The organism is Marinobacter sp., from assembly GCF_040882185.1.
In the GTDB taxonomy this organism is placed as follows: domain Bacteria; phylum Pseudomonadota; class Gammaproteobacteria; order Pseudomonadales; family Oleiphilaceae; genus Marinobacter.
On the sequence record NZ_JBBEBW010000032.1, the window covers coordinates 1 to 57,671 of the forward strand.

A 57,671-nucleotide genomic window follows, 5' to 3' on the forward strand; every position below is an offset into this window, starting at 1 on the left:
GTGTAGCCGAAGAGCCGCCCCGGCCCAAAGAGGAAATAGGTCAGTCGGCGCCATCATCATTATTCAGGTTGCACATATTGCTTATTAATTGGGATTATTTTCCCAATTAATAAATGGGAATTTAAGCCCAAATTATGTCGATGTCCAGCACGGGGCTGTGAAAGTTTTATGAACTTTCCGTTCGAAGTAGCGTAAGGTTCTGAACAAACTCATAAAACGGGGACACAGAAATGTTGGGATTCTTGAAAGGTGATCCGCGCAAAAAACTGCAGAAAGAGTACGAAAAGAAGCTAACGGAAGCGTTGCACTATCAGAGAAACGGGGACCTCAGAACTTACTCCACCCTGATGGAAGAAGCTGAAGCGATGTACGCCAAACTGCAGGAAATGGACAAGAAATAACAAGACTGGACAGGTTGGCAGCATCCGGAAGCATCTAATCCGGAGTCAGTTGCGCCAGCAAGTGGCTGCGGGGGTTGAACGACAGTTCTTCCTTAGCCAACTGCTGATACAGGGCCTCAGCTTTCTCACTGTGATGCTTCGGCAAGGCGACCTGTAGTATGACTATCTGATCGCCGAGATGCTTACCTTGTAAACCCTTACCCTTGAGCCGGAGCTTCTGGCCGCTGGTGGCGCCTTTTGGAACCTTCAGATTGACCGCTGAACCCAGCGTAGGCACCTTGATGGAAGCCCCGAGGGCTGCCTCGGGAGCGGTGATAGGCAGCGTCATTGTAAGATCACGGCCATTCACCGTGAACAATGGATGAGGCGCGAGTTCCACTTCGATAAACAGATCCCCGGGACTGCCTCCCCCGATTCCCGGCGAGCCCTGCCCTTTAAGCCGGACATGCTGGCCGCTGGCCATACCCGCCGGAATTTTCACATTCAGCGTTTTGCGACGCCCCACGACACGGCCCTGGGCATCGGCTTCTGTTACGTTGAACTGCACCTGCTTCTCGCATCCGTTGTAGGCTTCCTCAAGGAACAGCGCCAGCCGGGCGTGAACATCTTCCCCCCGCATCCTGACATGACGTCGGAAACCTTGGCCACCAGGCTGGCGGTTACCACGCCCCGCACCTCCGAATATGGATTCGAAAAAATCACTGAACTGCCCGGGGTCGGTATAGCCACCACCGCCAAAATTTGAGGCGCTCTGCCAACCCGGGGGTGGTTCAAAGGACCCATCGGAGCGGGCGCCGTATTTCCGAAGCTGGTCGTACTCTGCGCGTTTTTCCGGGTCTTTCAATACTTCGTAGGCTTCGCCCACATCCTTGAACTTGGCTTCAGCGTCGGCTTCTTTGCTGATATCCGGATGGTATTTCCGCGCAAGTTTGCGATAGGATTTCTTGATTTCCTCAGGCGGCGCAGTCTCGCTCACCCCGAGAGCAGCGTAATAGTCTTTGAAATCCATTGTTCCCTCGCATCCGCTTAAAACTCAAGCCTGGCGCGGCTTTGAGCGCCTTTATTCGGTACTCTTATAATTGATGCGATGCTTGAGAATACAAGGGAGAGCGGGCAGGGTATTTGATCAGGATCCGAAAATGAACGACGGCCCGGGATTAGCCGGGCCGTCGCAGACATCATGAGGTTTCAGGACAGCGGTATCAGTTGACTTTCGGGTTCAGCTCGCCGCGCTCGTAACGGCCGAACATGTCCTCAAGGTTGATCACTTTTATCTTGCTGGCATTGCCAGCGGTGCCAAAGGCTTCATAGCGCGCCAGACAGACTTCCGTCATCGCTTTCATTGATTCCTTGAGGTATTTTCGGGGATCAAATTCCGCCGGGTTGTTGCCGAGGAACCTGCGAATCGAACCCGTGCTTGCCAGACGAAGGTCGGTATCAATATTGACCTTGCGGACACCGTGCTTGATTCCTTCTACGATCTCCTCTACAGGCACACCATAGGTTTCCGGGATCTCACCACCGAATTCGTTGATGATCCTGAGCCACTCCTGAGGCACCGAGCTTGAGCCGTGCATGACCAGGTGGGTGTCCGGGATTCGCTTGTGGATCGCTTTGATCTGGTCGATCGCCAGGATGTCTCCGGTCGGTGGTCGGGTGAACTTATAGGCTCCGTGGCTGGTGCCAATGGCAATAGCCAACGCGTCCACGTGAGTTTTATTGACGAAGTCCGCTGCTTCTTCCGGATCGGTCAGCATCTGACTGTGGTCCAGAATGCCTTCGGCACCCACTCCGTCTTCTTCACCCGCCTGCCCCGTTTCCAGAGAGCCCAGGCAGCCCAGTTCACCTTCAACAGAGACGCCACAGGCATGGGCCATGTCGACTGTCCGACGGGTAACGTCGACGTTGTACTCGTAGTCCGTTGGGGTTTTGCCATCTTCGCCCAGGGACCCGTCCATCATAACCGAGCTGAAACCCAGCTGAATGGAGCGCTGACAGATAGCGGGGCTGGTGCCGTGGTCCTGATGCATAACCACCGGAATATGAGGAAACTCCTCAATAGCGGCCATTACCAGGTGCCGCAGGAAAGGCGCGCCCGCATATTTGCGGGCGCCGGCAGATGCCTGAACAATCACAGGAGAGTCCGTTTTGTCGGCAGCCTCCATAATAGCGCGCATTTGCTCAAGGTTATTGACGTTAAACGCGGGCACGCCATACCCGTACTCAGCGGCGTGATCCAGCAATTGGCGCATGGATATCAGGGCCATGGGGAAATCTCCTCAGTTATTCAGTAAGCATACTGTAATCAGGCGGGACGAAAGCTCCGCCCGTAAAGCGACACATCAGGCGCCGCGTTGTTCCAGGATTGCGACTGCTGGCAGGGTTTTACCCTCCACAAACTCAAGGAAGGCTCCGCCTCCCGTTGAAATATAGGAGATCTTGTCGCTGATTCCGTATTTATCGACGGCCGCAACGGTATCACCACCGCCCGCCAAAGAGAATGCCGGACTTTGAGCGATGGCGTCGGCCAGGGCGCGGGTGCCATTCCCAAACTGCTCATATTCAAACACGCCAACGGGACCGTTCCAGAGGATGGTTCTGGCAGACTTCAGTAATTGCGCAAATTCGCCGGCAGTCTGGGGGCCGACATCCAGAATCATATCGTCCTCGGCCACATCGCTGATGTTCTTGGTTGTCGCTTTTGCCTTCTCCGAAAACTCCTTGGCCACCACCACGTCGACCGGCAATGGAATATCGACCTTGGCGGCAATCTCCCGGGCGGTGTCCAGCAGATCGTGCTCACACAGGGACTTTCCGACCGGATGACCGGCGGCGGCAAGGAAGGTGTTTGCAATGCCACCACCCACAATCAGTTGATCACAGATGCCTGAGAGTGCCGTCAGAACGTCCAGTTTGGTGGAAACCTTGGAGCCACCGACAATAGCCACCACGGGCTTGGCGGGGTTATCCAGCGCTTTGCCCAGGGCGTCCAACTCACGAGCCAGCAACGGTCCCGCGCAGGCTTGTGGCGCAAACTTCGCGACTCCGTGGGTAGATGCCTGGGCGCGATGGGCGGTGCCAAAAGCGTCCATTACGAAGACATCACAAAGCTCAGCGTATTGTTTTGCCAGGGTTTCATCGTCTTTCTTCTCGCCCTTGTTGAAACGGACATTTTCGAACAGGACAACTTCGCCGTCAGCCAGTTGGTCCACGCCGTCAAGATAGTCTTTGACCAACCGCACTGTCTGGCCAAGCAGCTCTGTTAAATGCTCTGCCACCGGCTGCAACGAAGCGGCTTTGTCGTAAACGCCCTCTTCCGGGCGACCCAGGTGAGACATCAACATGACTTTCGCCCCCGCATCCCGGGCCGATTTGATCGTTTCCAGGCATGCGCGGATTCGGGCATCACTGGTCACCTTGCCATCCTTGACGGGCACGTTCAGGTCTTCCCGAATCAAAACACGCTTACCGGCAAGATCCAGCTCAGTCATTTTCTTGATCGTCATTAGGCTTTCCTTCCTTCTAAGATGTTGAGGATTGCGATACTGCGGCTGACATCCAGCATCCGGTTGGCAAAGCCCCACTCATTATCAAACCAGCACAGCACCTTGACCATGTGTTCGCCGGTAACCCGGGTCTGGCCGCCATCAACGATGCCCGAGCGCGGATCATGGTTGAAATCAGAACTGGCCAGCAATTCATCGGTGTAACCCAGGATACCCTGAAGCGGACCGGACGCTGCCGTTCTACGCAGCAGTGCGTTGACCTCTGCCACCGTGGTTGCCTGGCGGACATTGACGGTCATGTCGATCGCCGACACGTTCATGGTGGGTACCCGCATGGCGACAGAACTGAAACGCCCCTGCATTTCCGGAAGCAAACGCTCGATGCCTTTCGCAAGCCCGGTGTCTACCGGCACAATGTTATGCAGGGCGCTGCGGGTACGTCTCAGGTCCTGATGATGGTATGCGTCGATGACCGGCTGGTCGTTCATTGCGGCGTGGATAGTGGTAGTCGTGCCGTGTTCCACGCCAAAAGCTTCGTCCAGCACCTTGATGACCGGGACAATACAGTTAGTGGTACAGGATGCACTCGAAACAATTTTGTCCGTATGGAGCAGGTCGCCTTCATTTATGCCGTACACCACCGTGCGGTCAACATCTGGCTCCGCCGGTTGTGAAAACAGCAGACGCCTGGCGCCAGCTCCGAGGTGTACCTCTGCCATCGCACGCTCTGAAAACGCGCCCGAGCATTCCAGCACCAGGTCGATCCCCAGCAGGCCCCAGGGTAGATGAGACGGATCAGACTGACTGACCACCTCAATGCGGTCACCGTTGATCACCAGGGTTTCGTCATCTACCTGTACATCACCCTGAAACCGGCCATGGGTAGAATCATAGCGGGTAAGGTGCGCAATGGTGGCTATATCCGACAACTCATTGATGGCCACCACCTGCAGGTGCTCGCGAAAGCCGTTTTCATACAGCGCCCGCAATACACATTGGCCAATACGCCCGTAACCGTTGATAGCAACCCGATAGGGTGTCCCGTGAGCGGTCATCAGGCGTCCAGCAGTTCCTGTGCAACCGACACCACGTTATCAACCGTGAACCCGAATTCCTTGAACAGCTCACCGGCAGGCGCCGATTCGCCGAACGTGCTCATGCCAACCACACGGCCGTCCAGGCCTACATATTTGTACCAGTAGTCTTCAATGGCCGCTTCGATGGCAACGCGGTTGGTCACATCCAGCGGTAGCACGTGCTGCTTGTACTTGGCGCTCTGGGTATCGAAAACGTCCGTAGACGGCATGGAAACTACGCGCACCTTGCTGCCCTGTTCTCGCAACGCAGTCGCAGCATCCTGGGCCAGGCCCACTTCAGAGCCGGTCGCAATGAAAATAAGATCCGGGGTGCCTTTGCTGTCAGACAGGATATAGCCGCCTTTGGCGACGTCGGACAACTGCTCATCGTCACGCTCCTGGTGCGGCAATGCCTGCCGAGAGAAGACCAGCGCAGACGGTCCGTTCTTGCGCTCCAGCGCCGCTTTCCAGGCCACCGCAGATTCGACTGCATCGGCCGGACGCCACACGCTCATGTTCGGTGTGGTGCGCAGGCTAGCCAGTTGCTCAATCGGCTGGTGGGTGGGGCCGTCTTCGCCCAGACCAATTGAATCATGGGTGAAGACCATGATCGTCCGCTGCTTCATCAGTGCCGCCATGCGCACAGCATTACGGCAGTACTCCATGAATATCAGGAAGGTAGCGCCGTAAGGCACAAAACCACCGTGCAGGGCGATGCCATTCATGATGGCGGCCATGCCAAACTCGCGCACACCGTAATAAATATAGTTGCCGCCAGCGTCGTTTTTCGAAACACCCTTGCTGTCACTCCAGATGGTCAGGTTGGAACCGGCCAGATCGGCAGAACCACCCAACAGTTCCGGCAACAAAGGGCCGTAGGCGTTCAGCGTGTTCTGAGAGGCCTTGCGACTGGCAATGGTTTCACCTTTGGCCTGGCATTCCCGGATGTAAGCACCGGCCTTGCCAGCAAAATCGGCAGGCAGGTCACCCGCCATGCGGCGTTTGAATTCAGCCGCGAGTTCGGGCTCAGCCTTCTCATAGGCGGCAAACTGTTTTTCCCAAGCGGACTGGGCGTAGGCGCCCTTCTCTTTGGCATCCCACTTGGCATAGATCTCACTGGGAATCTCAAAAGCACCGTGCTTCCAGCCCAGGTTCTCTCGGGCTGCTACAATTTCGTCCTCGCCCAACGGAGCGCCGTGACAGCTTTCTGTCCCCTGTTTATTGGGTGCGCCAAAACCGATGATGGTCTTGCAACAGATCATGGTGGGCTGGGTCGTGTTTGCCCGGGCCGCCTCTATGGCAGCACGAACGGCGTCGGCGTCATGGCCATCGACCGCCGGGATAACCTGCCAGCCGTAGGATTCGAAACGCTTCGGAGTATCATCCGTGAACCAGCCTTCCACTTCGCCATCGATGGAGATGCCGTTGTCGTCATAGAAGAAGATCAGCTTGCCAAGACCCAGAGTGCCTGCCAGCGAACAGACTTCGTGTGAAATCCCTTCCATCAGGCAGCCATCGCCAAGGAAAGCGTAAGTATAATGGTCAACGACTTCGTGCCCCGGACGGTTAAACTGGGCTGCGAGGCCTTTCTCCGCAACCGCAAAACCCACCGCATTGGCAATGCCCTGACCAAGCGGGCCGGTAGTGGTCTGAACCCCTGGCGTATAACCGTATTCCGGGTGACCCGGAGTGCGGGAATGCAGTTGACGGAAGTTTTTCAGGTCGTCAATGGAGAGATCGTACCCGGTCAGGTGCAGCAGAGAATATTGCAGCATTGAGCCATGGCCATTGGACAGTACGAAACGATCACGGTTGGCCCAGTTCGGGTTGGCAGGGTTGTGGCTCAGGTAATCGTTCCAAAGAACCTCGGCGATATCCGCCATCCCCATCGGGGCACCGGGGTGCCCGGATTTCGCCTTCTGTACCGCATCCATGCTGAGCGCGCGAATAGCGTTGGCAAGTTCTTTACGAGATGGCATCAAAGAGTTCTCCACTGACAACTACACGGATTGAAGTGCCGAATGGGCACTGTTCAAATTTAAGGCGCGTATTTTCGCCGATTAGTGACCGCCGGAGCAAATCAGAGTGATAGAGAGTGATAGGAAGTACCCTGTGGATTGCCGAGACTCACGAAAAACACGAGGCAAAAACATATAGCGAAAACTATATCAATTATTTTTGATATTGCTATTGATCACACAGAAAACCCACTCTACACTTCAGCCTATGAATCAAATGGCCACCAAAACCCCTGCTGTCCCGCTATCAGTGGACACCCTGGCACCGATCTACAAGGCGAGCGGGGACCCCTTGCGCCTTGAGATCCTAAGGGTTTTGCGTCGTGACACCTTTGGTGTGCTGGAATTAAGCCAGCTGTTTGATATGCGCCAGTCAGGTATGAGCCATCATCTGAAAGTGATGAGTAAAGCGGGTCTGCTGGAGCCCCAGCGTGAAGGCAACGCCATTTTCTATCGCCGTCCCCTGAACCTGGAAAGAGATAAGTTGGCTGATCAGACCATCCGGCAGATATTCGAGATGGTGGATCAGCTGCCTCTGCCAGCTCATCTTCAGCAAAGAATCGATGCCATTCGCAACCAGCGGGCTGACCAGTCCCAGGCTTTTTTTTCCCGGCACGCGGAGCAGTTCCGGGAACAGCAAGAGCTAATTGCAGCATTTGAGCTCTACGCCGGGCCGGTGGCGAACCTGTTGCGACAGCGGGCAAAAAAGCGGAAGTGGAAAACCGCCCTCGAGATAGGCCCCGGTGAAGGCGCCTTTCTGCCGGTACTGGCGGCGCTCTGTTCCCATGTGGTGGGGCTGGATAATTCCCGGGACATGTTGGCGAAGGCAACCCGTACCTGCATTGACGAAAAGCTCAACAACATTGATTTGATCGAAGGTGTCACTGACACCCTGCTCGACCGCGGGGACGCTTTTGACCTGGTGGTGGCCAATATGGTGCTACACCACGTACCAAGCCCGGCGGACATTCTGCTGGATGCAGCGGCGCTGATGAACGGCGGCGGCTGCCTGGTGATCAGCGACCTCTGCAGCCACGACCAGGAGTGGGCGACAGAAAACTGCGGTGACCTGTGGCTCGGCTTTGAGCCGGAAGAGCTTACGGCCTGGGCCACAGAAGCCGGACTTACGATTGGAGAATCCCTGTTCATCGGCCTGCGCAACGGTTTTCAGGTGCAGGTTCGGGAATTCTGGAAGTCTTCGGGAGGTGGTTAATCCCTCGCCGAGAAACAATATCAAAACATTTTGATACACGAAGTTACAGTTGAAACCGCCCACGTCGAAGACCGGGCCACTTAACAGCAGAACCTATGTTCAAGTGCTCAAAAGGAGCTATACCCCATGTCTGATTACAGCGTATTTACTTCCGAATCGGTCTCAGAGGGCCATCCTGACAAACTGGCCGACCAGATCTCGGACGCCGTGCTGGACACCATCCTGACCGAAGACCCCAATGCCCGGGTCGCCTGTGAAACCATGGTAAAAACCGGCGTCGCAATTGTCGGTGGTGAAGTCACCACATCAGCCTGGGTCGACCTGGAAGATCTGGTGCGCTCTGTAATCAAAGATGTGGGCTACACCTCTTCCAAAGTCGGCTTTGATGGTGACACCTGTGGTGTTATTAACATAATTGGCAAGCAATCAGTTGATATCGCCCAGGGTGTTGACCGCCAGAAGCCGGAAGATCAGGGCGCGGGCGATCAGGGTCTGATGTTTGGCTATGCAAGCAACGAGACTGACGTACTGATGCCAGCACCTATCTGTTACGCCCATCGCCTGGTGGAGCGCCAGGCCGAGGCCCGCAAGAGTGGATTGCTGCCCTGGTTGCGCCCCGACGCCAAGAGCCAGGTGACCTGCCGCTATGAGAATGGCCGTGTGACCGGTATCGATGCGGTGGTGCTATCGACCCAGCACGATGAAGATGTCAGCCAGTCAGACCTGCGGGAAGCCATCATGGAGCTGGTGGTCAAACACGTGCTGCCTGCTGAGTTGCTCGACAACAACACCCAGTTCCATATTAACCCGACCGGCAAGTTTGTGATCGGCGGCCCAGTCGGTGACTGCGGTCTCACGGGCCGAAAGATCATCGTTGATACCTATGGCGGCATGGCTCGTCACGGTGGTGGTGCTTTCTCAGGTAAAGACCCCTCGAAAGTGGATCGTTCCGCAGCCTACGCCGGTCGATACGTGGCGAAGAACCTGGTGGCGGCTGGCCTGGCTGAGCGCTGCGAAATTCAGGTGTCCTACGCCATCGGTGTTGCCCAACCTACGTCGATCTCCATCAACACGTTTGGCACTGGCAAAATCAGCGATAACCAGATCATCAAACTGGTTCGTGAGCACTTCGACCTGCGGCCCTACGCCATCACCCGCATGCTGGACCTGCTGCACCCGATGTACCGGGCAACCGCCGCTTATGGTCACTTCGGCCGCGAGCCTTTTGAAATGACGGTGAAAGGCGACACCTTCACCGCGTTCCCTTGGGAAAAAACCGATAAAGTCGCCGTCCTTAAGGACGCGGCAGGCGTTTGATCGTACTGAGTCAGTCGTTACACCTTTTTCCGTAACATTTTTTCATAGTACCGGGCCGCCATTTTCATCGCGGCCCAGGCCTTAACAGGAGAACACCATGAGCACGCCAGCAGAAAAACTTAACAGTTCGTCCGATTACAAAGTTCGCGACATCAGCCAGGCAGATTACGGGCGCAAGGAAATAAACATCGCCGAAGGCGAGATGCCTGCCCTGATGGCGTTGCGCAACAAGTACAAGGCAGAGCGGCCACTAGCAGGCGCCAATGTGATGGGCTGCATTCACATGACCATCCAGACCGCCGTGCTGATCGAGACCCTGGTGGAACTGGGCGCGAACGTGCGCTGGTCGTCCTGCAATATTTTCTCCACCCAGGACCACGCAGCAGCTGCCATTGCCGAGAGCGGCATCCCGGTATTCGCCTGGAAAGGTGAAACCGACGAAGAATACGACTGGTGCCTCGAACGCACAGTGGGTGCCGACGTGGCGGGCTGGGAACCCAATATGATTCTGGACGACGGCGGCGATCTCACCGCCCTGCTCCATGAAAAGCACCCGGAGATCCTGAGCAAGTGCCACGGCGTAACCGAAGAGACCACCACCGGCGTGCATCGCCTGCAGGAGATGCTGCGGGACGGCACCCTTAAAGTACCGGCCATCAACGTCAACGATGCGGTCACCAAAGCCAAGAACGACAACAAGTACGGTTGCCGTCACAGCCTCAACGATGCGATCAAACGCGCTACCGATCATTTGATGGCGGGCAAGAAAGCGTTGGTCATCGGCTACGGCGATGTCGGCAAAGGTTCTGCGGCGTCACTGCGCCAGGAAAGCATGATCGTTAAAGTGACCGAGGCCGACCCGATCTGCGCGATGCAGGCCTGCATGGACGGTTTTGAAGTGGTATCGCCCTATATCAATGGCGTTAACACCGGCACTGAAGCAGGCATCGACAAGGCCCTGTTGCAGAATATCGATCTGCTGGTTACCACCACCGGCAACATGAATGTATGCGACTCCAACATGCTCAAGGCGCTCAAGAGCGGTGCTGTGGTGTGCAACATCGGTCACTTCGACAATGAAATCGATACCGCCTACATGCGCAAAAACTGGGAGTGGGACGAGGTCAAGCCGCAGGTGCATGTGGTTTACCGCGACAAGACCACCAATGACCACCTGATACTACTATCCGAAGGTCGCCTGGTGAATCTCGGCAACGCCACCGGCCACCCGTCACGGATTATGGACGGTTCTTTCGCCAATCAGGTACTGGCCCAGATGTACCTGTTCGAGCGCAAGTTTGCTGACCTGCCGGAAGATGCCCGTGCCAAAGGTGTATATGTTCAGGTGCTGCCCAAGCAACTGGACGAAGAGGTGGCCCGCGCAATGGTCGAGGGCTTCGGCGGGGTAATGACCAGGCTGACGCCGGAGCAGGCCAAGTACATCGGTGTGCCGGTGGAAGGTCCGTTCAAACCTGACAGCTACAAGTATTGATAGATAGATTGATCGATTGACTGACTGAGAGCCATAACATGCAATCCCAGAAGCAATTCAAACGCCGGTTCAGCTTTGAGTTCTTCCCGCCCAAAACTGACAAGGGTAAGGAAAAGCTCCAGGGTGTCCGGGACCAGCTCGCCGGGGTGAACCCGGACTTTTTCTCGGTCACTTTCGGGGCGGGCGGGTCGACCCGTGACCGCACCCTGGAGACCGTGATCAACCTGCACAAACAGGGCATTTCCACGGCGCCGCATATTTCCTGCATTGGTTCCACCAAGGAAAGTATTGCGGAGCTGCTCGACCTGTATCGGGAAAACGGCATCAATCGCATTGTCGCCCTGCGGGGGGATATGCCCTCCGGGATGGGATCGGCAGGTGAACTGCGGTATGCCAACGAGCTGGTGGGGTTTATCCGGGACCATTCCGGTGATGCATTCAATATAGAAGTCGCGGCCTACCCTGAGTTTCATCCCCAGGCCCGCAATGCTGAGGAGGATCTGAAAAACTTCGCCCGCAAGGTCGAGGCTGGCGCCAACAGCGCCATTACCCAGTACTTCTTCAACATTGACAGCTATTTCTACCTTATCGACCGGCTGGAAAGAATGAACGTCACCATTCCAGTGGTACCGGGCATCATGCCGATCGTCAATTACTCCAATCTGGTGCGGTTCTCGGACATGTGCGGGGCGGAGATTCCCCGCTGGGTTCGCAAGCAGCTTGAAGCTTACGGTGATGACAGCGAAAGCATACGCAAGTTCGGTGAGGACATGCTGACGGAGATGTGCGGCAAACTGCTGGAGGCCGGGGCACCTGGCCTGCATTTCTACACCCTTAACCAGGTGGAGCCCAGCATCAGTATCTGGAAAAACCTTGGGCTGGGTGAGCGGGATAAAATTGCTTTCTAGCGCCCGTTACCAAGCAATGCGCATTGGCCGGGGAGCCCGTTCCCCGGTATTGCCTGACCCCCGGTCAATACGACCTTGCTCCAACCTTTGAAATTTGATTCCACACTTCATACCGACCATAGTCTAAACTTGTTGGGTTGTAGCCAAACGCTACCCAAAAAAGTCACCGGACCTCGCGAACATCTATCCAGAGGTTCAATAATCAGAAGATCAAGGAGACAACATGACGAAGACATGGCTGAAAACCCTGGGCGCGGCTGTCGCCCTCTCCGTGAGCACCACCGCGCTGAGCGCTGAGCCCCTGCGTGTGGCAACCGACCCCAGCTTTGTTCCTTTTGAGATGATGGACCAGGAAACCGGTGAAATGATCGGTTTTGACATGGAAATCATCGCGGAAGTGGCTAAGCGCGCGGGTTTTGAATACGACCTCAATACCATGGATTTCAACGGCATCATTCCTGCACTCCAAACAGGTAATGTCGACATCGCAATCGCTGGCATCACCATCACCGACGAACGCGAAGAAATCGTTGATTTCTCCGACCCCTACTACGATTCAGGCCTGCGCATTCTCAAGCGCTCAGGCGATGACAGCATCTCTGAAGTAGCAGACCTGGACGGTAAGAAAATCGGTACCAAAATCGGCAGCACCAGCTATGACTACCTGGTAAAGAATCTTGAAAACAATGATGGCGTAACGCCTTATCCGGGCAGCTCTGACATGTATATGGCGCTGATGCAGGGCAGTGTCGACGCAGTATTTTATGACGCTCCGAACGTTGGCTATTTCGCCCGTACCAAAGGAGAAGGCCAGGTTGAAACCGTTGGCGAACTCTATGAAGGCCAGCAATACGGTATCGCACTGAAGAACGGCAGCGAGTGGGTTGACGAAGTTAACGAAGCACTCGCATCCATGAAGGACGATGGTACCTACGAGACCATCTATGAGAAGTGGTTCGGGCCCATGCCTGACGCCAAATAACGGCCTCCGCCCAAGACCGTGCGCCGGGAGCCCTCCCGGCGCACCTCCTACTTCTCTAGGGAGAACCCACCGTGGAGTTTCAGTTTGACTGGCAGGCGGCAATCGACTCGATTCCGTATCTGCTCAAAGGCGTTCCGTATACCCTTCTGATTTCCTTTGGCGGCCTGGCTATAGGCTTTGCTCTTGGCATCTTTTTCGGTTTGCTCAGCATCAACAAGAAATGGTTCCTGCGATGGCCAGCGACGATCTACATTGAGATCTTCCGGGGCACACCCATTCTCGTTCAGGTGCTGTTTATCTTCTACGGCCTGCCGGATCTGATCGGTGGTCCGATTGATCCGCTTGCGGCTGGCATCGCGGCCATTGCCCTTAACTCCGGCGCCTATATCTCCGAAGTTGTGCGAGGCGGTGTGCAGTCTATTGATAAAGGCCAGTCCGAAGCGGGCCTGTCGCTGGGGCTGTCACGGCCGCAGACCTTTTGGTCGATTGTCTGGCCCCAGGCCTTCCGCCGCATGATTCCACCGTTGGGCAATCAGGCGATTGTCAGTATCAAGGACACCTCGTTGTTTTCGGTCATCGGTGTCGGTGAGCTGGTTCGTCAGGGCCAGGTTTACATTGCCAATACCTTTACCGCTTTTGAGGTCTATTTCGTGGTGGCCATCATGTATCTGTGCATCACTCTATCGCTGTCGCTGTTGCTACGCTTTGCGGAGCGGCGCGGTCTGGCATCCACCTGAGGAAGGCGACTCCAATGACTGACATTGTATCCATGCAGCGCCTTAACAAATATTTCGGCGATCTTCATGTATTGAAAGACATTGACCTGACGGTCAAACCGGGCGAGGTGGTGGTTATTATCGGGGCCAGTGGCTCTGGTAAGTCGACACTGATTCGCTGTGTTAACGGCCTTGAGGAATATGAATCCGGAGCGCTCACGGTGGACAGCGAGAAGTTGGCCCCCAAGGGCAGCAGTCAGAAAGCCCTGGCGACCATCCGCAAGGAGGTCGGCATGGTGTTTCAGCAGTTCAACCTGTTTCCCCATCTCACGGTGCAGAAAAATATTATGCTGGCGCCGATGAAGGTAAAGGAGGTGGATAAGTCTGCTGCGGCGAAAACCGCTATGCGCCTGCTTGATCGGGTGGGCATTGGTAGCCAGGCCGACAAGTACCCCAGCCAGCTATCCGGCGGTCAGCAGCAGCGAGTGGCCATTGCCCGGGCGTTGGCGATGGAACCCCGGCTGATGCTGTTCGATGAACCCACCTCGGCGCTCGACCCGGAGATGATCGGGGAAGTGCTCGATGTGATGCGGGGTCTGGCCAAAGAGGGTATGACGATGATGGTGGTTACCCACGAGATGGGTTTTGCCCGGGAAGTGGCTGACCGCGTCATCTATATCCATGAAGGGCAGATCGTTGAGGAAGGCAAACCAGAAGATGTGTTTGATAATCCTCAGAATGAGCGGACCCAGTCGTTTTTATCTCGGGTTTTGAAGCATTAGGTTTCGTTCAAGCATGGAGCATGCGCCAGAGTCAGGCCATATCCTCCCAGACACGCCGTGGATACTTCCATGTAGGCTCTCTGTTGCCATCCATGGCAACAGAAGGTCTGGGAGGATATGGCCTGACCCCGGCTTTCGGGCTTGATGCGGGCACCAACAGAACACCCCTCTCTGTGAAACAGTCGGTTTGACCTGAGCGATCCAACGGCTTCCTATACCGATGTTAACCCTTAAACAGAAAATGGTTTACGGCTGGCGCGTGGCGGCCACTCACACGTATCATGAGGGCCCGGTTAAATGCCCATCTATTCCGTGAACAGACAGGAGAAGCCCCATGCGCAACGCCGATATTGTCGCCAGAGATCTGAAGTCGGTCTGGCACCCGTGTACCCAGATGAAGGACCACGAGAGCCTGCCGCTGATTCCTATCAAGCGCGGAGAAGGCGTCTGGCTGGAGGACTTTGAGAATAACCGCTATATCGACGCGGTCAGTTCCTGGTGGGTGAATCTGTTTGGCCACGCCAACCCACGGATCAACGGCGCAATCCGGGATCAGATTGAGCAGTTGGAACACGTAATTCTGGCAGGTTTCAGCCATGAGCCGGTGGTGAACCTGTCGGAACGTCTGATCGAGATTACGCCGGAGGGGTTGAGCAAGTGTTTCTATGCCGATAATGGCTCATCTGCCATCGAAGCTGCCTTGAAGATGAGCTATCACTATTGGAAAAACTACGGTAAACCCGCCAAGAAGAATTTCGTTAACCTCAGCAACAGCTATCACGGTGAGACGTTGGGTGCCCTGGCACTGGGCGACGTTGCCTTGTACAAGGACACCTATCAACCATTATTGATGGAGGTCATAACGGCACCCTCGCCGGATGCCTATAATCGTGAGGCTGGAGAGTCGGAAGAGGACTATGCGCTGCGCCAGTTTGAAGCCATGGAAAAGATCCTGGCGGAACAGCACGATGAGATTTGCGCCGTGATTGTCGAGCCGCTGATTCAGTGCGCCGGCTCCATGCGCATGCACCACCCGATCTACCACACCAGGTTGCGGGAAGCCTGCACCCGCTATGGCGTGCACCTGATTGTCGATGAGATTGCCGTGGGCTTCGGCCGCACCGGTACTATGTTTGCCTGTGAGCAGGCGGGTATTACGCCGGATTTCATGTGTTTGTCGAAAGGGCTGACCGCGGGTTACCTGCCGTTATCGGTGGTGTTGACGACAGACAATGTTTACCAGGCTTTTTATGACGACTATGAAACCCTTCGGGCCTTCCTGCATTCCCACAGCTACACCGGCAACCCCATTGGTTGCGCGGTAGCGCTGGCAACGCTGGATATCTTCCGGGATGACCGGGTGATTGAGAGCAATCGTGTATTGTCCGCCTGCATGGGGCAGTCAGTCGCGCATCTGGTGGACCACCCCAACGTAGGCGACATACGTCAGTGCGGGATGACGCTTGCAATAGAGATGGTCAAGGACAAAGCCAGCAAAACGCCCTTCCCCTGGCAGGAACGACGTGGCCTGAAGGTTTACCGGCATTCGCTGACCCGTCAGGCCCTGTTGCGACCATTGGGAAATGTGATTTACTTTATGCCTCCCTATGTGATCACCGAGGAGCAGATTCGTCATCTGGCTCAGGTGGCAACGGAAGGCATTGAGATCGCCATCAAGGACTGACCCATGCGCATTCCCAGAATTTATACCGCTGACCCGCTGCAGACCGGCGCAACGGTCTATCTTGATGATAGTGCCGCCCAACATGTTGGCAAGGTACTGCGGATGCAGGTCGGCCAGACCATCAGCCTGTTTAATGGTGATGGCTTTGATTACCCCGCTACGCTGGTGGAGGTAAGCAAGAAATCCGTCCAGGTGGAGATCGGAGAAGCTAGCACCAATAACACAGAATCTCCCCTCGCCATTGTTCTCGGGCAGGTATTATCCCGGGGCGACCGGATGGATTACGCCATCCAGAAAAGTGTGGAAATGGGCGTGGCCCGTATCGTCCCTCTGGTCAGTGAACGCTGCGAAGTAAAACTCAAGGGTGACCGGGAAGACAAGCGGATAAAACATTGGCAATCAGTTGCCGTCAGCGCCGCCGAGCAATGCGGGCGGGCAATGGTGCCCGAGGTTGCCCCGGTGTGTACGATCGAGGACTGGCTGGCGCAAACCGCAGACTGCGATCTCCGGCTTGTGCTACACCACCGCACAGCCCAATCGTTGACGGGCCTGGAAAAACCGACACTTCTGGCTTTGATGATTGGGCCCGAGGGTGGGCTGACAGATGACGAGATTCGTATTGCTGAGACGGCTGGTTTCCTGCCCGCCGCACTGGGCCCGAGGGTTTTGCGGACGGAAACCGCGCCGGTCGCAGCAATCGCGGTTTGCCAATGGCTCTGGGGTGATGCTCAGCCCCGCGCGTAATATTTGATCGATGTATATGACGAGAGACGGACCTGTGGCTTCATCCGGTTTTAAGCGCACTGCCAGGCATTTCCTGATTCCGTTGTTGCCGATCCTGGCGACCGCGGTTGTGATCTGGGTTTTCGGCCTCCTGAAACCGACGCCACCGGAATCCCAGGCCGAAGAGCGCACCTGGCCCATCCGCACAGTCACGCTCGATTCCGCGGCCCGAGCACCGCAGTTGAGGCTGCTGGGTCGCGTAGAAACACCGTTTCAGTCTACCCTGACCTCGGCCGTTACTGCGGACGTCAAAGCGATACCCGTGCTGGAAGGCTCACCGGTGCGCGCTGGCGATGTGATGGTTGAGCTTGACCGGTCGGAAGTGGAACTGAGCGTTGCCCAACGCCAGGCGGATGTCGCCGAACTGGGAGCCGAGCGCGCCAGCGAGCTGAATCAGCAACGAGCGGACCGACAATTCCTGGAGCGGGAAAAGGCCCTGGTCGAAATCGCCCGGCGCGGGCTTGACCGTGAGCAACGTCTGGCGGATTCCAACCTCACCAGTCAATCCCGCACGGATGAGGCCCGACAAATACTCCAGAGCGCCGAGTTGTCACTGATCAGCCGGGAATTGGCGGTAGCGAATCACCAAAGCCGGATACAATCTCTCGACGCACGACTTGGACGCGCCCAGGCATTATTGCAGCAAGCCCGGCTGGATCTGGGCCGCACGGATGTGATGGCGCCGTTTGACGGAGTGGTTACCGGTATCGAAGTCAGCCCCGGTGAACGGGTTCGGGCCGGTGAGTCCCTGGTCAGCCTCTATGCTGTCGATCAGCTCGAGGTGAGAGCACAGCTTCCCATGCGTTGGACGGCGAGTGCAGAACAGGCGCTGGTGTCGGGACAGCCCATGACGGCCATTACGACGCTGGCGGGCGAGACCTACACCCTGGCCCTGGAACGGCTTAGTGGCCAGGTCAATGTCGGGGCCGGAGGAGTGGATGGCCTGTTCCGGTTTCAGGGTGGCCAGCCCCCTGCCGCACTGAACCGCACACTCGATTTGCTCCTCGACCTCAATGCCCGGGAAAACACTTTCTCATTGCCGGTGTCCGCGCTTTATGACGAATCCACCGTCTACAAGGTGGTTGAGGACCGGTTAACGTCGGTTCAGGTTGTGCTGGTCGGTGACCGGTTTGAAGACGGCAGCCAGCGTCTATTGGTTCAGTCGGGGCAGTTGCAAGACGGTGACCGGATTCTAGCGACCCAGTTGCCCAATGCCATCAACGGTCTCAAGGTGGACGTTATTGAGGCGGAGCCCGAGACATGACACTCGGCCCGATTCCCCACCGCGAGGATATTATCGGCCGCTTTGCCCAGCATCGAGTAGCGGCGAATCTGTTAATGCTGATTCTGATCCTCGCCGGGGTCTATTCCTTAAGCAACCTGAACCGCCAGTTCTTCCCCAACTTCGCCACTGACTTCATTACCGTTCGGGTGGTCTGGCCCGGCGCCAGTGCGGAGGACGTGGCGCGTTCGATCACGACGCCGCTGGAACAGCAGTTGCGAAATCTCGATGATGTAAAAGAAATGCGATCTACCTCGTCCCGGGGCTTCAGCAGCATCGTGCTCGAGTACGAGGAAGAAGCCGACATGGGCATTGCCCTGGACCAAGTCAATGAATTTGTCTCGCTGGTGCGCAACCTGCCCTCGGATGCCGAACGCCCGGAAATCAGCAAGTTCGTCCGCAACGAATCCGTCGCCACCGTAATTCTGACCGGCCCGGCGCGGCTGGAGGCCTTGCGATCACTGACATATCAGTTTGAAAAACAGCTGTTGGACCGGGGCATCGCCAAAGTTGAGCTGACTGGGCTGCCAGAGCGGGAAATTGCTATCGAGGTAAGCAGCCAGACGATTTCAGCCCTCAACATGGATCTGCCGACCCTGGGCCAGCGCATCGTGCGCCAGAGCCAGGATATACCGGCCGGTACCGTGGGCGAGGAAGAGTCGGTGCGGGAAATACGCAGCCTGGAAAAAGGCCGCAGCGCCGATGACTTTGCCCGCATGCCTGTCATCACCACATCGGATGGCCGTCGTCTGGCCCTTGGGGACATCGCTGACGTGGAGCTGCGACCGAAGGATAACAGCGTCGAGATATACTACCAGGGCCAACCGGCTGTGCTGATGGCGCTTCAACGCACCGAATCCTCTGACGCGCTCAAAGCTGCTGATATCATGACCGCCTGGCTCGATGATACCCGGACGGACCTGCCCCGGGGCCTGCAGTTGATCACGTTTGATGAGCAGTACGAGCTGATTGAGGACCGCATCAACCTGCTGCTGAAAAACGGGATCAGCGGCCTGCTGCTGGTGGTGGGCATACTGTATATTTTCCTGAATGGCCGAATCGCATTCTGGGTCGCCGCTGGCATTCCCATTTCATTCATGGGTGCCCTCGCCGTGCTGTGGCTCAACGGCGGCAGCATCAACATGATCAGTCTGTTTGCACTGATTATGGCACTGGGCATCATCGTGGATGACGCCATCGTGGTGGCGGAGGATGCCATGACCCACTACGAAAAGGGCGAGCGCTCCCTTGAGGCTGCGGAGGGGGGTGCCCGCCGGATGTTTGTACCGGTAATGAGCTCATCTCTGACGACCATCGCCGCCTTCCTGCCGCTGATGCTGGTGAGTGGCATTATTGGTCAGATCCTGCGGGACATCCCTTTTGTGGTGATTTGCGTGATCGTCGCGTCCCTGGTTGAAAGTTTCCTGATCCTGCCCGGCCATTTACGGGCCAGCTTCCACAAGAATCACCACCGGGAGCCCGGCCGCACCCGCAAAAAACTCGAAGCGGGGTTTGCCTACTTTCGTGACCGGCAATTCCGACCGGTGGCAGAATGGAGCCTGAAGCACCGGGGCACCGTGCTGGTCGGCACCGCCTGTGCCCTGGCACTGAGCATGGCCCTGGTCGCAACCGGCCATGTTCGATTCACCTTCTTCCCGACCCCGGAAACCTCCCGGGTGGTCGCCAGCGTCAAGTTCGCCGCCGGCACTCCGCCTTCCGATGTCAAGGCTTACGGCCGTCTGATGGAAGATGCCCTCTGGCAGGTAAACAACGAATTAAAGCAGAACGAGGATCTGGTCAAAGTAGCCCTGCTGCAACTCAATCAGGGGTCGTTTAACGGCGGCAGCAATATTGAGCGGGGTGAGCAGTACGCCATGGTCTCCGTGGAGCTGGTAACGCCGGATGCCCGCGACGTGCGCAATCCGGAATTCATTCAGGCCTGGCGCAAACAGCTGCCAGAACTGGCGGGCGTTGAGCAACTGTCGATCACCAGCCCTCAGGGCGGCCCGCCCGGCAAACCCCTGGACATTTTTGTTACCGGTGCAGAGGCCGGCACACTGAAGGCGGCAGCGGAGGACATCAAAGCTGCTTTGCGAAATTACGAAGGCGTGACGGATATTCTTGATGACCTGCCCTGGGGCAAGCAGCAGTATGTGTTCACACTCACCCCACTGGCGCAATCGGTGGGCCTGACCATTGACGATGTAGGGCGGCAGATGCGGGCCGCACTGGACGGCCAGCTATTGCAGGTATTCTATGATGCCCACGATGAAGTCGAAGTGAGGATCATGTTACCGAAAGCCGAGCGGGAACTGCAGCGTACTCTATCCAGCTTGCCGATCGTGACGTCCAGCGGTGACACCGCGCCATTGGAGAACATCATCCGGCTGGAATCCCGTCGCGGCCTGGCCCTGCTTCGCCATACCGACGGACAACTCGGTGTCAGTGTAACTGGCGATGTGGACTCGGGCGTTAGCAACGCCAATCAGGTCATCAGCGATCTGCAACAGGACGTGCTGCCAGGCATTCTGAGTCGCTACGGTGTGCAGGCAACCTTCAAGGGCAAAGCCGAAGAGCAGCGGGAAACCGGTGACGATATGCTGGCGGGTGCGTTGATAGGACTGGCCATGATTTACATCATTCTGGCCTGGGTGTTCGGGGCATACACCTGGCCCATCGCCGTTATGATCGCTATTCCGTTCGGTCTCTGCGGTGCCATTCTGGGGCACCTCATGCTGGGTATTGATCTGACTATTCTGTCGCTATTCGGCATGTTCGGTCTGTCGGGGATTGTGATCAACGACTCGATAATCCTGGTGACTTTCTATAAAGAACTCCGTGCCGAGGGCATGGCCTCAAGGCTGGCTCTTGTGGAGGCCACCTGCCAGCGCTTACGGGCCGTGTTACTAACGTCGTTGACTACGATCTGTGGTTTGCTGCCACTGCTATTTGAAACCTCATTGCAGGCCCAGTTCCTCATTCCCATGGCCGCCAGTATCGCGTTCGGCCTGGCAGTGGGTACCTTCCTGATCCTGCTGGTAGTACCCGTATTACTGTCGCTGATCGAAGACAGCACCCGTTGGCTTTCTGATGTTCGCACAGGCTCTGCCTCCGGGGCGGTGATTGACAATCCTGACGGCGCAGAACATCATCCGGACCAAAGCAAACCCTGAGTCTGTAGTCCAGGATACAGTCTGAAAACACTAGCCAGCTTCTCTAACCACGAGCTTCAGGATGAATGCGCTGTTGACCCAAATCGAGTTCTGGCAGTACCTCAGCATACCGGTGATTGCAGCGCTGATTGGCTGGCTCACCAATTGGCTGGCCATCAAGATGACCTTTTACCCGCTCGAATTCGTTGGCAAGCCACCGCTACTGGGCTGGCAAGGCATTATTCCCTCAAAAGCACGCAAGATGGCCGCCATCAGTGTCGATACCACGATCTCCAAAATTGGCACCGTCAATGAAATATTTGACCAGATTGATCCTCAGGTGCTGGCGGCCCATATCGTTCATTCCGTGGAACCCCGCACCGAGGAATACGTTGACGAACTGATGTTGCAGGAATACCCGACCTTCTGGGAGAACCTGCCTGCCACTGCTCGCCGCATGGTGTATGACCGCGTCCGCAAGTCTACCCCCCGACTGGTTGACAACCTTGTCGGGGATGTATCAAACAATATTGAAGATTTGCTGGATATCAAAGGAATGGTGATTGACCGGCTCGCCGCCGACAAAAAGTTGCTTAATAAAATCTTCCTTGAATGCGGCGAGGTGGAATTTCGGTTTATCGTAAATTCCGGTTTTTATTTTGGCTTCCTGTTCGGCCTCATCCAGATGACTGTCTGGTATTTCCACCAGAGTTGGTGGGTGCTGCCCTTTTTCGGTTTATTGGTGGGTTGGGCCACTAACTGGATCGCCCTGAACGTGATCTTCAGGCCCCTTCACGAAAAGAAAATCGGCCCATTCCGGCTCCAGGGGCTTTTTCTGAAACGACAGCATGACGTGGCGCATTCGTTCTGCCATATCGTCACCCATGAGATTCTGACAGTAAGCAACATCGTCAATGCCATTCTCAACGGACCCAATGGTGAACGCGCCCGCAACATGGTCAAGAAACATATCAAGCCGCTGGTGGATGAAACTGCTGGCATGGGCAAAGCCCTGACTCAGGTGGCATTCGGCCCCACCGGCTTTGCCACACTGAAGTACCAGGTGGGCGAAAAAGCCGTAGCAATATCTCAAACGTCCTTCACCAATCCGATATTCCTGAAAGACCGCGCCGAAGCGGTTGAGCGCATCATGGTGGAACGGATGATTGCGCTATCGTCAGAGGAGTTCCAGAACCTTCTCCGGCCCTGCTTCCAGGAAGATGAAATTAAATTGATCCTCGTGGGAGGGGTCCTTGGCTTCACCGCAGGTGTTGGGCAACTGCTGTTTATATTCGGCTATTAAAAGCCTTCAGGTTTCGCACAGAAAGTTTTGCCTGATGACATGTCTCAAGACACGAAAGTTTGGAACACGATAGTCTGGACGCTTGCACCGCAACGTAACTTACAGCCAGAGGTGTCCCGTCTGGCTAATTCGTTGGCGTACTGAGCCGCTGAGGGCGGGACACTAGTGCCTGTCCGGGTCCTGCGAACGTAGCAGTTCTGCAAAGGTTTTAGAGGTCGGTTCTCCCCGATCCAGAATACCCGGCGGCAATACATCTGGCAGACGACGAACCATGTTATCTTCGTCTTCCCGCACCACCGACATCACCTGGTCCACCGTTATAAGGTCCAGCGAGCGGCCGGGCACTAACAGGTCACCGTTTGGTCCTGCCAGTGAAATCAACCCACCCCGTATCAGCTTATCGCTCATGCGCCTCGCCACCTCTCCGGGCACCCGCAACTGTCGTTCGAGCTTTTCCTGCTGAGGCGCAGGCTTACCCTCACTGAAGGGTTTGCATACCAGCCACATAATCACCATGGCCACTTTTTCCTGTAGGTCCGGTGAGAAACGCACCCGGTGACGCTTGGCAACGGAACTTGGATTCTGAAGATAAAATACGATGCTGGCGCCCAGCAAAAGAATCATCCAGTTGAGGTATACCCAGATCAAAAGAATGATACCAATGGCGAAACTGGAGTAAATGGCAGCGTACTTGGCAGAGCCCGCAACAAAGGACGCAAATAGCATTCCCCCGGCCTGCCAGGACACTCCCGCGATCAAGCCGCCGATAAACGCATATCTGAGTTTGACCCGAGTGTTAGGCATGAACACATAAACAAAAGTGAATGCGCTGGCCACCAGGAAGAAGGGGGTAAAACGACTGAGTATCAGAACGAAGGAGCCCAGAGGTTCGATGGCAATCAGCGCCTGCACAAACTCGGACGAAAATATCGTCGCGCTGGCGCCGATGGCCGATACCATCAGCAAAGGCCCGACCATGATAACGCTGAGATAGTTACTGAAGCGCTGGGAGACTGATCGACCATCCGGCACGCGCCAAATCATATTGAAGGAGCGCTCGACCTTCTGGACCAATGAGATCACGGTATAGACCAGCAGGGCAAGGCCAACAGAACCCAGAACTCCCACCTTCATATTATCCACAAACCCCAGTATCTTTTCTGCGATCTCAATGCCCTGAGGGCCCATGGGCTGAAAAAACTGATACAGGAAAGGCTCCATGCGCTGATGGACACCCAATGCTTTCAACACCGAAAAACTCAGCGCCAGCAAAGGCACAATGCTGAGCAGTGTGGTGTAAACCAGACTCATGGCGTGCAGGGTCAGATTGCCATTAATGATGTCCCGCACCAGTGCATAAGCCGTGCGCCCAGTCGTATGTAGCCAGGTCCAGGGCCACTTCTGGGGCGGATTGGGGTTGGCAAGAATCCAGTTTTCAGCTGCCTGAAGCCGGTCTCTAATATCGTTGGAAGCCACAAAACGTCCTGTTAGAAATCGTCAAAAAATACCGTATGGCAGTAGTATGGCGTATTTCCCCGCAACTTGCGGAATCACGCTGCCATGCCACCCCTGTCAGCATGGGGCAGGTCAAGCAACCCAACGGTCCAGGGTGCCATCGCGCATACCCCGCAGGCTCTCGGCGGTCAGTTCGACGATTCGCTGGCGCGCTTCACGACTGGCCCAGGCGGAATGGGGCGTCACGATGAGATTTGGGATATCACTCGCCAGCAACGGGTTATGGTTCTTGGGCGGCTCTTCCGTCAGCACATCAAACCCTGCTCCCCCGATCACTCCGGCCCGCAAAGCATCTGCCAGCGCCTGCTCGTCCACCAGGCCGCCTCGGCTGGTATTGATTATCAGGGCATCAGGTTTCATTGCCGCCAGTTCTTGTGCGCCGATCATGTGGCGGGTTTCCGGCGTCAGCAGGCAATGCAGCGATAACACGTCCACCTGGGGCAGAAGCTGCGCCATCGGAATACGCGGAATACCTTCCACAGAGTCAGCAGCTTGCCCCGGCCTTGCGCCCAGCAAAACCTTCATGCCGAATGCCTTGGCCCGTTCAGCCACACCCTGCCCGAGATCCCCGTAACCCACAATACCCAAGGTTTTACCCTCAAGTTCCATGATCGGGTGACTCATCAGGCAAAACTGCGAACTTTGGGCCCAACGCCCGGCCTGGACATCCCGATGGTAGTCTACCAGCCGGGTCGCCAAAGCCAGAATCAGCGCCAAGGTGTGCTGGGCCACCGTCGAGCGCCCGTAACGGATCACGTTCACCACTCTAACGCCTGCTGTTTTAGCAGCATCCAGATCAACGTTATTGGTCCCGGTTGCGACAATGGCGACACGTTTCAACTGAGGATTGGCTTCAAAATGCTCAGCACCCAGCACCACTTTGTTCACCAATACGGTATCAAAGCCTGCAATACGTTCCTGCACCTGTTCAGGTGTTGTTCGCTCATGAAGCACCAGCTCGTCCAGAGTCTCCCGGATGGCTGAGAGGTCGATATCAATGCCAAGGGTGGCGGCATCCAGGAAAACAGCTTTCATTAATTATCCCTCTGTTGTTTAAGCCAAATTAATCTAGCAGCTTCAAGATTAAGTTAGACTGAGGAAAACTTCCATTGCAAGGAGCCTCGCTCATGGATCATGAATTCTGGCACACCCGCTGGGAGAAGAAAGAAATTGGCTTCCACGAAGGCACCGTCAACCGTTATCTTCATGTTCACTGGTCAGAGCTTGCTGATCACAGTACCGACGCGGTGCTTGTACCTCTTTGCGGCAAAGCCAAAGACATGTGGTGGTTGCACGACCGGGGGCATCCGGTCATTGGAGTGGAACTCAGCGACGTCGCCTGCAAGGACTTTTTTGAAGAGGCACACGCGAAAGCGTCGGTGCATCCCGGACAGCCTTTCACCACCTTCCGCCATGACAATCTTGAACTCTGGTGTGGCGATTTCTTCCAACTGGTGCCTGAGGACCTCAAGCACGTTCGACTGGTCTATGACCGGGCGGCGCTTATCGCCCTCCCACCGGGCATGCGAACCGATTATGTGGAGCATATGACGGCCGTTTTACCGGAGCAGGTCTCCATTCTGCTGGTGACGCTGGATTATCAAAATGACGAAATGAAAGGGCCGCCTTTCAATGTCAGTGACCTTGAGGTGGACGAACTTTATGGCCGGGACTGGGATATCGAACACGTGGTGACCAACACCCTGGCCAAGGATCATCCCTTTGCCAAGCGCAAGGGCCTGAGCGGCGCCACAGAAAGTGTGTTCAAACTAAAACGACGTGAAGGCACGGAATAACCACAAGAAAAATACGTCCATTCACGAAACAAAACAGAGTTGTCACTGTCCAACGCCGGTAGACTGATCTAAGCTAAAATTATCCAAACCAGAAACCGTCCGCCGGCGTATCTGGTAGTAAGACTCCATCTAACTCAACCAACTACCAATGAATCGCCGGTACAGGCGGTCCGAATTGATCGGGGAATTTTGCGTGAATCAAAGCTGATAAAACAGCAAGCGAGGGGCCACCATGAGCATTCTTCAGCACTTCAAAAACCGGTATGACGCCACTCAGGAGGAGGAGTTTTCTCTCGAGGAATATCTGGAGATCTGCAAAAAGGACTCGTCTGCCTATGCCACTGCGGCCGAGCGCATGCTCATGGCCATCGGTGAGCCAGAACTGACTGATACATCTCGGGATTCCCGTCTCTCCCGGATTTTCTCCAACAAAGTTATCAAGCGTTATCCGGAATTCTCCGAGTTCTATGGCATGGAGGACGCGGTCGAACATATCGTGTCGTTTTTCCGCCATGCAGCTCAGGGGCTGGAGGAGAAGAAACAGATTCTTTACCTGCTCGGCCCGGTAGGTGGCGGTAAGTCTTCCCTGGCGGAGAAGCTCAAGCAACTGATGCAAAAAGTGCCCTTTTACGCCATCAAGGGCTCCCCCGTTAACGAATCACCCCTCAGCTTGTTCAACGTCGATGAAGACGGCAACATCTTGAAGGAAGAGTACGGCATCCCGGCCCGATACCTGAAGACAATCATGTCTCCCTGGACGGTCAAGCGGTTACACGAGTTTGGCGGTGATATCAGCCAGTTCCGTGTCGTCAAACGCTACCCCTCGGTACTCGACCAGATCGCCGTTTCCAAAACGGAGCCCGGTGACGACAACAACCAGGACATCTCGGCCCTGGTGGGCAAGGTTAACATCCGCATGCTGGAAGATTTCTCCCAGGATGATCCGGACGCCTACAGCTTCAGCGGTGGTCTGTGTAAGGCCAACCAGGGGCTGCTGGAATTTGTTGAGATGTTCAAAGCGCCTATTAAGGTGCTCCATCCGTTGCTGACAGCCACCCAGGAAGGTAACTACAACACTACCGAGGGCATGGGTTCCGTACCGTTTGACGGGGTGATCCTGGCCCACTCGAATGAATCCGAATGGCAGACCTTCCGCAATAACAAGCACAACGAGGCCTTCCTTGACCGGGTCTACATCGTCAAGGTGCCCTATTGCATTCGCGTCACCGAAGAGATCGACATCTATCGTAAATTATTGCGCGACAGCTCCCTGCATGGCGCCCCTTGCGCCCCGGACACCCTCGACATTTTAGCCCAGTTCTCAATTCTGTCGCGTATGAAGGAACCGGAAAACTCCAGCATCTTCTCAAAAATGCGAGTGTATGACGGCCAGAACATCAAGGACACAGACCCGAAGGCCAAATCGATCCAGGAGTACCGGGACTCCGCTGGCGTCAACGAAGGCATGGACGGATTATCAACCCGCTTTGCCTTCAAGATTCTCTCGAAAGTGTTCAACTTTGATAACTCCGAGATCGCAGCCAACCCGGTTCATCTGCTGTATGTGCTTGAAAAGCAGATTGAACAGGAACAGTTCCAGCAGGAAACCCAGGAGCGGTACCTGCGTTTTATCAAGGAATTTCTGGCGCCCCATTACGTCGAGTTTATTGGCAAGGAAATCCAGACCGCCTACCTGGAGAGTTACAGCGAGTATGGTCAGAACCTGTTCGACCGCTACGTCACCTATGCTGACTTCTGGATTCAGGATCAGGAATACCGTGATCCGGAAACCGGCGAAATTCTCGACCGCTCATCCATCAACGATGAGCTGGAAAAGATCGAGAAGCCTGCCGGTATCAGCAACCCGAAAGATTTCCGCAACGAAGTGGTTAACTTTGTTCTGCGGGCGCGGGCGAACAACCAGGGTCGCAACCCGTCCTGGCTGAGTTATGAAAAATTGCGCAGTGTGATCGAGAAGAAAATGTTCTCCAACACCGAAGACCTGCTACCGGTGATTTCGTTCAACCCGAAAGCTAGCAATGAGGATCAGAAGAAACATAAGCAGTTCGTCGAACGGATGGTCGACCGAGGCTACACCGAGAAGCAGGTACGACTGCTGGCTGAATGGTATCTGCGGGTCAGGAAGTCTCACTAACCGCCGACCGCATCATTAGCCAGTAAGGGCGCCGGAAGGCGCCCGGACAATTGCAAGAAAGTGCCACCAGGAGTGCCACTATGGGTATGACCCACATTGTCGACCGACGACTGAACGGCAAGAACAAAAGCGCAGTGAACCGAGAACGGTTCCTGCGCCGATACCGCCAGCACATAAAGAAAGCCGTGGCGGAAGCCGTCCAGCGCCGGTCCATCACGGATATTGAACGGGGTGAAAGCGTCAGCATTCCCTCCCGGGATATCCAGGAGCCGATCTTCCACCATGGTCAGGGTGGCAAGCGGGAGATGGTGCATCCGGGCAACAAGGAATTCATCGCTGGCGACACCCTGCCCAAACCCCAGGGTGGCGGTTCCGGCCAGGGCCAGGGGCAAGCCAGCCCCGATGGCGAAGGCATGGATGAGTTTGCATTCCAGATTACCCAGGAAGAGTTCCTGGAATTTCTATTCGATGATCTGGAACTGCCGAACCTGGCCCGCAAAAAACTGAAAGACACCGAAGCGTTCAAATATGTGCGCGCCGGTTTCTCTACCCAGGGCGTTCCGGCCAAGCTGGACGTAGTGCGATCCCTGCGAGGCGCTCACGCCCGCCGTCTCGGTCTCGGCGGCGCCCGCCGAAAAAAAATCCGTGAGCTGGAAGCCCAGTTGGCAGCACTGAGAGCTGCGCCGGATGATCTGGACCCGGCCTTCAGCCATAAGGATCAGATCGACGTTCTCGAACAGGAAATCGCCCGCCTGAAAGCCAACGTACGTCGCATTCCCTTTATTGACGAGATCGACCTTCGGTATCGACAACATTTAAAGCAGCCTCAACCGGCCACCAGTGCAGTCATGTTCTGCCTGATGGATGTGTCCGGCTCCATGACACAAATGCATAAGGACATCGCGAAGCGGTTTTTTATCCTCCTTTACCTGTTTCTGAAGAAAAACTACAAACGCATTGATGTGGTGTTTATCCGTCATCACACTAGTGCCAAGGAAGTGGATGAAGAAGAATTCTTCTATTCCCGTGAAACCGGCGGAACTATCGTTTCCAGCGCGCTGAAGTTGATGCACAAGATCATCGAATCCCGTTATTCACCTTCGGAATGGAATATATACGCAGCCCAGGCCTCCGACGGGGATAACTGGAATGATGACTCCCCGGTCTGCGGCCAGTTGCTCGCGGAGAATGTGCTGCCGCTGGTGCAATACTTTGCCTATGTGGAGATCACGCCTCAGGATCACCAGATGCTCTGGTACGAATACGAAAAAATCCATGAGCGCTTCCCGCAAAGCTTCGCCATGCAGCAGATCGCGGACCCCGGCGAAATTTACCCGGTATTCCGACATCTGTTCGAGAGGAAAGCAGCATGACCGCCTCCATCGAAAAACCGTCCACCCGCAACCCGATTTCCACCGGTTCGGAATGGACTTTTGACCTGATCCAGCAATACGACGATGAAATTGCCAAGTGCGCCGCCGAGTTCGGGCTGGATACCTACCCGAACCAGATTGAAGTAATCAGCGCCGAGCAGATGATGGACGCCTACAGTTCGGTTGGCATGCCGGTGGGCTACCATCATTGGTCCTTCGGCAAACAGTTCCTGAATACCTCCAAGGGTTATCAGAGGGGCCAGATGGGGCTGGCGTATGAGATCGTCATTAATTCTGATCCCTGCATCGCCTACCTGATGGAAGAAAACACCTTGCCCATGCAGGCTCTGGTCATTGCTCATGCCTCCTACGGCCACAACTCTTTCTTCAAGGGCAACTACCTGTTCCGCACCTGGACGGACGCCAGCGCCATCATTGATTACCTGGTGTTCGCCCGCAATTATCTGGCGGAATGTGAAGAACGACACGGGTTGGACGCCGTCGAGGAAATCCTGGATTCCTGTCACGCCCTGATGAATTACGGCGTCGACCGCTATAAACGACCCTCGCCGATTTCAGCCTCGGAAGAGCAGCAGCGCCAGAAAGATCGCGAGGAATACCTGCAACGACAACTCAATGACCTCTGGCGGACCATACCCAAGTCCGGGCGGGACGAGGAAAAATCCCGGCGCAAGAAGCGCTATCCGGCGGAGCCCCAGGAAAACCTGCTCTATTTCATTGAAAAGAACGCTCCCCTGCTGGAAACCTGGCAGCGGGAAGTTATCCGCATTGTGCGCAAACTGGGGCAATACTTTTATCCCCAGCGCCAGACCCAGGTGATGAACGAGGGCTGGGCAACCTTTTGGCATTACACCCTGCTGCATCGCCTGTATGAAAAAGGTCTGGTCACCGATGGCTTCATGCTGGAGTTCCTGCAAAGCCACACCGCTGTGGTCTACCAACCGCCCTTCAACAGCCCGTGGTACTCCGGCCTCAACCCTTACACCCTGGGCTTCTCGATGTTTACCGACCTGCGTCGGATTTGCGAAAACCCTACCGATGAAGACCGGGAATGGTTTCCTGACATCGCTGGCACAGATTGGGTGGAAACGTTGCATTTCGCCATGAAGAACTTCAAGGATGAGAGTTTTATCCTGCAGTTCCTGTCTCCTAAAGTCATGCGGGATCTCAAGCTCTTTGCTATTGGCGATGACGAAGATGAAGAGGTCTACCGTATTACCGCCATTCATGACGAAACCGGCTATCGCCGTCTGCGGGAGCAATTGGCGAGGCAATACAACCTGAGCTTCAGGGAGCCCAACATTCAGGTATGGAATGTGGACGTGCGTGGTGACCGCTCATTGACCCTGCGGCATATCCCGGTTAACAGCGTACCCCTGGACGAGTCCAGCAACGAAGTGATTCGTCATGTTCATCGTCTCTGGGGTTTTGATGTGCACCTGGAAAGCATGGAGGACGGCGCCGTAACAGAAGAGTTCCACTGCCCGCCGCGAGAGTTCGATCTGGATGATGTATAGCGGAAACATTGCACTAACGCATCGCCAGGCTGGCGGTCACTGTTGGCACGCGTACCACGACAGCGAGGCCCCCGCCATCAGCGGGGGAAAGGACCAGTTCGCCCCCATAAAGCTTGACGAGGTCCATGACAATAGCGAGCCCGAGGCCGGAGCCCGAGCGGTGTTCGTCCAGTTTGCCCCCGCGCTTCAACGCGGTCTGGCATTCGCTCTCGGTCATGCCTTTACCGTCGTCTGTGATAGTAATCGAGAACTGATTCCCACTCACTTCACAGACCATAGACATTTCACTTCTGGCCCATTTAACGGCGTTTTCGAGAACGTTCCCCAGTATCTCCTGCAGGTCCTGGGAGTCCATTCGCACCTGGATGGACGGTACGGGGCCTTTGTTGAACTTCAGCCCCCGGCGTTCTGCCAAACGGCCGATACCGTCAAGCACAGGCGACATCACCGTTTGTACATCTACCGATGTCGTCAGTGACACCGCGCCCGCCGCTGAAGCACGGGCAAGATGGTGCCGTACGGCTTCATCCAGGCGCGACAGCTCTTTTACGACGGCGTTGCGCTGGGCATCCGGCAACCGGTCCGACAGGGTTTTCAACACACTGACCGGCGTTTTGAGGGCGTGAGCCAGGTTGCCTGCGGCAGTCCGCCCGCGCTCGATCAGTTGCCGGTCCCGGTCAAGTATCATGTTAATCGCCTCTGCCAACTCCCGCAGTTCGGCCGGTAAATCCGTGTCCAGTTTCTCGATACTGCCGCTTTCAACCTCCCTTAGGTTACCCCGGATACGCCGCAGCGGCGTCAGACCCCAGCGAACCTGAAGCGCCAGACCAACGATTAACAGAAAGCCCAGCACTGCCAGGGAAATCCAGAGCAACTGGCGAAACCGATTCACCTCCGCATCCAGTTCTACCCGGCTGGCGGCGACGGTCAGATGAAGGGTGGCATCGAGGTTCGACAACTGGACGTCCCGTTCAATCCGTCGCAGGGCCTGCCCTCTGGGGCCTTCGATATCCCGAATATCAATAGCGCGGTTCTCGATGGTGGGTAGCCGCTGATCCCAGAGCGAACGGGAGGTCAGTGTGCGGTCGTTCTGGTCCGTCACCTGCCAATACCAGCCGGAGAAAACCCTATCAAAACGGGGGTCTCCGAGGGCGCGACCGCTTACCAGAGTGTTCTCCACCGGGTCATAATCTATCCCCGCCAGCACCACATTCAGCAGAGATTCAAGGCGCTCATCAAAAGCGGTGGTGACTGCCTGATTAAAGTTGTAGGCCAGCAAAGCTCCCGCCACTGGCAGCATGACAAGCACCAGCATCAGCGCGGCGATCAGCAACCGGGTGCCAACCGCAAGCCGGCGAAATCTTGCGATCAACGGGACTGGTCCGCTTCGAGCACGCGATAACCCTGCCCCCGCACCGTTTCGATACGATCACTTCCAAGCTTGCGACGCAGGCGGCTGATCTGGACATCAATGACGTTGGAATCCGGTTCCTGGTCGCGATCATAAACGTGTTCGGACAGCTCGACACGGGTGACCAGGCGAGGAGCTGCGTGCATCAGATAGGCCAGTAAACGGGATTCCTGGGTCGTCAGCGTCACGGGTAGCCCTGCCAGAGTCACCTGCCCGGTGTGAGTATCAAAAGCCAGATCCCCGATCGTAAGTACCGGGTGGGCATGGCCATGACTGCGTCGCACCAGAGCTCGCAGCCGAAACAGCACTTCGGCGGTCTCAAAAGGTTTGGTGACGTAATCATCGGCCCCGGCGGAAAATCCCGCGGCTTTATCCGACCAGCGCTCCCGGGCGGTCAGCACCAGCACGGGCAGATCAATTCCTTCCTCCCGCCACTGGGAAAGCCAGTGGTTACCGTTGCCATCAGGCAGCCCCATATCCAGGATAACGACATCATAGCGTTCGGTCTTCAAAAGGAAGTCCGCATCTCCGCCCGTGGTCACTGCTTCCACCAGCAGTCCGGCATCTTTAAGCGCATCCGCCAGGGCTTCAGCCAGCGGCTGGTCATCCTCTACCAGTAGAACTTTCATGTTGTAAACCGCTTCATTTACGAGTCATACCCCGTATATTACTGCCTTCAATACCGATTAATTGGCCGGAGACTGCGTTAACTTCAAACTCGACAACCTGGCCGTGCGGACCGATCATTTCGATTTCATAGATAACCTGGCCGTCATCCCGCTCAAATTCCACCTCAACGACCTGGCCCATGTAGTCTTTCTCGAGATCGTTCAATACGGAGGAAAGCGACACGATACGGCCCGCTTCCACTTCCCGGTGTAGCTCAGCCCAGTCATCGTCGGCGCGGGCAATAACAGAGACCCCGCCAATCGTGAACGTGAACAATAACAACAATAATGTCGGCATAAACCAAGGCAGCGTTTTCATAGCACCAGTGTGTCAAAACATACATGAACAGAATATGAATGGTTCGCTCAGCTCCCCGAAAGGTGACCCTTGGTAAAAAGGACACACTGACGACGTCGCCCCTCTGCAATCAACACGTGTCGGCGCCAGTGAGAACACAGATACCAGTATGCGCTTTGCATATATATTTGACGAATCAGAACCCAAGCAAGGAGTATGAATGATGAAAAAGACAATCCTGAGTTTTGCCGTTGCAACCGCTTTGATCGCACCCACGGCCTTTGCCGAGGCGCCCATTGCCAGCGTTGATGATGCCCTGAAAGCAGGCAGCGACTACGGCATCCAGTACTACAAGGAATTTGAATTCGACGATGACAGCAGCGTCGAAATTGAAGGCTGGGTTGACGATGAGTGGTTTGTAGAAATCAATGTTTCCTCAAACGGGGATGTCACCCACGAAGAGCGCAAACGTCGGGTTGATGGCCCGTGGGGCATGCAGGAGAATGACGTACGTCAAGCGGTTGAGGCGGCCAAAAGCAATGGCATGACCACCATTGACGAAATCAGTATCGAGAGCGATGGCTACATTGAAGTAGAAGGCGAAGACGATAACGGTCACGATGTGGACTTCAGGAGCGATAAGCCGGTCTCAAATAAAAGCTGATCGACGTATCATAGGGCACCGCCACGCGGTGCCCGTTCCAGCTTACCATTACAGACGTACCATCCCTGTGGCTAGGAAATAAACCAAAAGGAAACTCACTTACGTGGCCGATGAATCGTCAATGCCTGCCGAAGACCACCATGCATGCGACCTGCCGCTGGTACTGGCTGGCCCCATTCTGAGGCATGTTACCCCCGAACGAATCGTGCTCTGGCTGGTGTCAAGTGAACCCTGCTCCCTGCAATTTACCGTCACTGTCGCGAACTCCGATGAACTGCTGGAGGATCAGCTTCTCAGCCCAGACCATGTAACAACTCTGGCCGTGGGCACTCACGCTTTCCTGCACCTGATCGATTTCGCTACCCAGGCGCCTTTGCCCACAGATACGCGATTGGCTTATGACATTGGCGTTGCCACAGGCACCTCAGTCCAGACCACCTGGATTCTGGACTGGGCTTCGCATCTCTGCCTCCCCGGGGCTATCAGGCCTGATTTCGTGATCAAGAGCCGAATCGACCGGCTCTTCCACGGCTCCTGTCGGCGACCGCACCATCCTGCTGAGGATGGCCTGGTCCGGGTCGATGAAGAACTGATCGCCGCCGGACCTGACATTCTGGAGCGCCCGGCATTACTGATGATGACTGGCGACCAGATTTATGCTGATGATGTAGCAGGGCCCATGCTGCGCAGTATTCACGAGCTGATCGAGCGGTTGGGGCTGTTCCATGAATACCTCGAGGGCGGCGTGGTGGCTGACAGCAGGGAGTTGCTTAATCACCCGGATACCTATTACCACCGTGATGAACTGCTACCTGCGACCAAAAGCAACGAAGCTCTGACCGAGCGTTTTTTTGGCGGTGTGGAAAAGCCCGTATTCACCACCAGCAGTGCCCAGAACCACCTGATTTCATTTGCTGAAGTCATCGCTATGTATCTGTTGGTGTGGTCGCCTGTGTGCTGGCGCCTGGTAGACCCCCGGCAACCGCAACTCGACGATGACAAAGCCGCCCGCTATCGGCAGGAATTAACGTGCATTGAGCATTTTGTCTCAGGCTTGCCCCGCACAGCCAGGGCAATGGCCCATCTGCCTTGTTATATGATTTTTGACGACCACGATGTCACCGACGACTGGAACCTGTCTGCACTCTGGGAAGCCACTGCCTATGGGCACCCCTTCTCAAAGCGGATTGTCGGTAACGCCCTGCTGGGATACATGCTTTGCCAGGGCTGGGGCAACAACCCTGGCGCTTTTGAGGAGTTGTTGTCGCAGGCAGAGGCGCTGCTGAATCGGGACAAACCTAAAGGGTTTCTCGACATTGGCGCCCAGGACCGACTCATTGACGAGCTCCTGACGTTCCATCACTGGCACTACACGCTGCCCACCAATCCCAAGATTGTGGTCCTCGACACCCGCACCCGACGCTGGCGCAGTGAGATCACCCGCAGTTACCCGTCCGGCCTCATGGACTGGGAGGCATTAACCGAGTTCCAGCAGGCTGTCATGGGAGAGCAAGCCGTGATCGTGGTGTCTTCTGCCCCGATGTTTGGCGTAAAGCTGATTGAAACCATTCAACGAATGTTCACCTGGGCTGGCAGGCCATTGCTGGTAGACGCAGAAAACTGGATGGCGCATCGCGGAGCAGCCAACGTGCTACTGAATATTTTTGGTCATTCGGGCACGCCGAACAACTTCGTTATACTGTCGGGCGATGTGCACTATTCATTTGCTTATGATGTTCGCCTGCGCCACAAGCAGAGCGGCCCCGACATCTGGCAGATCACCAGCAGCGGACTCAAAAACGAATTTCCGGAAAGTTTGCTGGAATGGCTCGACCGGATCAACCGTTGGCTGTATGCCCCCTGGTCTCCCCTGAACTGGTTTACCAAGCGGCGGCGGATGAAGGTAACCCCCAGAATGCCGTCGGGGCGTGAGGCCGGAGAACGACTCTGGAATAATTCCGGCATCGGGTTGGTGACGCTGGACCCGGAGGGCGCGCCGACTGACATTCGTCAGCTCAACGCAACCGGCGGCGGAACCCGGTTTGAACAGGGCAAACATACCGTCCGGCGCTAGGGAACTCGGTGGAATTTACGGATGGCCGCGTGGAACCCTATGACATCAGCGTCGCCTGTACCGGGTTCCGGATTACTTTCCCCTTCTTCGATCCCGACTTCATCGATTTTGAACAGGCCAGCCAACTGCCGCTGTACCGCTACTCCAGCGTCAGAAGACTGGTTTCAAGACGCGACGGGTCCGGCACTGTAACCCGGCCATATTGGAAACTGACCAGACCGTCGGCTTCAAATTCCTTCAGCACTTTGTGAACACCCTGGCGGGTCATCCCCATCATGTTGGCAATATGCTCCCGGGTCAGCCTGAAGCTGACCGGCCTCGAGTCTGCCACTGTGTCACCATGCATCTGAGCCAGGAACAGCAGCCGTCGGCCGATTCGCGGTTTGACGCCCCGAAGGGCATCGTCCTCAATCAATGACATGGCGGCCCAGAGTCGGCGACTGACCAGATCCAGCGCGACCGGGTAACTCTCGGGGTTACGGGCCAACAGTTGCCGGAAGCCCTCACCCGAAAGTTCCGCCACGGAGACCGGCTCGTGGGCAGTGGCACCATAGACCCGCGGCATTCCGGGGGAAAATACGGTATCTCCGAACCAGGCGCCAGCGCCAAAAATAACCAGGACAGCCTCTCTGCCCGCCGGGTTTACAGAACTGATGCGAACGGTACCCTCAGCAATCACCGAAAGCGACGACTGCATCGCCCCTTTGCCATAAATTGGCTCATCAGCTTTGAACTGGCGAACGCGAGCCATCGCCGATGCTTCTTCAAGCGCTGGCTCCGGAAAAACAGAAAACAGGGGGCAACGTTTCAGTACAGCTTTAATGTCGGTCATCACCAGAGTGTAAACCATTTGACAGTGTTGGTAAGGAAGTCCGGCCTACACTCACTGAATAGCTTATAACAACAGCCACACCACAAATGATCAAAGAGGTCTTTCATGTCATCAGCAACCTCATCACAATTAAACATACCATCCAAAAAAGACAGCGTCAGTGCCGAAGAATGGCAACTACGGGTCGACCTTGCCGCCGCCTATCGTCTGATTGCCCTTTATGGCTGGGACGATCTGATCTTTACCCATATTTCCGCCCGCATTCCTGGCGATGAGCATCACTTCCTGATTAATCCCTACGGCCTGATGTTCGAGGAGATTACGGCTTCCAGTCTGGTTCGGGTGGATCAGGACGCCAACAAGATCAACCCCGAAGATTTCGACATCAACCCCGCTGGCTTCACAATCCACAGTGCCATTCACGCAGTCCGCGACGATGCCGAGTGCGTGATGCATACCCACACTGCCGCCGGGGTGGCGGTTTCGGCGCAAAAAGACGGCCTGCTGCCTCTGTCCCAGCAAAGCCTGTTTCCTCTGGCCAGTCTTGCCTACCACGATTATGAAGGTGTGGCCCTGCGAGAGGATGAAAAGGCCCGGCTACAGAAAGACCTGGGCAATGCCAACTCGATGATCCTCCGCAACCATGGCTTGTTGACGGTAGGGAAAAGCATCGCCAACGCGTTTCTCGGCATGTACATCCTGCAGCGAGCCTGTGAGGTGCAGATCAGTGCCCTGTCCGGTAATCGGGAACTGACCCCGATACCCGATGGCATTGTGGATACCATCAAGCAGCAGGCGTCCCAGGTCACCAAAGGCCAGGGCGGCAACCTCGCCTGGCCAGGACTGCTGCGCAAACTCGACCGCCTCGACCCCGGCTTCCGTGACTGATACAGGTGAACTGACATGACCGAGACAACAAAAACACACGCCACCTTTACCCACATGCAAGAAGGCACCGAAGAGGACTGGCAGGCGATTGGCAGCCACTTCCGTCAATTTGCCAAAGGCCTGCCGGATCGCATCATGACTCATCTGAAACTGCTGGAAGGCGATTTCGGCGGGTTCCCGGTAGACCGCCTCACCCACTGCCTGCAAACCGCAACCCGGGCACATCGCGACGGCAAGGACGAGGAATATGTAGTCTGCGCCCTGCTGCATGATATTGGTGACACCCTGGGTACCTATAACCACGCCGACGTGGCGGCTGTTTTGCTGGAGCCGTTTGTCACTGAAGAGAACCACTGGATGGTCAAGAACCACGCCATTTTCCAGGGTTACTACTTTTTCCATTATCTCGGCATGGACCGGGACATGCGGGATCAGTACCGTGACCATCCCCATTATGACCGTACGCTGGAGTTCGTCAGCAAGTACGACTCACCCGCTTTCGATCCGAAAGCTGAAACCCTGCCCTTGAGTTACTTCGAGCCGATGCTCCGCCGAGTGCTCGCAAAGCCCCGAAAATCGCTGTACAAGAAACCCGCCGAAGCGATGTAATTCAATAACAACAAGGTAGTCGCACCATGCTGGGAAACATCGGGCTGTTGGCCGGGTTGGTTCTGTTGATCGTCATGGCGCTGAGGGGCGTCAATATTTTGATTGCCGCCCTCAGCGCCAGTCTGGTGGTAGCCGTTACTAACGGTATGGGAATATCAGAGGCGTTACTGCAGAATTTCCCCTTTGGCCCTCTTGGCGCGTTCAGTTTTGCCGGTAAATTCTTTGTGCTGTTTCTCACCGGCGCCGTCTTCGGCAAGATGATGGCAGCCAGTGGAGCGGCGGGGTCTATTGCCAGTGCGGTCACCCGCAAGCTCGGCGCCAAGCACACAATTCTCGTCTCCATGCTGGTATGCGCCATGCTGACGTACGGCGGCGTGGTGGTGTTCGTGGTGATCTTTACCATGTACCCCCTTGGCGTTGCGCTGATGCGAGAAGCCAACCTGCCGAAACGGCTTTTCTGCGGTGCCGTTGCCCTGGGGGCTGGCACCTTCACCATGACGGCATTACCCGGTACACCGTCTATCCATAACGTTATCGCCGCCTCGGCACTGGGCACCGACCTGTTTGCCGGGGCCTTTATTGGCATCGTAGCAGCGGTGGTTATGTTCGTGCTCGGCATGGTTTATCTGGAGCGACAATGGACCAAAGCCCGGGCCAATGGTGAGGGTTATGTTGCCAATAGCCAGGACGAGAACATGGAGCAACTGGCGCCCACGCTCACCCATGGGCCGAACTGGAAACTCAGCGTGTTGCCGCTGGTGGTAGTGCTTTCCACTATTATTCTGCCCCGCCTGCTTACTGCTACCGGTCTGGTCACTGAAAACACAGCCGGGTTGGGCGGCCTGGTCACCTTCGCCAACGGCGAACCTATTATCTGGCCGAGCTTTGCCCTGGTGCTGGGTGCCGCCAGCTGCGTGGTGTTATTTGCCAGCTTCCGCGCCAAAGCCATGCAAAGTCTTGGCTCCGGGGCGGACGACGCCATCATGCCGCTATTGAATACCGCAGCGGTCATCGGCTTCGGTGGCGTAGTGACCCAGACTTCCGGTTTTGGCGCCTTTGCCCAGTGGGTGCTGGAGCTGCCGCTACCACCTCTGCTGTCGGTATTCGCCTCGGTCAGCGTGGTGTCTGCGATTGTGGGATCGGGCTCCGGCGGGCTTCAGATCTTCATGCAAACCTTCGCCGAGCGCTACCTCGCTCTGGGTGTGGAACCAGAAACCCTTCACCGGATCGCCACCCTCGGGTCCGGCGGACTTGATTCATTGCCGCACTGCGGCGCGGTTATTGCGATGTTGACCATCATGGGCCTGAAACATCGTGAAGCCTACAAAGACATCTTCGTAGTGACCGTTGCCATTCCGGTGATCGCCACACTGACAGCCATCGGCATAGTGACGGCTTTCTGAGCGTTGGAACATCAGCCACACCGGCGGGTCCCAAAATGTGCGACGCCTCTGATAGAGAAACCAAATAGTCTGATTCGGCACTCGTTTCCGAAGCGCTTTGTTGCGTATACTTGCAAATTGCAATGACACAAAAACAAAACCGGAGGCGCACTGCTGACCGGGTGCAAGAGGACGCACAATGAAACGCCTGGGAACACTGGATGCATCTTGGCTAGCGGTCGAGTCTGAAGATACGCCGATGCATGTAGGAAACCTGCAGATTTTTTCCCTCCCGGACGATGCGCCGGAAACCTTTCTGCGGGATCTTCTGGACAGGATGAAGGCTGATTTTGAGTTGGCACCGCCCTGGTGTTACAAGCTTGTTTACACAAGTTTTCTGGGTCGGCTGATCGCCCCCGCCTGGAAATCCGACAAGACGATCGACCTTGATTACCACGTGCGCCACTCCGCCTTACCAAGGCCCGGCAGTGAACGGGAGCTGGGCATTCTGGTTTCCCGCCTGCACTCCAACCCACTGGATTTTGCCCGTCCGCTGTGGGAGTGCCACATCATTGAAGGGTTGGAGCAGAACCGGTTTGCGCTCTACACTAAAATGCATCATTCCATGATCGATGGCATCAGCGGCGTACGGCTGTTGCAGCGCGTACTCTCCACCAACCCGGCCGAGACCAACATGCTGCCGCCCTGGTCTGTCAGGCCCCAGCAAACCCGCGCCAGGCGCACCGATCGTGAAGCCAGCGTACCGGCGGCTTTTTCCCAGGCATTAGAAGCATTGCGCATCCAGGCCGACATGGCACCTCGCCTGGTAGGAGCGATGAACCGCCTGGTGAACTCAGTGCGCCATCCAAATGATGATCTGACAGCGCCATTTACCGGACCGCGCTCAATACTCAACAAACGGGTGACCGGCCAGCGCCGATTAGCCACTCAGCACTACCAGCTTGATCGTCTCAAGGCGCTGACCAAGACCACTTATGCTTCCCTGAACGACATTGTGCTTTACCTGTGTGGTACCGCCCTGCGGCGATTTCTGATCGAGCAGAAAAGTCTGCCGGATACTTCACTGACCGCAGGTATTCCGGTGAACATCCGTCCGGCGGATGACCAAGGCACCGGCACCGCCATCAGTTTTATGATCGCCACGCTGGCCACGAACGAGGCCGACCCGATCACCCGGCTGAACACGATCAAAACCTCGACCCGACGCGCCAAGGAACACCTGCAGAAATTGCCCCGCAGCGCCCTGAACCAATACACCATGCTGCTGATGTCGCCTTACATACTGCAATTGATGTCAGGCCTGGGCGGACGCATGAGGCCGGTGTTCAATGTCACCATCTCCAACGTGCCAGGGCCTGAGAAGCCGCTGTATTATGAAGGCGCAAAACTGGAAGCCATGTATCCGGTATCCTTGATCGCCCATGGCGGAGCACTCAATATTACCTGTCTGAGCTACGCAGGCTCGCTGAACTTTGGTTTCACCGGCTGCCGGGACACCCTGCCCAGCATGCAGCGGTTGGCGGTTTACACCGGCGAGGCGCTGGATGAGCTGGAAGCCCTGATGGCCCCAAAAACCGCAAAGCCTGCGACTCGGCGCAAGACAACAAAGAAAAAGTAACGGTCAGTAAAGCCACGACAGGATTGCGGCGCTGGCATTACGACCCTTCGACGCTTCTCCAGTGCGCAGCGCCCACGAAAATCAGCTGCAGAAATCGGGTGGTGCGGTTTCTGACCTGTTCAACCTGGTACTCGTCGTCCGGGGAGATTCCCAGCAAGTCAGTCAGGCTGAACGCCACACTGCGAACGACCAGATCGCAGGTCATGTCCAGATCCCGGTCGTTCAGGTGCTCAACGAGCCTCATTCGCCGCAGGTCGTTGGCAAGTTCGCTGGTAAAAAAGCGCATTTCACTGCGAATACTTTCCTGAACGGCGTGGCTCTCACCCGCCAGCCCTTGCGCCATAAAGAAGAAAAAGCTGCGATTGGCTTCCACATGGCGGACGAAGATCGCGACCGATTCCGCCATCAACTTGTCAGCCTGCAAAACGTTGGCGCGAGCCTCACGCATCATCTTTCTTAACACCAGACCCAGCTCGTCCACCAGTTGGAGTCCCAGGTCGTCCATATTACGGAAGTGTCGATAGAACGAGGTCGGCACAATGCCCGCCTCACGGGTGACTTCGCGGATTCCCAGGCTGGCAAAGTGTCGGCCTTTGCCTACCAGTGACAGCGCAGCCGTCATCAGCTTGTCGCGAGTCTCACCGGGCTTACGCCGTTGCTTGTCTGCCATGTTAATAGACCACCGTTAGGATTACGGTAACAAGTGTACACATTTATCTTAGTCGCCGGAAATCTGAGCTGTCATATCGAGCCATAATACGGACATTTTCACTTACCCAACCCTTTTCTTACTAAATAATTCACAATTAAATTTATATAATTCATAGATCTGTATATGACCCATGCACTCCAGCGATTGTTGTTGACAGACTGACCGGACGTTGTGTACAGTCGTGCACATATTGTGAACAACTGTACACATGGAGAGGAAAAACCATGCTGTCATTACTTGAAAACAAACCATCACTGCGTTGGCTCGGCAAGCAGCTTTTTAACCGGGAAGATCCGGCTGCTTTTTTTGACCCGCTGCTGGAACGCATCAACCCGATGTGGGTGCGCCAATACGTGCCCGCGCGAGTAAAGTCGGTGGTCGATGAAACCGCTGATACCAGAACCTTTATTTTGAAGCCTGCGGCTCGCTGGGGTGGCTTCAGAGCTGGTCAGCACATCACGATTGGCATTGATATCGAGGGCGTACGCCGGACCCGCACCTTCAGCCTGTCGAGCGCACCCGCCCAGTGGGAGCGGGAGGGCACGGTCACCCTGACCATCAAACGCCTGCCCGGTGGCCTGGTAACGAACTGGATGCATGACCATCTCGGGACTGGCGACGTTATCGGTCTGGGTCAAGCATTCGGTGATTTCCGACTGCCAGAAGCGGACGAGCCGATACTCTATATTGCAGGCGGCAGCGGAGTGACACCGGTTCTGAGCCAACTTGAGGCGCTGGCCCACAGGGGTTACCGGGCGCCTGTCACCCTGCTCTATTTCGTTCGCACCCAGGCCGACATTATTGGCGCCGAGAAACTCCATGCGCTGCGCTTGAGCTGGCCCGCTCTGACCTTGAGCATCGTCGCGACGAATGAGGGTGATACGCCCGAGTACCTGAATGAACTGCATCTCGACGACGTACCCGATGTCACTGCGCGCCGGTGCTATCTGTGCGGCCCCAAAGGCCTTATGGATCTGGCCGGTGAGTTGCTTGATCAGCGCGGCATCGAGGAAGGACGCATCCACAGCACCTTGTTTTCAGTACCAAAGGCCACTCTGAATGACGACAATTTCGGGGGCGAAGTCCAATTCAGTCGCAGCGGTATCAACGTAACCTCCGCAGGCGACGCCGTATTGCTCGAAACGGCTGAAGCAGCGCAGCTTTCCCCTCAGCACGGTTGCCGTATGGGCGTGTGTCACCAGTGCAGTTGCAGGAAGACCAGCGGCACCGTGATAAACCGGCTTACCGGCAAGGCCTCCGGCCCCGGGGAAGAAACCATCCAACTGTGTATCTCGGTCCCCCGCGGCCCGGTCTCTGTCGATCTTTAATGGCCTTCTTAATACCCACTTGATTATAGAATTCCGGACCGCCGATACCTATCGACAGGGCCGGGGAGAACCGATATGAAACAACTGACACCTGAACAGCTGAACGCTCTTGAACAGGACCTGAACGCCATTCGTGACGAGGTGCTTGCAGACGTTGGTGAGCGTGATGCTCGTTACATCCGACGGATCATCCGACTGCACCGTGGGCTTGAAGTCGGCGGCCGGGTGATGATGCCATTCGGGTTCATACCGCCGGTGTTCGCGGCCGCTGTGGCTACTCTTGGCCTGTCAAAAATAATCGAAAATATGGAGATAGGCCATAACGTCATGCACGGCCAGTACGACTGGATGAACGACCCGGCCCTGCACTCCCAGACGTATGAATGGGACACAGCGTGTACGGGAGAATCTTGGCGTCGCACCCACAATTACGAACATCATACCTTCACCAACATCGTCGGCAAGGACCGCGACTATGGTTACGCTTTACTGCGTCTCAGCGACGATGAGAAATGGAAACCGGCCCATACCTTGCAGCTCATCAACTTCTTCTTGCTTACCGTGTTCTTCCAATGGGGCGTGGGCTTGCATGAGCTTGAATTCGAACGACTCCGCCGAGGTGAGATCAAGGTGGCTGACAAGACGCAGTTCCTGAAGGAATTCTTCCGCAAGGGCGGCCGGCAAGCCTTCAAGGATTACCTTTTCTTCCCGTTGGTCACGTTGCCGGTAGCCCCGGTGGTTCTGGCCGGTAATGTCAGTGCCAACCTGATGCGAAACCTGTGGGCCTCTTCGGTCATCTTCTGTGGTCACTTCACTGAAGATGCGGAAACCTTTACCGAAGAAGAATGCGAGAGCGAAAGCAAAGGCCAGTGGTACCTGCGCCAGCTCACCGGCTCCAGTAACTTCACCGGCAGCAAACTCATGCACCTGCTGAGTGGCCACCTGAGCCACCAGATTGAGCATCATACGTTCCCTGACATTCCGGCACATCGCTACCGCGAGATTTCACCGAGAGTTCAGGCGGTGTGCAAGAAATACGGCATTAATTACAACACCGGCAGCTTTGCCCGCCAGTACGGCACCGTAGTCAAGCGGGTTCTGCAGTTTTCCCTGCCGGACCGCTTGCGGCTGAAGCTGGCATAACTAATTGGACGCTGCTCTGCTTGTTGAAAAACATCAGAGTAGTTGATTAAGTCGAATATCCATGCGAACCGCTGAACCACCCTCAAGCCGATGGCGTATTCTGCCTACTACCCTGGAGAGAGAAGGCACGGAAACCATGGCAAATCTGATTCTGATTCTTGGCGACCAACTGACACCCGATATCAGTGCCCTCGACGGTGCGGACCGGAATCAGGATCGGGTCGTAATGGCGGAAGTCCACAACGAAGCCAGTTACACCAATCATCACAAAAAGAAAATCGTGCTGCTGTTCAGCGCCATGCGTCATTTCGCGCAAGGTTTGGAGGCCGATGGCTGGCAGATTCATTACCTGACCTATCACCCTGACAATGAAGCCAGGAGCCTCGAAGCAGTTATTGCCGGCCAGCTCGAATTAATCGGCGCGGACAGAATTGTCACCACTGAATGTGGCGAGTGGCGGTTACACGATCAAATCAGCCAGTGGCATGAGAGATTGGGGGTGCCGGTTGAAATCCGTCCCGACACCCGCTTTATTGCCAGCAAGCAGGAGTTCGCGGACTGGGCCGAGGGTCGGAAGCAGCTTCGAATGGAGTTCTTTTACCGCGAGAGGCGTCGAAAAACCGGCTTGATGATGACATCCGAGGGCAAACCCGAAGGTGGGCAATGGAACTTTGATACCGACAACCGCCGCAAGTGGACCGGTAAGCCGCCCGCACCCGCTCCTTTCCGTATTGAACCCGATGAGGTGACTCGGGCGGTGATTGATCTGGTGGAGGAGCATTTCGCCGATCATTTTGGCACATTGGAGGACTTCCATTTTGCCGTAACCCCGGAGGACGCCGAGCAGGCGCTGGATTACTTCATCGATTTCGCCCTGCCCTGTTTTGGCGACTACCAGGATGCCATGGCCGACGATGAGGACTGGTTGTTCCACTCCATTTTGTCACCCTATATCAATTGCGGACTTTTAGACCCGTTAGCCGTTTGCGAGGCTGCTGCCCGGGCCTGGCATGCCGGACGTGCGCCGATCAACGCGGTGGAGGGGTTTATCCGGCAAATTCTCGGCTGGCGGGAGTTTGTGCGGGGCATCTACTGGATGAACATGCCCGCGTATGCCCAAGAGAACCGACTCGGCAATACCCGCGCCCTGCCCTGGTTCTACTGGACCGGGGATACCAAGATGCGCTGTATGCACAAGGCCATCGATGCCACCCGGCGCAACGCTTACGCCCATCATATCCAGCGGCTGATGGTCACCGGCAATTTCGCGCTGCTGGCAGGGGTAAAACCGGAGGAAATCTGCGACTGGTATCTTGCGGTCTATGCCGATGCCTATGACTGGGTCGAATTGCCCAATGTGTTGGGTATGGTCATGCATGCCGACGGCGGTTACCTGGGCTCAAAACCCTATGCGGCCAGCGGCAAGTACATCCAGCGCATGTCTGACCACTGCAGCAACTGCCACTACAAAGTGAACAAATCCACGGAAAAAGATGCCTGCCCGTTCAACGCTTTGTACTGGCATTTCATTGACTGTCACCGCGATGAATTTTCTAATAATCCCCGCATGGGCATGATGTATCGGAACTGGGACAGGCAGGATCCAGCCCGCAAAAAAGCGCTTCTCAAGCGCGCAGACTGGCTGTTGGATAATCTTGAATCACTGTGAGAGGCACCAAAAATACTCCCGAATGGGCGGTTCGCAACCCGAAAGTTGTCGAGGAGCTCGGGCAGGATGACGGTAAATAGTGTGTAAATCCGGCGGTGAGCTCCTCGCTGCCATCAAGGCGGGCCAACCTCGCACGCCAGCACCAACGCCCAGAATTCGGAGAAGTCGTTCACCACTACATCGGGTTTGTCCGGGTGTCGACGGGTGCCGGGAAATATCCTGTGCAACCAGGGAAGGTCCCACTGGGCGCCGTTGAAAAACACTGCAGTCATCCCGGCTCGCTTGGCAGCAATAATATCGGTGGTGCTGTCACCGACATACCAGACACTGGGATCGGACGGGTAATTGAGATGTTCAGCCGCCAACAGCAACTGGTCAGGATGCGGTTTTCGAAGTGGCGTATCGTCACCGCAGACGTTGGTATCAAACAGCTCGCTCCAGCCCGTACCTTCGACTGCCGCAAGCTCGTGTTCAAAGAACTCCCGGTCCCGATTGGTGATTACACCCACTTTGATCTCCAATCGTCGCAGGCCTTCAAGCACATTGCGCACCCGAGGCTCGAAAGCCTCCACGTTGCCATAGTGTTTGCGGTAATGGTGATTGAACGCTTTATGGGCCGACTGTTTGGCGTCTTCGTCATCCCCGAACAGCACTTCGAAAATATCCGTGCGGGAAATTTTGCGGTCAGCCTTGACCTTGGGATGAAGCCTGGCAAATTCACGCACGTGGCTCACCAGGCGCGCATCTTCCGGAGTCTTGCTGTCTTCCGGCGCCACCATCCGATCCATGAGATCAAGACCGTGAAAGTCCGGCAGCATGTCATCCACCGCGTGATACATCGCGTCCAGGGTGTCCACCAGAGTAGCGTGCCAATCGAAGAGCACAACCGCAGGCCGGATCAGTTTTGCAATGGCGGGGTGCCAGTCCGCCTCAATCCGTGGCTCCGGCGGGGAAGGAGGCGGAAATGGTGGCGGGCGCACCGCAGCGGGCGCTGTCGAAAACACGCCTGGGGAGGCCTTTGCCACGGTCCCAAGACAATCCATGAGGTCCTCAAAACTGTCCAGCAGAACACCTGGTTTTTCACGGCTGCTGAACCAGCTGTCGATACGGGCGGCATCCCAGCTTGCGCCATTGTAGAATACTGCAGTCACTCCCGCGTTGTTCGCGGTGATCATATCGATGTAGCTGTCCCCCACATACCAGGCAGTGGCATCCACCGGTAACCCCAAGTTCTCCAGGGCCCTCAGAATCACCTCCGGGTCCGGTTTATAATGGGTTACATCATCAGCGCATACGGTGGTATCAAACAGGTTGACCCAGCAGCCACCATCCACCGTTCGAATTTCAGTATCCAGAAACTCCCGGTTGCGGTTGGTGGCCACTGCCAGTTTGATGCCCATTGTCTTACAGGCCTGCAGATACTCAAACACCCCTTGCTGAAAGGGTTTTACCTGCCCGAAGTACTTGCGGTAGCAATCGTTATAAGCCTTGTGCGCAATGAGCTTGGCGTCGCGATCTTCACCAAAAATCGCGTTAAAAATATCGGTCCGTGAGACCCGCCGTTCGGCCAGTATGCGAGGATGCAGGCGCCGGAATATCCGGATGTAGCGCACCAGTCGGGCGTCTTCCGGGGTCTTGCATCGATGTTCTGGCAACAGCCGTTCTACCAACCCGAGCTCTTCAAGCTGGGGCAGCATGTCTTCCATGGCGCTGAACATGGCGTCGTGGGTATCTACCAGAGTGCCATGCCAGTCAAACAGCAATACTGCGGGGGCATGAAGCGAATCCGAAAAACGCGCCATTGGGCGGTCTCCTTCAGGAACTGGGTCGTATAAATTCCAATGGTCATAGCCCTAGTTAAAACCACTTGGCCAGTTAAAACCATTCAGGAACCATGCACAAAAAACCGAATCTACCATCGAAAACCTGCCCGAGTTGTCTGCGACCATTCACCTGGCGCAGGAAATGGGCAAGGGACTGGGACAGCGTGCGCTATTGCAGCGAACGTTGTCGCAGGCACAAGGTGAGTCCCCCATGACCACTATTGTCTGGCTCAAACGCGACTTGCGATTATTCGATCACGGCCCCCTGCTGGAAGCCGCCAGCATCGGTGAGCCGGTGATTCCACTCTACGTTGTGGAACCGGACTACTGGCAATTGCCTGACACCAGCGAGCGCCAGTGGCAATTCATTGCAGACAGCCTGAGGGACCTGGACGGCCAATTGAAACGCATTGGTTCCCGACTGGTAGTTCGCCGGGGCGATATTCTCTCGGTCCTGGCCGCCCTGCACCGGGAGTACCCTACAGCGCGGTTGCTCTGCCATCAGGAAACCGGTGGCGAGTGGACCTTTGAGCGCGACAAAAGGGTTATTGGCTGGTGCCAGCAGCAAGGTATCGAGTTACGGGAATGGCGGCAGTTCGGAGTCGTGCGGCGCCTACAGGACCGGGATCTGTGGGACAAGGCATGGACCAACCTTATGTTGCAAAGGCCTGTGCTATCCCCACCGGAGCGCCTGCCGCTGCCGCCGGGGTTGACGCCCTCCGAGCCTGGCATACAGAGCCCGGACTTTGATAACCAGACTCGCTGCACGGACCGACAGGCAGGTGGCAGCACGAAAGGCGAAAAGCTGCTGGCCTCATTTCTCGACCGGCGCTGCGTGGGTTATCAGTACAATATTTCCAGCCCGTTGACGGCAGAGCGGGCATGCTCCCGCCTTAGCCCTCACATCGCCTATGGCACGGTGAGCCTTCGGTCGATCTATCAACAATCCAAAGCTGTGGGGCTGCGTCCGAGCAGCCTGCCCCGCAAGCAACGCAGTCTCACCAGCTTTCGCTCCCGACTGCACTGGCACTGCCACTTTATCCAGAAACTGGAAGACGAGCCGGAGCTGGAGTTCCGGGCCATGCACCGTGAGCTTGAATCACTCAAGCAGGGGCCGAACGACAGCGAGCGCCTGCAGCGCTGGCAGGAAGGCGAAACCGGCTGGCCGCTGGTGGATGCCTGCATGCGGGCGTTGCGGACCACCGGCTGGATCAACTTCCGGATGCGAGCCATGCTGATGGCGGTGGCCAGCTATCAACTCTGGCTGCATTGGCGCGACCCGGCCCTGCATCTGGCGCGACTGTTTACCGATTTTGAGCCGGGCATTCACTACCCCCAGGTACAGATGCAATCAGGCCTCACTGGCATTAACGCTCTCCGAATCTATAACCCGGTACTGCAGTCTCGCAAGCTGGACCCGGAGGGTGAGTTTATCAAGCGCTGGATACCAGAGCTGGCCAGCGTACCGGCGGATCTGATCCACACGCCCTGGCTGATGACGCCAGCCCAGAAAGCGCGGCTCGGAGGTAATGCCTACAGAGCTCCGGTTTGTGACCTGGAACAGGCGGCCCGGGCGGCTCGAAAAGCAGTGAGTGAGTTCCGCCAGCAGCATGTCAGCCAGGAAGAAACCAGTCGGGTACTGAAGCAGCACGGTAGCCGAAAAGGGCCGGTGCAAAAGCGCCCCACCGGGCCCGGAAAACGCAAAGAAAACTTGCAGGAGAACACTGACAATCAGCTATCGCTGTTTGACTGACCGCCTTACCAGAATTGTTAATGCGGTCAGGGCAATCGCAATCAGCATCGGCCATACCAGCGCCCAAACCTGATACGGTGCTGGCAACCAGACGGGAGACTTGACCAAGTCTTCCGCGTCCCAGGGCATCCACCAGAACGCCACCAGGCTCATACCAATGGCCGCCAGCCATCCGGCCGCCAGTATTGGCGGGTTCCGACCGGTCTCCAGCGTGTGGGTAAGCGTCCACAGATACCGCAATACCAGCAACAGAGTGGCCACGGCCCCGGCGGTCATCAGCGGAGACAGATAAACGGCGAGCGCAAAGTCCAGCTTGTCTTGCGCCAAACCTTCTTTCATGGCCAATTTGGCGAGTGCCCCACTGGTGAATGGCAGTCCTGCCAGAGACAAGCCGGGCAAAGCAATCAGCAGCCAGACCACAGCGCGGCGCATCGGCTCTGAAGGTAACGACACCCCCGCAGAGAGGAACAAGCTGCCCTTGGCCATACCATGATGAAGGACGTAAAGCGCGATTACGGAAACCAACACCGGGGCGCGTTCTGGCGTTGCCAAAGCAGCCCCCACCATCAACACTATCAAACCCATCTGACTGATACTGGAATAGGCAAGCACTGCCTTGGGTAGCCGTTGGCAGACACCCATCACAGCGGCACCAAGCGACCCGATCGCCCCGGCCACAATCATCAGAGCACCCCACCCGGGCAAGGCAGCTTCACCAAAGGGCAACGTGACCAGCCACCCGAGCAATCCGGCTTTGATCATCGCGCCACTCAGCACTGCACTGGCAGGGGTAGGCGCTACCGGATGGGCCAGCGGCAGCCAGAAATGCAACAGTGGCAAACCGGCCTTGACCCCGAAACCGGCGACCAACAACGCGATCATCAGATCCCGCTGGGGCGAGTCGACAATCGCCGCTGGCAGGTCCTCCAACATCTGGCTGTCCGCCGCTGCAGAAGCTAATAACAGCCCGGCAAGAATGGCCATTTCACCCAGCACCGCCATCATCAGGTAGACACGGCCAGCACGCACCGCTTCGCCCGTTCCCTCGTGAACGATCAGGCCGTAACCGGCGAACGTCATCAATGCAAAAAAGCTGTAAAAACTGGCAATATCCACTGCCACCGTCAAACCCAGGTTGCCAGCCAGGGTCAGACCCCAACATACACAGAAACGTCTGAAGTGGTGGGCTTTCACGTAACCCACCGCGTAAATGCCAGCCACGGTCCACAGAACCGCCGTCAGCAAAAGAAACAATCGACGCAATTCATCGATCCCCCACAAGCCGCCGTTGAGCAGCCAGGGCAGCTCCAGCTGCCAGCCGGGTTCCGTGCCAAGCGCCAATAGCAGGGCTGGTAATGGCAGCAGAGGCAGGGTGTAGCGCATCGCCTTTACCCCACACCCAGGCAAGGCCATCACCGGATAGAGCAACGGCAAACACACCGCCAACAAAACCAGAACTGATTCGGGAGCCATCATGGCGAATACTCCCGCAGAACAATCAGTTCAGCCCATGACAGGGGGCTGAACGGCAGGGAGGCCAGCACTCCGACCAGCACCGTCACCACCGCCGTAAACAGCGGCGGCCAGAACAGCCAGGCGCTAGTCTCAAGACGTCCCCAATGGCGTTCATTGGGCCACTCACCCTGCGCCTCACGGAACCACAACCGATGCAGGATGGGCAGGAAATAGGCGGCATTGAGCAAACTACTCAGCACAAGTACTGCAATCACCCAATCCATATTCGCCGCCAACGCTCCGGTACCCATGGTCCACTTGGTGATAAACCCGGCCAGCGGCGGTGCGCCGATCATCCCGAACGCGCCGATGGTAAACGCCAGGGACGTTCCCGGCATACGTCGCCCCGCCCCGTCCATCTCGTCAATACGGTGAATACCCAGGGTTTCGGCGTAATTGCCAGCACAGAAAAACAGCGTGATTTTCATGATGCCCTGGTGCAGCAGATGTACCAGCCCACCAGCAGCGCCAACCGGCCCGAACAGACAAATCCCGAGAATAATATAAGACACCTGACTCACCGTGGAAAATGCCAGCAGGCGCTTCAGATCAACCTGCGCCAGGGCCCGAACGGAACCGTAAATCATGGTGAATGCCGCCAGCCAGGCCAGCGGCTGCAGCAGCCCCAGAGTCGAGGACGGGGTTATTCCGTAAACGTTGTACACCACCCGCACAATCCCGAAGGCCCCGGCTTTCACCACCGCCACCGCGTGCAACAGGGCGCTGACCGGGGCTGGCGCTACCATAGCCTGGGGCAGCCAGCCATGAAGTGGGAACACCGCTGCCTTCACTCCCAGCCCCGCCACTAACAATATGAAAATTATAATCAGGGAGGTGTGAATGGCCGGATCGGCATCAATGAAATGCCCGCCTTCACGAAACAACAGGTCCCCCGCCACGCCATGCAACCAGGCAATCGACAGCAACAGAACCGCACCACCGGTCAACGTATAAATCAGATACGTCCGCCCTGCCCTAAGGGCCTTTTCAGTACCCCGGTGAACCACCAGGGGATAGGTGGACAAGGTCAGCATTTCGTAGAACAGGAAGAAGGTGAACAGGTTGCCAGCCAGCGCAATACCGGTGGTGCTGGCAACGCACAGGCTGAAAAAACCGAAAAACCGGCTACGGTTCGGTGAATCCTCAAGGTAACCAACAGCGTAGATGGTTGTCAGTAACCAGAGCACCGCCGAGAGGCCCGCAAACATCATTGCGAGGGCATCGGCTTTCAGAACGAATTCCACGCCCGGCACCATGGTGAATCTTACGCCATAGTCCACGCCTCGAAACACGCCCCATACCATCACAATCACCAGCACCAGCTTCATCAGCGCCGCGCCGAGGTTCACTGCAGTTCGCAAGCGATAACCCTTTTCCGGCAAAACAAAGATCACTAACGAGGCGATAAAAGAGGTCATCAGGGCGAACACGGGCATCCAGGCTGTCAGTGTCATGGCGCGCCTTCTTCTTCAAACGGCAGGGCCATCACTGTCAACACCTGGTCTGACATCAGACCAAGCCCCAGTGCCAGCAAGGCCAGGATCATGGGGATGACTTCCAGGCTCCTGGCCGGGTGATAAAACTGATCTGTCTCTGGATTTTCCCGGAGTGACGCCCGGAAAATCCGGAACACATAGGTCGCTGAGAGCAAACCACCAGCGAGTAACACCCCCACCCACCACCACTGCCCACTACCCAGACTGGCCTGAAGCAAAAGCCACTTGGCTGCGAACCCGCCGGTCGGCGGCAGACTCATCAACGACACGCCGGCCAGGCTAAAAGAGAATAGAGAGAAGGGCAGAAAGCGGCTGACGCCAGCGAGGGCATCCACACGATTGCTGCCAACGGATAGAATCAGGTTGCCCGCGGCAAGAAACATCGCAGCCTTTGCCAGCGCGTGACTGATCACCTGCAGGGTAATACCCTGCTGGGCCTGGAGTGATACCGCCTCAGATACTGAGAATGTCAGGGGGAACAACAGAAACAGGTACCCGATCTGAGCCACCGAGGAATAGGCCACCACCTGCTTTAGTTGCTGCTGCCGGCACGCCAGCCAACTGCCCCAGACCACCGCGCCACTGCCCAGCAACCCGAGCAGTTGGGCCACAGCGAGGTTGCCGATTGACTCCCCGAACTCCAGCCACAACCTGGCGGCAACATAGAAAGACGCCTTGACCACCAATGCAGACAACAGAGCGCTGACCGGGGATTTTGCAATGCCGTGAGCCGGGGGCAGCCACTGATGAAGTGGGAACAGCGCCGTTTTAAGTGCCAGCCCGGCAACCATCAGCGCCAGCGCCAGGCCGGAACCTGTTGGCGTCGGGTGTTCGGCCAACCAGAAAGATACGCCCGCAATGGACAGGGTACCGAACTGTCCATATATCAATGCTACGCCAAGTAGATAGGCCAACGACCCCAACAGCGCCGCCAGCAGGTATCTGATGGACGCCCGCAACGCCCCGGCTTTTCCACCCAGGGCCACCAAACCCACTGCGGAGAGGCTGATCAATTCCAGCCCGACATAGAGATTGAACAGGTCTCCGCCCAGCCAGACCGCATTCAGCCCTGCCCAGAGAAACCAGAACAAGGGCCAGAAATACCGGTGCCAGGGCTTTTCCGGATCGATGTAAACACCGGCGTGCCAGCCACAGGCACTAGCCACCACGGCGGTAAGCAACACGAAGGTAACAGCAAGCCCGTCCACCCGCAGTTCGATGCCCAGCGGAGCATCCCAGCCACCCAGACCATAATAGAAGCCGCCACCCTCTGCCACCGTCAACCAAAGACCGAGCGACACCAAAATCTGAACCAGAATGCCAGCCCAGGTCACCAGTCGACCCCAGCGAAAATCGGTTAACAACGTCAGTACCGCCCAGGCCAGCGGCGTAAACAACAACCCTGCCATTAACCACAGCGTCATCCCTGATCACCTTCCCGGTGATCAGGGACCTCGTCGAGGGTAGTCATACCGGAGAGGTGGTAATAACGCCGTATAAGCACCACAGCCAGCGCGGTCGCCGCAATCGCCACCACAATGCCGGTGAGAACCAGCGCCTGGGGCACCGGGTCCGGCCCCCCCTGGTGCTGGGGCAGCCCCACCATCACCAGAAACACGCCCGACCCCATGATATTGAAAGCCAGCAATTTTCGGAGCAGGTGTGACAGCCGCAAAAGCCCGAACAGACCCGCACCAAACAACACGGCCCCCGCCAAGCTATACAGCAGCGGTGCACTCATGAAGACGCGCCCTCCTCGGGATCTTCAGCGTTGTTGACGGGTGCAGACACAAACAGTGCCAACAACACCATGGCAATAGACAGAGTCAGTACCGATTCAATGATCAAAATCAGCGTTTTGGTCATACTTGGGGGATAGGCCAGAAAGGCATTACCCCCAATGGCGCTGGCCACCGCCACCACGAGAAACACCGAAAAGCCCAGCCCAAGGCCCAGGCGCAACAGTAACCCTGGTCGGAGAAAATCCATAGGAATGCCGCCAAGACGCATAAGCAAACCGGTAGCAGCGAGAACCGCACCCGCCTGGAATGCGCCGCCGGGCCGGTGGGCCCCGGCCCAGAGCAGATACCCCGCCAGTACCAGCATTAACGGTAAGAACCAGCGTTGTAGAGCGTAAAGCAGCGAATCTGAGGTGCGGAGTTCCTGGTCCTCAAGGGAGGCGGTTTTTGCCATCGAGATACCGGCGATGCCAGCGATCACCAGAACGCCAATCTCAAGAAGAGTGTCGTAACTGCGGAAATTCAGCAGCACCGCCGTGACCGGATGATCCACCCCGCTGCGATCGAGGTTGTTAGCCAACAGCTGTGGCAAATTCACCGGTGTGGGGTGGCCAGCAATATTCCAGATACTGATCGCCAGACCACAGAAAAGCGCGAAGCAACCGAGCGCAATGGCCACGGTCCGAACGAGCCCGATCATTGCTCGCGACCTCCGCGATTACTCTCCCCGGTCCGAATGCCGCCAAGGTGGCTGACCGCATCCAGTAATAGCACCCCGGTAAGCCCGGCGCCGATGGCAGCCTCCGCCAGGGCAATATCGGGCGCCTGTAGCCGGACCCAGGCAACAGCCATCAGCACGCCAAAGGCGATAAACACCACGACGGCGCGAAACAGGTTGCGCGACAACAAAGCAGCCACTGCGGTTACCAGCAGTGCAAACACCAGTAAACTATCCAGTAGCCAGTCAGTCATAAGGCTCCTTCTCTGTATTGCCACCACGCTCCTGCGATTGCACGGCCCTGGCAATCAAATGGGCGGACGTCGCGCTGGCCGCCAGCGCCACCAGCCAGATAAGTCCGATTTTCAGGCCCACCGCCAGCGACGGTACCGAAAACAACAGCGCCAGAACAATGAATCCGAGCCCAAGATTGTCAACTTTGGTGAGTGCATGAATTCGCGTCAGCGTGTCGGATAAGCGGAACAACCCAAGTGTTCCGATCGCAAAAAACACGCATCCCGCGAGCAGGAGAACGCCTTGAATCCACGGCACTATTGCTATCAGAATCATCGGAATTCGTTCCATCAGGGTTCGCTCCGGTCGATACGCACCACCCGTGTCACGAAACCGACAATGGCCAGCACTGACAGTAATGCCAGCACCAGCGCAACATCCCGCAAGGCAGCAGAGCCCTGGGCCTCGGCCAGAACAAGCAGCAACGCAACTCCCGTGGTGCCAAACAGCTGCGACGCCAGCATGCGATCCGAAGCCGCAGGCCCTCTCCAGATACGGATCAGCGCAATCAACAACGTCAGCAGCAGAAAAGCGCCAACCCCGTTCAGCAGCAGGGTCATTCGCTGGTCCTCGCCCGTTGCTCACTCCTGTCCGGCGACAGACCGAAAACCCTGGCCACTTTCCGCTCCACGGCTCTGACATCGTCTTCGACCGGATCACGGGTGTCCAGACAGTGCAGATCAAGCCGCGCGCCTTCGAGATTGACGCTCAGGGTGCCCGGCATCAATGACAAGGTGTTGGCCAATAGCCAGCGCGGGCCACCCTCGGGGAGGTTGAGGTTAAAAGTGAGATAACCGGGACTGGTCGGCAGGGAGGGTGATAACAATCGACGGGAGACATCAAGGCCTGCGGTGACCGACCGGGCCAGGAAGAACACCACGAAAATGATGAAGGGAACCACGCGAATTTGTCCTGTGCCCGGCGGAAAAAGGTAAACCGAGATAAACGAGGCCAGAGCAGCGATCACCAGCCCAAACCCTGTTCCAGAAAGATCACCTTCGGTGAGTATCCACCACACCACCAGAAGCAGGAGCATCCGGCGAGACATCGCTGTGGCTTTACGCATTGGTGCTCCTTGCCAAGACCTTGGGAAAAGAGGTCGTAAATTCCCGCCGACGATAAAAAGCCTTTTACATCAGTTGCTGACTCAAATTCAAGCAGAGATCCAGCCATCCTTGTCAGATGGCACCAACCCCAACTAATCGCAGGAGGTATGCCAGGGCAAGCCCAGGCGCTCGCTACGCTCAAGATCAGCGATCACCTGCGCACCGAGCAGCAGAATAATGGAAGCAACCTCAAGACTGATCAGCAGCACGACAATGGTGGTCAGCGAGCCGTAGATAACGTTAACAAATGAAATATTGAGGAAGTAATACATCATCAGCAAACGCGTTGCTTCCCACAGAATGGCTGCCACCAGTCCACCCACCACCGCACGCCGTGGCGAGATACGGACAATCGGTAGCACCTTGTAAATGGCACTGAACACCAGGAATACACTAATGAAACTAAGCAGGTAAAGAATCAGCCCGGGCTCTTCATAGAACGTGTTTACAATTGCAAACAGTAATGTCAGTGCCAGCAGACCTGCCCCCAGAACAAGCATGAAGACATAGGGCAATACAGCAGACACCCAAAACCTGCGTCGAGGATTTTCCGGCCGGTGAAAAATGATGGCAATGGATTGTTCCAGCATTCGGAACGCGAAAGAGCTGAAGAACAGCATAACCGGAACACTTATAATGCCGATGATGTCCCTCGACTCCATGAAGGCGCGCACCGCCTCAGACAACAGGCCCGCGTGTGCTGGCGCGAGATGCTGGATCTGAATTGACATGACTTCCAACAGTTGCTGTTCATCCACAACACGGGTCAGTAACACGCCGAGTAACGCCAGCATGGGAACCGCTGATAACAGCACGTTGTAACCAACGCCACCAGCCAGCAGAACGCCATGATTACGCAGGAAATTGCGTAGCACCCGGTGTGAAAAATGAAACAGGCGCCGGGTAAGCTCGGCTGGT

The 57,671-nt window shown here is 56.4% G+C and carries 51 protein-coding genes (1 of these 51 running past the window's edge); 28 read left to right on the forward strand and 23 right to left on the reverse strand.

All coding sequences use genetic code 11. The features are described 5' to 3' along the window. The first annotated feature begins 230 nt into the window (after window positions 1–230). Window positions 231–401, forward strand: a complete 171-nt coding sequence (locus WEB64_RS15075; protein ID WP_368060783.1) for a DUF6435 family protein — start codon at window positions 231–233, stop codon at window positions 399–401. A gap of 34 nt (window positions 402–435) precedes the next feature. Here WEB64_RS15075 and WEB64_RS15080 read toward each other — a convergent pair whose 3' ends face one another. The 5 genes from WEB64_RS15080 to tkt form a co-directional block, all read right to left on the reverse strand. Further along, window positions 436–1,410 (reverse strand): DnaJ C-terminal domain-containing protein, encoded by a 975-nt coding sequence (locus tag WEB64_RS15080; RefSeq protein WP_368060782.1) that lies wholly within the window; start codon window positions 1,408–1,410, stop codon window positions 436–438. 193 nt (window positions 1,411–1,603) lie between these two features. Continuing rightward, on the reverse strand, window positions 1,604–2,668 hold the full coding sequence (gene fba, locus WEB64_RS15085) for a class II fructose-bisphosphate aldolase (protein ID WP_368065674.1): 1,065 nt from the start codon (window positions 2,666–2,668) through the stop codon (window positions 1,604–1,606). A gap of 75 nt (window positions 2,669–2,743) precedes the next feature. Further along, window positions 2,744–3,907, reverse strand: a complete 1,164-nt coding sequence (locus tag WEB64_RS15090; RefSeq protein ID WP_368060781.1) for a phosphoglycerate kinase — start codon at window positions 3,905–3,907, stop codon at window positions 2,744–2,746. Then, window positions 3,907–4,962: a type I glyceraldehyde-3-phosphate dehydrogenase gene (gene gap, locus WEB64_RS15095; RefSeq protein ID WP_368060780.1), complete on the reverse strand. Its 1,056-nt coding sequence runs from the start codon at window positions 4,960–4,962 to the stop codon at window positions 3,907–3,909. Before gap ends, WEB64_RS15090 begins: the two co-directional genes overlap by 1 nt. Further along, window positions 4,962–6,962: a transketolase gene (tkt, locus tag WEB64_RS15100; RefSeq protein WP_368060779.1), complete on the reverse strand. Its 2,001-nt coding sequence runs from the start codon at window positions 6,960–6,962 to the stop codon at window positions 4,962–4,964. The genes gap and tkt overlap by 1 nt, the downstream gene beginning before the upstream one ends. Before the next feature lie 256 nt (window positions 6,963–7,218). Here tkt and WEB64_RS15105 point away from each other — a divergent pair, with 256 nt between their 5' ends. From WEB64_RS15105 to WEB64_RS15160, 12 genes are all read left to right on the forward strand, one after another. Beyond that, the gene (locus WEB64_RS15105) at window positions 7,219–8,214 is read left to right on the forward strand and encodes a metalloregulator ArsR/SmtB family transcription factor (RefSeq protein WP_368060778.1); all 996 of its coding nucleotides are present in this window, start codon (window positions 7,219–7,221) and stop codon (window positions 8,212–8,214) included. Between the two features lie 126 nt (window positions 8,215–8,340). After that, complete coding sequence (gene metK, locus WEB64_RS15110; RefSeq protein ID WP_368060777.1) at window positions 8,341–9,531, forward strand: methionine adenosyltransferase; 1,191 nt, start codon at window positions 8,341–8,343, stop codon at window positions 9,529–9,531. Window positions 9,532–9,628: 97 nt separating this feature from the next. Further along, window positions 9,629–11,023 (forward strand): adenosylhomocysteinase, encoded by a 1,395-nt coding sequence (gene ahcY / locus WEB64_RS15115; RefSeq protein WP_368060776.1) that lies wholly within the window; start codon window positions 9,629–9,631, stop codon window positions 11,021–11,023. A gap of 38 nt (window positions 11,024–11,061) precedes the next feature. Further along, window positions 11,062–11,931: a methylenetetrahydrofolate reductase [NAD(P)H] gene (gene metF / locus WEB64_RS15120; protein WP_368060775.1), complete on the forward strand. Its 870-nt coding sequence runs from the start codon at window positions 11,062–11,064 to the stop codon at window positions 11,929–11,931. A 223-nt stretch (window positions 11,932–12,154) separates the two neighbouring features. Further along, the gene (locus WEB64_RS15125) at window positions 12,155–12,913 is read left to right on the forward strand and encodes a transporter substrate-binding domain-containing protein (protein WP_368060774.1); all 759 of its coding nucleotides are present in this window, start codon (window positions 12,155–12,157) and stop codon (window positions 12,911–12,913) included. 71 nt (window positions 12,914–12,984) lie between these two features. After that, complete coding sequence (locus WEB64_RS15130) at window positions 12,985–13,650, forward strand: amino acid ABC transporter permease (protein ID WP_368060773.1); 666 nt, start codon at window positions 12,985–12,987, stop codon at window positions 13,648–13,650. A 14-nt stretch (window positions 13,651–13,664) separates the two neighbouring features. Continuing rightward, complete coding sequence (locus WEB64_RS15135) at window positions 13,665–14,411, forward strand: amino acid ABC transporter ATP-binding protein (RefSeq protein ID WP_368060772.1); 747 nt, start codon at window positions 13,665–13,667, stop codon at window positions 14,409–14,411. A gap of 334 nt (window positions 14,412–14,745) precedes the next feature. Further along, complete coding sequence (locus WEB64_RS15140; RefSeq protein ID WP_368060771.1) at window positions 14,746–16,095, forward strand: adenosylmethionine--8-amino-7-oxononanoate transaminase; 1,350 nt, start codon at window positions 14,746–14,748, stop codon at window positions 16,093–16,095. A 3-nt stretch (window positions 16,096–16,098) separates the two neighbouring features. Then, window positions 16,099–16,839, forward strand: a complete 741-nt coding sequence (locus tag WEB64_RS15145) for a 16S rRNA (uracil(1498)-N(3))-methyltransferase (protein ID WP_368060770.1) — start codon at window positions 16,099–16,101, stop codon at window positions 16,837–16,839. 34 nt (window positions 16,840–16,873) lie between these two features. Further along, the gene (locus WEB64_RS15150; protein ID WP_368060769.1) at window positions 16,874–18,142 is read left to right on the forward strand and encodes an efflux RND transporter periplasmic adaptor subunit; all 1,269 of its coding nucleotides are present in this window, start codon (window positions 16,874–16,876) and stop codon (window positions 18,140–18,142) included. Then, window positions 18,139–21,333: an efflux RND transporter permease subunit gene (locus tag WEB64_RS15155; protein WP_368060768.1), complete on the forward strand. Its 3,195-nt coding sequence runs from the start codon at window positions 18,139–18,141 to the stop codon at window positions 21,331–21,333. The genes WEB64_RS15150 and WEB64_RS15155 overlap by 4 nt, the downstream gene beginning before the upstream one ends. A gap of 61 nt (window positions 21,334–21,394) precedes the next feature. Further along, complete coding sequence (locus WEB64_RS15160) at window positions 21,395–22,615, forward strand: DUF445 domain-containing protein (RefSeq protein WP_368060767.1); 1,221 nt, start codon at window positions 21,395–21,397, stop codon at window positions 22,613–22,615. Window positions 22,616–22,777: 162 nt separating this feature from the next. Here WEB64_RS15160 and WEB64_RS15165 read toward each other — a convergent pair whose 3' ends face one another. Then, window positions 22,778–24,091, reverse strand: a complete 1,314-nt coding sequence (locus tag WEB64_RS15165) for a YihY/virulence factor BrkB family protein (protein WP_368060766.1) — start codon at window positions 24,089–24,091, stop codon at window positions 22,778–22,780. A gap of 111 nt (window positions 24,092–24,202) precedes the next feature. After that, a complete protein-coding gene (locus tag WEB64_RS15170) occupies window positions 24,203–25,165 on the reverse strand; it encodes a D-2-hydroxyacid dehydrogenase (protein WP_368060765.1) in 963 nt (320 codons plus the stop codon). Window positions 25,166–25,257: 92 nt separating this feature from the next. On the opposite strand from WEB64_RS15170, the gene tmpT reads away from it, so the two are divergent. The 4 genes from tmpT to WEB64_RS15190 all read left to right on the forward strand — a co-directional run bounded on the left by tmpT (window position 25,258) and on the right by WEB64_RS15190 (window position 30,992). Beyond that, window positions 25,258–25,926, forward strand: coding sequence for a thiopurine S-methyltransferase (tmpT, locus tag WEB64_RS15175; protein WP_368060764.1), 669 nt, complete (start codon window positions 25,258–25,260; stop codon window positions 25,924–25,926). Between the two features lie 232 nt (window positions 25,927–26,158). Next, window positions 26,159–28,081 (forward strand): PrkA family serine protein kinase, encoded by a 1,923-nt coding sequence (locus WEB64_RS15180; RefSeq protein ID WP_368060762.1) that lies wholly within the window; start codon window positions 26,159–26,161, stop codon window positions 28,079–28,081. A gap of 86 nt (window positions 28,082–28,167) precedes the next feature. Next, a complete protein-coding gene (locus WEB64_RS15185; RefSeq protein ID WP_368060830.1) occupies window positions 28,168–29,454 on the forward strand; it encodes a YeaH/YhbH family protein in 1,287 nt (428 codons plus the stop codon). Next, complete coding sequence (locus tag WEB64_RS15190; RefSeq protein ID WP_368060760.1) at window positions 29,451–30,992, forward strand: SpoVR family protein; 1,542 nt, start codon at window positions 29,451–29,453, stop codon at window positions 30,990–30,992. Before WEB64_RS15185 ends, WEB64_RS15190 begins: the two co-directional genes overlap by 4 nt. A gap of 13 nt (window positions 30,993–31,005) precedes the next feature. Here the strand turns inward: WEB64_RS15190 and WEB64_RS15195 are convergent, their stop codons facing one another. Genes WEB64_RS15195 through WEB64_RS15205 form a run of 3 tightly spaced genes read right to left on the reverse strand, consistent with a single transcriptional unit; the run spans window position 31,006 to window position 33,390 of the window. Then, window positions 31,006–32,364: a sensor histidine kinase gene (locus WEB64_RS15195; RefSeq protein ID WP_368060758.1), complete on the reverse strand. Its 1,359-nt coding sequence runs from the start codon at window positions 32,362–32,364 to the stop codon at window positions 31,006–31,008. Next, window positions 32,361–33,032: a response regulator gene (locus WEB64_RS15200; RefSeq protein WP_368060756.1), complete on the reverse strand. Its 672-nt coding sequence runs from the start codon at window positions 33,030–33,032 to the stop codon at window positions 32,361–32,363. Before WEB64_RS15200 ends, WEB64_RS15195 begins: the two co-directional genes overlap by 4 nt. Window positions 33,033–33,045: 13 nt before the next feature. Beyond that, entirely contained in the window at window positions 33,046–33,390 is a 345-nt protein-coding gene (locus WEB64_RS15205; protein WP_368060754.1) for a PepSY domain-containing protein, read from the reverse strand. A gap of 199 nt (window positions 33,391–33,589) precedes the next feature. On the opposite strand from WEB64_RS15205, the gene WEB64_RS15210 reads away from it, so the two are divergent. Together WEB64_RS15210 and WEB64_RS15215 are read left to right on the forward strand one after the other, a co-directional pair. Further along, the gene (locus WEB64_RS15210) at window positions 33,590–34,033 is read left to right on the forward strand and encodes a hypothetical protein (protein ID WP_368060752.1); all 444 of its coding nucleotides are present in this window, start codon (window positions 33,590–33,592) and stop codon (window positions 34,031–34,033) included. A 121-nt stretch (window positions 34,034–34,154) separates the two neighbouring features. Next, a complete protein-coding gene (locus tag WEB64_RS15215) occupies window positions 34,155–36,107 on the forward strand; it encodes an alkaline phosphatase D family protein (RefSeq protein ID WP_368060829.1) in 1,953 nt (650 codons plus the stop codon). Window positions 36,108–36,246: 139 nt separating this feature from the next. Here the strand turns inward: WEB64_RS15215 and WEB64_RS15220 are convergent, their stop codons facing one another. Then, window positions 36,247–36,939, reverse strand: coding sequence for a Crp/Fnr family transcriptional regulator (locus tag WEB64_RS15220; RefSeq protein ID WP_368060750.1), 693 nt, complete (start codon window positions 36,937–36,939; stop codon window positions 36,247–36,249). Window positions 36,940–37,044: 105 nt separating this feature from the next. Between WEB64_RS15220 and WEB64_RS15225 the strand changes: the two genes are divergently transcribed. The 4 genes from WEB64_RS15225 to WEB64_RS15240 all read left to right on the forward strand — a co-directional run bounded on the left by WEB64_RS15225 (window position 37,045) and on the right by WEB64_RS15240 (window position 41,457). Beyond that, complete coding sequence (locus WEB64_RS15225) at window positions 37,045–37,827, forward strand: class II aldolase/adducin family protein (protein WP_368060748.1); 783 nt, start codon at window positions 37,045–37,047, stop codon at window positions 37,825–37,827. 15 nt (window positions 37,828–37,842) lie between these two features. Next, complete coding sequence (locus tag WEB64_RS15230; RefSeq protein ID WP_368060746.1) at window positions 37,843–38,436, forward strand: HD domain-containing protein; 594 nt, start codon at window positions 37,843–37,845, stop codon at window positions 38,434–38,436. A 26-nt stretch (window positions 38,437–38,462) separates the two neighbouring features. Next, complete coding sequence (locus tag WEB64_RS15235; RefSeq protein WP_368065675.1) at window positions 38,463–39,839, forward strand: GntP family permease; 1,377 nt, start codon at window positions 38,463–38,465, stop codon at window positions 39,837–39,839. A gap of 178 nt (window positions 39,840–40,017) precedes the next feature. After that, entirely contained in the window at window positions 40,018–41,457 is a 1,440-nt protein-coding gene (locus WEB64_RS15240) for a wax ester/triacylglycerol synthase family O-acyltransferase (protein WP_368060742.1), read from the forward strand. Between the two features lie 37 nt (window positions 41,458–41,494). On the opposite strand, the gene WEB64_RS15245 is transcribed toward WEB64_RS15240, so the two are convergent. Further along, the gene (locus WEB64_RS15245) at window positions 41,495–42,127 is read right to left on the reverse strand and encodes a TetR family transcriptional regulator (RefSeq protein WP_368060740.1); all 633 of its coding nucleotides are present in this window, start codon (window positions 42,125–42,127) and stop codon (window positions 41,495–41,497) included. A 266-nt stretch (window positions 42,128–42,393) separates the two neighbouring features. Here WEB64_RS15245 and WEB64_RS15250 point away from each other — a divergent pair, with 266 nt between their 5' ends. From WEB64_RS15250 to WEB64_RS15260, 3 genes are all read left to right on the forward strand, one after another. Next, entirely contained in the window at window positions 42,394–43,497 is a 1,104-nt protein-coding gene (locus WEB64_RS15250; protein ID WP_368060738.1) for a ferredoxin reductase, read from the forward strand. 75 nt (window positions 43,498–43,572) lie between these two features. Beyond that, window positions 43,573–44,640, forward strand: coding sequence for a fatty acid desaturase (locus WEB64_RS15255; protein WP_368060736.1), 1,068 nt, complete (start codon window positions 43,573–43,575; stop codon window positions 44,638–44,640). A gap of 136 nt (window positions 44,641–44,776) precedes the next feature. Next, window positions 44,777–46,309 carry a cryptochrome/photolyase family protein gene (locus tag WEB64_RS15260; RefSeq protein WP_368060734.1) on the forward strand — a complete coding sequence of 511 codons (1,533 nt, stop codon included), beginning with the start codon at window positions 44,777–44,779 and terminating at the stop codon, window positions 46,307–46,309. Between the two features lie 113 nt (window positions 46,310–46,422). On the opposite strand, the gene WEB64_RS15265 is transcribed toward WEB64_RS15260, so the two are convergent. Continuing rightward, a complete protein-coding gene (locus WEB64_RS15265; RefSeq protein ID WP_368060732.1) occupies window positions 46,423–48,111 on the reverse strand; it encodes an HAD family hydrolase in 1,689 nt (562 codons plus the stop codon). Between the two features lie 92 nt (window positions 48,112–48,203). Here WEB64_RS15265 and WEB64_RS15270 point away from each other — a divergent pair, with 92 nt between their 5' ends. Then, window positions 48,204–48,347 (forward strand): DUF2256 domain-containing protein, encoded by a 144-nt coding sequence (locus WEB64_RS15270; RefSeq protein ID WP_368060730.1) that lies wholly within the window; start codon window positions 48,204–48,206, stop codon window positions 48,345–48,347. After that, window positions 48,344–49,885, forward strand: a complete 1,542-nt coding sequence (locus tag WEB64_RS15275; protein ID WP_368060728.1) for an FAD-binding domain-containing protein — start codon at window positions 48,344–48,346, stop codon at window positions 49,883–49,885. Before WEB64_RS15270 ends, WEB64_RS15275 begins: the two co-directional genes overlap by 4 nt. Here the strand turns inward: WEB64_RS15275 and WEB64_RS15280 are convergent. The 10 genes from WEB64_RS15280 to WEB64_RS15325 all read right to left on the reverse strand — a co-directional run. Beyond that, window positions 49,868–51,361, reverse strand: a complete 1,494-nt coding sequence (locus WEB64_RS15280; RefSeq protein WP_368060726.1) for a complex I subunit 5 family protein — start codon at window positions 51,359–51,361, stop codon at window positions 49,868–49,870. The genes WEB64_RS15275 and WEB64_RS15280 overlap by 18 nt on opposite strands. Next, a complete protein-coding gene (locus WEB64_RS15285) occupies window positions 51,358–52,854 on the reverse strand; it encodes a complex I subunit 5 family protein (RefSeq protein ID WP_368060724.1) in 1,497 nt (498 codons plus the stop codon). Before WEB64_RS15285 ends, WEB64_RS15280 begins: the two co-directional genes overlap by 4 nt. After that, window positions 52,851–54,320 carry a complex I subunit 5 family protein gene (locus tag WEB64_RS15290; RefSeq protein WP_368060722.1) on the reverse strand — a complete coding sequence of 490 codons (1,470 nt, stop codon included), beginning with the start codon at window positions 54,318–54,320 and terminating at the stop codon, window positions 52,851–52,853. The genes WEB64_RS15285 and WEB64_RS15290 overlap by 4 nt, the downstream gene beginning before the upstream one ends. Continuing rightward, entirely contained in the window at window positions 54,317–54,637 is a 321-nt protein-coding gene (locus WEB64_RS15295; RefSeq protein ID WP_368060720.1) for a sodium:proton antiporter, read from the reverse strand. The genes WEB64_RS15290 and WEB64_RS15295 overlap by 4 nt, the downstream gene beginning before the upstream one ends. Beyond that, window positions 54,634–55,335: an MnhB domain-containing protein gene (locus WEB64_RS15300; protein WP_368060718.1), complete on the reverse strand. Its 702-nt coding sequence runs from the start codon at window positions 55,333–55,335 to the stop codon at window positions 54,634–54,636. Before WEB64_RS15300 ends, WEB64_RS15295 begins: the two co-directional genes overlap by 4 nt. Then, window positions 55,332–55,607: a Na(+)/H(+) antiporter subunit B gene (locus tag WEB64_RS15305; RefSeq protein WP_368060716.1), complete on the reverse strand. Its 276-nt coding sequence runs from the start codon at window positions 55,605–55,607 to the stop codon at window positions 55,332–55,334. The genes WEB64_RS15300 and WEB64_RS15305 overlap by 4 nt, the downstream gene beginning before the upstream one ends. After that, window positions 55,600–55,938 carry a cation:proton antiporter gene (locus WEB64_RS15310; RefSeq protein ID WP_368060714.1) on the reverse strand — a complete coding sequence of 113 codons (339 nt, stop codon included), beginning with the start codon at window positions 55,936–55,938 and terminating at the stop codon, window positions 55,600–55,602. The genes WEB64_RS15305 and WEB64_RS15310 overlap by 8 nt, the downstream gene beginning before the upstream one ends. Next, complete coding sequence (locus WEB64_RS15315) at window positions 55,938–56,207, reverse strand: monovalent cation/H+ antiporter complex subunit F (protein WP_368060712.1); 270 nt, start codon at window positions 56,205–56,207, stop codon at window positions 55,938–55,940. Before WEB64_RS15315 ends, WEB64_RS15310 begins: the two co-directional genes overlap by 1 nt. Further along, window positions 56,204–56,713, reverse strand: coding sequence for a Na+/H+ antiporter subunit E (locus tag WEB64_RS15320; protein WP_368060710.1), 510 nt, complete (start codon window positions 56,711–56,713; stop codon window positions 56,204–56,206). The genes WEB64_RS15315 and WEB64_RS15320 overlap by 4 nt, the downstream gene beginning before the upstream one ends. A 132-nt stretch (window positions 56,714–56,845) precedes the next feature. Further along, window positions 56,846–57,671, reverse strand: partial view of a YihY/virulence factor BrkB family protein gene (locus WEB64_RS15325; RefSeq protein WP_368060708.1) — the 3' portion only. 32 nt of this gene lie beyond the right edge of the window; the window shows 826 of its 858 coding nt (coding positions 33–858); the start codon falls outside the window, past its right edge; the stop codon is at window positions 56,846–56,848.

Coding starts and splice junctions, on each gene's coding strand:
- metF (WP_368060775.1), top strand. CDS start 11,062: ATGCAATCCCAGAAGCAATTCAAACGCCGGTTCAGCTTTGAGTTCTTC.
- WEB64_RS15270 (WP_368060730.1), top strand. CDS start 48,204: ATGCACAAAAAACCGAATCTACCATCGAAAACCTGCCCGAGTTGTCTG.
- ahcY (WP_368060776.1), top strand. CDS start 9,629: ATGAGCACGCCAGCAGAAAAACTTAACAGTTCGTCCGATTACAAAGTT.
- WEB64_RS15105 (WP_368060778.1), top strand. CDS start 7,219: ATGGCCACCAAAACCCCTGCTGTCCCGCTATCAGTGGACACCCTGGCA.
- WEB64_RS15225 (WP_368060748.1), top strand. CDS start 37,045: ATGTCATCAGCAACCTCATCACAATTAAACATACCATCCAAAAAAGAC.
- WEB64_RS15280 (WP_368060726.1), bottom strand. CDS start 51,361: ATGATGGCTCCCGAATCAGTTCTGGTTTTGTTGGCGGTGTGTTTGCCG.
- WEB64_RS15300 (WP_368060718.1), bottom strand. CDS start 55,335: ATGATCGGGCTCGTTCGGACCGTGGCCATTGCGCTCGGTTGCTTCGCG.
- WEB64_RS15295 (WP_368060720.1), bottom strand. CDS start 54,637: ATGAGTGCACCGCTGCTGTATAGCTTGGCGGGGGCCGTGTTGTTTGGT.
- metK (WP_368060777.1), top strand. CDS start 8,341: ATGTCTGATTACAGCGTATTTACTTCCGAATCGGTCTCAGAGGGCCAT.
- WEB64_RS15235 (WP_368065675.1), top strand. CDS start 38,463: ATGCTGGGAAACATCGGGCTGTTGGCCGGGTTGGTTCTGTTGATCGTC.
- WEB64_RS15145 (WP_368060770.1), top strand. CDS start 16,099: ATGCGCATTCCCAGAATTTATACCGCTGACCCGCTGCAGACCGGCGCA.
- WEB64_RS15190 (WP_368060760.1), top strand. CDS start 29,451: ATGACCGCCTCCATCGAAAAACCGTCCACCCGCAACCCGATTTCCACC.
- WEB64_RS15265 (WP_368060732.1), bottom strand. CDS start 48,111: ATGGCGCGTTTTTCGGATTCGCTTCATGCCCCCGCAGTATTGCTGTTT.
- WEB64_RS15320 (WP_368060710.1), bottom strand. CDS start 56,713: ATGCGTAAAGCCACAGCGATGTCTCGCCGGATGCTCCTGCTTCTGGTG.
- tmpT (WP_368060764.1), top strand. CDS start 25,258: ATGGATCATGAATTCTGGCACACCCGCTGGGAGAAGAAAGAAATTGGC.
- WEB64_RS15310 (WP_368060714.1), bottom strand. CDS start 55,938: ATGGAACGAATTCCGATGATTCTGATAGCAATAGTGCCGTGGATTCAA.
- WEB64_RS15210 (WP_368060752.1), top strand. CDS start 33,590: ATGATGAAAAAGACAATCCTGAGTTTTGCCGTTGCAACCGCTTTGATC.
- WEB64_RS15140 (WP_368060771.1), top strand. CDS start 14,746: ATGCGCAACGCCGATATTGTCGCCAGAGATCTGAAGTCGGTCTGGCAC.
- WEB64_RS15135 (WP_368060772.1), top strand. CDS start 13,665: ATGACTGACATTGTATCCATGCAGCGCCTTAACAAATATTTCGGCGAT.
- WEB64_RS15230 (WP_368060746.1), top strand. CDS start 37,843: ATGACCGAGACAACAAAAACACACGCCACCTTTACCCACATGCAAGAA.
- WEB64_RS15285 (WP_368060724.1), bottom strand. CDS start 52,854: ATGACACTGACAGCCTGGATGCCCGTGTTCGCCCTGATGACCTCTTTT.
- WEB64_RS15080 (WP_368060782.1), bottom strand. CDS start 1,410: ATGGATTTCAAAGACTATTACGCTGCTCTCGGGGTGAGCGAGACTGCG.
- WEB64_RS15305 (WP_368060716.1), bottom strand. CDS start 55,607: ATGACTGACTGGCTACTGGATAGTTTACTGGTGTTTGCACTGCTGGTA.
- WEB64_RS15240 (WP_368060742.1), top strand. CDS start 40,018: ATGAAACGCCTGGGAACACTGGATGCATCTTGGCTAGCGGTCGAGTCT.
- WEB64_RS15185 (WP_368060830.1), top strand. CDS start 28,168: ATGACCCACATTGTCGACCGACGACTGAACGGCAAGAACAAAAGCGCA.
- WEB64_RS15180 (WP_368060762.1), top strand. CDS start 26,159: ATGAGCATTCTTCAGCACTTCAAAAACCGGTATGACGCCACTCAGGAG.
- WEB64_RS15250 (WP_368060738.1), top strand. CDS start 42,394: ATGCTGTCATTACTTGAAAACAAACCATCACTGCGTTGGCTCGGCAAG.
- WEB64_RS15160 (WP_368060767.1), top strand. CDS start 21,395: ATGAATGCGCTGTTGACCCAAATCGAGTTCTGGCAGTACCTCAGCATA.
- gap (WP_368060780.1), bottom strand. CDS start 4,962: ATGACCGCTCACGGGACACCCTATCGGGTTGCTATCAACGGTTACGGG.
- fba (WP_368065674.1), bottom strand. CDS start 2,668: ATGGCCCTGATATCCATGCGCCAATTGCTGGATCACGCCGCTGAGTAC.
- WEB64_RS15215 (WP_368060829.1), top strand. CDS start 34,155: ATGCCTGCCGAAGACCACCATGCATGCGACCTGCCGCTGGTACTGGCT.
- WEB64_RS15205 (WP_368060754.1), bottom strand. CDS start 33,390: ATGAAAACGCTGCCTTGGTTTATGCCGACATTATTGTTGTTATTGTTC.
- WEB64_RS15260 (WP_368060734.1), top strand. CDS start 44,777: ATGGCAAATCTGATTCTGATTCTTGGCGACCAACTGACACCCGATATC.
- WEB64_RS15220 (WP_368060750.1), bottom strand. CDS start 36,939: ATGACCGACATTAAAGCTGTACTGAAACGTTGCCCCCTGTTTTCTGTT.
- WEB64_RS15155 (WP_368060768.1), top strand. CDS start 18,139: ATGACACTCGGCCCGATTCCCCACCGCGAGGATATTATCGGCCGCTTT.
- WEB64_RS15200 (WP_368060756.1), bottom strand. CDS start 33,032: ATGAAAGTTCTACTGGTAGAGGATGACCAGCCGCTGGCTGAAGCCCTG.
- WEB64_RS15315 (WP_368060712.1), bottom strand. CDS start 56,207: ATGACCCTGCTGCTGAACGGGGTTGGCGCTTTTCTGCTGCTGACGTTG.
- WEB64_RS15170 (WP_368060765.1), bottom strand. CDS start 25,165: ATGAAAGCTGTTTTCCTGGATGCCGCCACCCTTGGCATTGATATCGAC.
- WEB64_RS15255 (WP_368060736.1), top strand. CDS start 43,573: ATGAAACAACTGACACCTGAACAGCTGAACGCTCTTGAACAGGACCTG.
- WEB64_RS15245 (WP_368060740.1), bottom strand. CDS start 42,127: ATGGCAGACAAGCAACGGCGTAAGCCCGGTGAGACTCGCGACAAGCTG.
- tkt (WP_368060779.1), bottom strand. CDS start 6,962: ATGCCATCTCGTAAAGAACTTGCCAACGCTATTCGCGCGCTCAGCATG.
- WEB64_RS15125 (WP_368060774.1), top strand. CDS start 12,155: ATGACGAAGACATGGCTGAAAACCCTGGGCGCGGCTGTCGCCCTCTCC.
- WEB64_RS15275 (WP_368060728.1), top strand. CDS start 48,344: ATGACCACTATTGTCTGGCTCAAACGCGACTTGCGATTATTCGATCAC.
- WEB64_RS15075 (WP_368060783.1), top strand. CDS start 231: ATGTTGGGATTCTTGAAAGGTGATCCGCGCAAAAAACTGCAGAAAGAG.
- WEB64_RS15090 (WP_368060781.1), bottom strand. CDS start 3,907: ATGACGATCAAGAAAATGACTGAGCTGGATCTTGCCGGTAAGCGTGTT.
- WEB64_RS15290 (WP_368060722.1), bottom strand. CDS start 54,320: ATGACGCTGTGGTTAATGGCAGGGTTGTTGTTTACGCCGCTGGCCTGG.